At 66.8% G+C, this 57,671-nt stretch carries 45 protein-coding genes (1 of these 45 running past the window's edge); 20 read left to right on the top strand and 25 right to left on the bottom strand.

All coding sequences use genetic code 11. From position 1 onward, the window contains the following. On the bottom strand, nt 1-1,078 hold the 5' portion of the coding sequence (locus QMG72_RS12500) for an alpha/beta hydrolase family protein (protein ID WP_226773547.1). Its footprint begins 254 nt before the window's first position; only the first 1,078 of its 1,332 coding nucleotides appear in the window; it begins with the start codon at nt 1,076-1,078; its stop codon lies off the left edge, out of view. 96 nt (nt 1,079-1,174) lie between these two features. Here QMG72_RS12500 and QMG72_RS12495 point away from each other — a divergent pair, with 96 nt between their 5' ends. The 9 genes from QMG72_RS12495 to QMG72_RS12455 all read left to right on the top strand — a co-directional run bounded on the left by QMG72_RS12495 (nt 1,175) and on the right by QMG72_RS12455 (nt 11,565). Next, nucleotides 1,175-1,663, top strand: coding sequence for a hypothetical protein (locus QMG72_RS12495; protein ID WP_226773546.1), 489 nt, complete (start codon nt 1,175-1,177; stop codon nt 1,661-1,663). 14 nt (nt 1,664-1,677) lie between these two features. Continuing rightward, a complete protein-coding gene (msrB, locus tag QMG72_RS12490) occupies nt 1,678-2,178 on the top strand; it encodes a peptide-methionine (R)-S-oxide reductase MsrB (protein ID WP_226773545.1) in 501 nt (166 codons plus the stop codon). Nucleotides 2,179-2,447: 269 nt separating this feature from the next. Continuing rightward, entirely contained in the window at nt 2,448-3,845 is a 1,398-nt protein-coding gene (locus tag QMG72_RS12485; RefSeq protein ID WP_283480671.1) for a DUF6421 family protein, read from the top strand. Continuing rightward, the gene (locus QMG72_RS12480; RefSeq protein WP_282359831.1) at nt 3,842-4,615 is read left to right on the top strand and encodes an SDR family NAD(P)-dependent oxidoreductase; all 774 of its coding nucleotides are present in this window, start codon (nt 3,842-3,844) and stop codon (nt 4,613-4,615) included. The genes QMG72_RS12485 and QMG72_RS12480 overlap by 4 nt, the downstream gene beginning before the upstream one ends. A 63-nt stretch (nt 4,616-4,678) precedes the next feature. Further along, nucleotides 4,679-5,767, top strand: coding sequence for a threonine aldolase family protein (locus tag QMG72_RS12475; protein WP_226773542.1), 1,089 nt, complete (start codon nt 4,679-4,681; stop codon nt 5,765-5,767). 97 nt (nt 5,768-5,864) lie between these two features. Next, entirely contained in the window at nt 5,865-6,527 is a 663-nt protein-coding gene (locus QMG72_RS12470) for a DUF3000 domain-containing protein (RefSeq protein ID WP_282359900.1), read from the top strand. Between the two features lie 84 nt (nt 6,528-6,611). Then, nucleotides 6,612-7,964: an HRDC domain-containing protein gene (locus tag QMG72_RS12465; protein ID WP_282359832.1), complete on the top strand. Its 1,353-nt coding sequence runs from the start codon at nt 6,612-6,614 to the stop codon at nt 7,962-7,964. Between the two features lie 179 nt (nt 7,965-8,143). Beyond that, nucleotides 8,144-9,406 carry a thiolase family protein gene (locus tag QMG72_RS12460; protein WP_282359833.1) on the top strand — a complete coding sequence of 421 codons (1,263 nt, stop codon included), beginning with the start codon at nt 8,144-8,146 and terminating at the stop codon, nt 9,404-9,406. Beyond that, nucleotides 9,403-11,565, top strand: a complete 2,163-nt coding sequence (locus QMG72_RS12455) for a 3-hydroxyacyl-CoA dehydrogenase NAD-binding domain-containing protein (RefSeq protein ID WP_283480669.1) — start codon at nt 9,403-9,405, stop codon at nt 11,563-11,565. Before QMG72_RS12460 ends, QMG72_RS12455 begins: the two co-directional genes overlap by 4 nt. A 236-nt stretch (nt 11,566-11,801) precedes the next feature. Here QMG72_RS12455 and QMG72_RS12450 read toward each other — a convergent pair whose 3' ends face one another. The 8 genes from QMG72_RS12450 to QMG72_RS12415 form a co-directional block, all read right to left on the bottom strand. Next, nucleotides 11,802-12,779: an aldo/keto reductase gene (locus QMG72_RS12450; protein WP_226773217.1), complete on the bottom strand. Its 978-nt coding sequence runs from the start codon at nt 12,777-12,779 to the stop codon at nt 11,802-11,804. 83 nt (nt 12,780-12,862) lie between these two features. Continuing rightward, complete coding sequence (locus QMG72_RS12445; RefSeq protein WP_282359835.1) at nt 12,863-13,081, bottom strand: helix-hairpin-helix domain-containing protein; 219 nt, start codon at nt 13,079-13,081, stop codon at nt 12,863-12,865. 68 nt (nt 13,082-13,149) lie between these two features. Next, nucleotides 13,150-13,704 carry a hypothetical protein gene (locus QMG72_RS12440; RefSeq protein WP_226773219.1) on the bottom strand — a complete coding sequence of 185 codons (555 nt, stop codon included), beginning with the start codon at nt 13,702-13,704 and terminating at the stop codon, nt 13,150-13,152. Next, nucleotides 13,701-14,246 (bottom strand): DUF402 domain-containing protein, encoded by a 546-nt coding sequence (locus tag QMG72_RS12435; RefSeq protein ID WP_226773220.1) that lies wholly within the window; start codon nt 14,244-14,246, stop codon nt 13,701-13,703. Before QMG72_RS12435 ends, QMG72_RS12440 begins: the two co-directional genes overlap by 4 nt. Further along, complete coding sequence (gene dxs, locus QMG72_RS12430) at nt 14,243-16,216, bottom strand: 1-deoxy-D-xylulose-5-phosphate synthase (protein ID WP_226773221.1); 1,974 nt, start codon at nt 16,214-16,216, stop codon at nt 14,243-14,245. The genes QMG72_RS12435 and dxs overlap by 4 nt, the downstream gene beginning before the upstream one ends. Before the next feature lie 132 nt (nt 16,217-16,348). Further along, nucleotides 16,349-19,174: an aconitate hydratase AcnA gene (gene acnA / locus QMG72_RS12425; RefSeq protein ID WP_283480667.1), complete on the bottom strand. Its 2,826-nt coding sequence runs from the start codon at nt 19,172-19,174 to the stop codon at nt 16,349-16,351. A gap of 171 nt (nt 19,175-19,345) precedes the next feature. After that, a complete protein-coding gene (locus tag QMG72_RS12420) occupies nt 19,346-20,719 on the bottom strand; it encodes a class I SAM-dependent RNA methyltransferase (RefSeq protein ID WP_226773223.1) in 1,374 nt (457 codons plus the stop codon). Further along, nucleotides 20,716-22,692 (bottom strand): APC family permease, encoded by a 1,977-nt coding sequence (locus QMG72_RS12415; protein ID WP_226773224.1) that lies wholly within the window; start codon nt 22,690-22,692, stop codon nt 20,716-20,718. Before QMG72_RS12415 ends, QMG72_RS12420 begins: the two co-directional genes overlap by 4 nt. Before the next feature lie 166 nt (nt 22,693-22,858). Here QMG72_RS12415 and QMG72_RS12410 point away from each other — a divergent pair, with 166 nt between their 5' ends. Next, nucleotides 22,859-23,530, top strand: a complete 672-nt coding sequence (locus QMG72_RS12410; protein WP_282359837.1) for a potassium channel family protein — start codon at nt 22,859-22,861, stop codon at nt 23,528-23,530. Next, nucleotides 23,531-24,265, top strand: a complete 735-nt coding sequence (locus QMG72_RS12405; RefSeq protein ID WP_282359838.1) for a potassium channel family protein — start codon at nt 23,531-23,533, stop codon at nt 24,263-24,265. Between the two features lie 36 nt (nt 24,266-24,301). Here QMG72_RS12405 and QMG72_RS12400 read toward each other — a convergent pair whose 3' ends face one another. From QMG72_RS12400 to dut, 4 genes are all read right to left on the bottom strand, one after another. Continuing rightward, entirely contained in the window at nt 24,302-25,051 is a 750-nt protein-coding gene (locus QMG72_RS12400; RefSeq protein WP_226773227.1) for a DUF3159 domain-containing protein, read from the bottom strand. Further along, complete coding sequence (locus QMG72_RS12395; protein ID WP_282359839.1) at nt 25,048-25,458, bottom strand: single stranded DNA-binding domain-containing protein; 411 nt, start codon at nt 25,456-25,458, stop codon at nt 25,048-25,050. Before QMG72_RS12395 ends, QMG72_RS12400 begins: the two co-directional genes overlap by 4 nt. Then, a complete protein-coding gene (locus QMG72_RS12390) occupies nt 25,451-26,182 on the bottom strand; it encodes a DUF3710 domain-containing protein (RefSeq protein WP_226773229.1) in 732 nt (243 codons plus the stop codon). Before QMG72_RS12390 ends, QMG72_RS12395 begins: the two co-directional genes overlap by 8 nt. Nucleotides 26,183-26,348: 166 nt before the next feature. Beyond that, nucleotides 26,349-26,888 (bottom strand): dUTP diphosphatase, encoded by a 540-nt coding sequence (gene dut, locus QMG72_RS12385; RefSeq protein ID WP_396021204.1) that lies wholly within the window; start codon nt 26,886-26,888, stop codon nt 26,349-26,351. A gap of 119 nt (nt 26,889-27,007) precedes the next feature. On the opposite strand from dut, the gene QMG72_RS12380 reads away from it, so the two are divergent. Both QMG72_RS12380 and sepH read left to right on the top strand, forming a co-directional pair. Further along, a complete protein-coding gene (locus tag QMG72_RS12380) occupies nt 27,008-27,493 on the top strand; it encodes a DUF3093 domain-containing protein (protein WP_282359840.1) in 486 nt (161 codons plus the stop codon). A gap of 161 nt (nt 27,494-27,654) precedes the next feature. After that, on the top strand, nt 27,655-28,995 hold the full coding sequence (gene sepH, locus QMG72_RS12375; RefSeq protein WP_282359841.1) for a septation protein SepH: 1,341 nt from the start codon (nt 27,655-27,657) through the stop codon (nt 28,993-28,995). A gap of 50 nt (nt 28,996-29,045) precedes the next feature. On the opposite strand, the gene QMG72_RS12370 is transcribed toward sepH, so the two are convergent. From QMG72_RS12370 to QMG72_RS12360, 3 genes are all read right to left on the bottom strand, one after another. Next, complete coding sequence (locus tag QMG72_RS12370) at nt 29,046-30,272, bottom strand: alkaline phosphatase family protein (RefSeq protein WP_283480664.1); 1,227 nt, start codon at nt 30,270-30,272, stop codon at nt 29,046-29,048. A 1-nt stretch (nt 30,273) separates the two neighbouring features. After that, complete coding sequence (locus tag QMG72_RS12365; RefSeq protein ID WP_253033111.1) at nt 30,274-31,017, bottom strand: DUF5998 family protein; 744 nt, start codon at nt 31,015-31,017, stop codon at nt 30,274-30,276. A 103-nt stretch (nt 31,018-31,120) separates the two neighbouring features. Beyond that, nucleotides 31,121-33,811, bottom strand: a complete 2,691-nt coding sequence (locus QMG72_RS12360; protein ID WP_226773234.1) for a bifunctional acetate--CoA ligase family protein/GNAT family N-acetyltransferase — start codon at nt 33,809-33,811, stop codon at nt 31,121-31,123. Between the two features lie 67 nt (nt 33,812-33,878). Between QMG72_RS12360 and QMG72_RS12355 the strand changes: the two genes are divergently transcribed. Both QMG72_RS12355 and QMG72_RS12350 read left to right on the top strand, forming a co-directional pair. Then, nucleotides 33,879-36,398, top strand: coding sequence for a DNA gyrase/topoisomerase IV subunit A (locus QMG72_RS12355; protein WP_282359843.1), 2,520 nt, complete (start codon nt 33,879-33,881; stop codon nt 36,396-36,398). Nucleotides 36,399-36,447: 49 nt separating this feature from the next. Next, a complete protein-coding gene (locus QMG72_RS12350; RefSeq protein WP_226773236.1) occupies nt 36,448-36,966 on the top strand; it encodes a DinB family protein in 519 nt (172 codons plus the stop codon). Between the two features lie 43 nt (nt 36,967-37,009). Here QMG72_RS12350 and QMG72_RS12345 read toward each other — a convergent pair whose 3' ends face one another. From QMG72_RS12345 to QMG72_RS12330, 4 genes are read right to left on the bottom strand one after another with little or no spacing between them, the layout of a single operon-like run. Then, entirely contained in the window at nt 37,010-38,002 is a 993-nt protein-coding gene (locus tag QMG72_RS12345; RefSeq protein ID WP_282359844.1) for a GNAT family N-acetyltransferase, read from the bottom strand. Between the two features lie 21 nt (nt 38,003-38,023). Next, complete coding sequence (gene cydD / locus QMG72_RS12340; RefSeq protein WP_282359845.1) at nt 38,024-41,539, bottom strand: thiol reductant ABC exporter subunit CydD; 3,516 nt, start codon at nt 41,537-41,539, stop codon at nt 38,024-38,026. Between the two features lie 6 nt (nt 41,540-41,545). Then, nucleotides 41,546-42,595, bottom strand: a complete 1,050-nt coding sequence (gene cydB, locus QMG72_RS12335) for a cytochrome d ubiquinol oxidase subunit II (protein ID WP_226773238.1) — start codon at nt 42,593-42,595, stop codon at nt 41,546-41,548. 36 nt (nt 42,596-42,631) lie between these two features. Next, on the bottom strand, nt 42,632-44,221 hold the full coding sequence (locus QMG72_RS12330; RefSeq protein ID WP_226773239.1) for a cytochrome ubiquinol oxidase subunit I: 1,590 nt from the start codon (nt 44,219-44,221) through the stop codon (nt 42,632-42,634). A gap of 331 nt (nt 44,222-44,552) precedes the next feature. Between QMG72_RS12330 and QMG72_RS12325 the strand changes: the two genes are divergently transcribed. Continuing rightward, entirely contained in the window at nt 44,553-44,939 is a 387-nt protein-coding gene (locus tag QMG72_RS12325) for a BlaI/MecI/CopY family transcriptional regulator (RefSeq protein ID WP_226773240.1), read from the top strand. Between the two features lie 6 nt (nt 44,940-44,945). Further along, nucleotides 44,946-45,935: a M56 family metallopeptidase gene (locus tag QMG72_RS12320; RefSeq protein ID WP_226773241.1), complete on the top strand. Its 990-nt coding sequence runs from the start codon at nt 44,946-44,948 to the stop codon at nt 45,933-45,935. 57 nt (nt 45,936-45,992) lie between these two features. Here the strand turns inward: QMG72_RS12320 and QMG72_RS12315 are convergent, their stop codons facing one another. After that, complete coding sequence (locus QMG72_RS12315; protein ID WP_226773242.1) at nt 45,993-48,101, bottom strand: DNA gyrase/topoisomerase IV subunit B; 2,109 nt, start codon at nt 48,099-48,101, stop codon at nt 45,993-45,995. A gap of 237 nt (nt 48,102-48,338) precedes the next feature. Here QMG72_RS12315 and QMG72_RS12310 point away from each other — a divergent pair, with 237 nt between their 5' ends. Then, nucleotides 48,339-48,560: a DUF7455 domain-containing protein gene (locus QMG72_RS12310; RefSeq protein WP_160666415.1), complete on the top strand. Its 222-nt coding sequence runs from the start codon at nt 48,339-48,341 to the stop codon at nt 48,558-48,560. 197 nt (nt 48,561-48,757) lie between these two features. Here the strand turns inward: QMG72_RS12310 and QMG72_RS12305 are convergent, their stop codons facing one another. The 4 genes from QMG72_RS12305 to QMG72_RS12290 form a co-directional block, all read right to left on the bottom strand. Next, entirely contained in the window at nt 48,758-50,086 is a 1,329-nt protein-coding gene (locus QMG72_RS12305; RefSeq protein WP_226773243.1) for an RNA polymerase sigma factor, read from the bottom strand. Nucleotides 50,087-50,413: 327 nt separating this feature from the next. After that, nucleotides 50,414-51,733, bottom strand: a complete 1,320-nt coding sequence (locus QMG72_RS12300) for a DUF4192 family protein (protein ID WP_226773244.1) — start codon at nt 51,731-51,733, stop codon at nt 50,414-50,416. 92 nt (nt 51,734-51,825) lie between these two features. Next, complete coding sequence (locus tag QMG72_RS12295; RefSeq protein ID WP_226773245.1) at nt 51,826-53,157, bottom strand: MFS transporter; 1,332 nt, start codon at nt 53,155-53,157, stop codon at nt 51,826-51,828. A gap of 35 nt (nt 53,158-53,192) precedes the next feature. Beyond that, on the bottom strand, nt 53,193-54,131 hold the full coding sequence (locus tag QMG72_RS12290; RefSeq protein WP_282359848.1) for a proteasome assembly chaperone family protein: 939 nt from the start codon (nt 54,129-54,131) through the stop codon (nt 53,193-53,195). Nucleotides 54,132-54,423: 292 nt separating this feature from the next. Between QMG72_RS12290 and QMG72_RS12285 the strand changes: the two genes are divergently transcribed. Together QMG72_RS12285 and lpdA are read left to right on the top strand one after the other, a co-directional pair. Next, nucleotides 54,424-55,950, top strand: a complete 1,527-nt coding sequence (locus QMG72_RS12285) for a leucyl aminopeptidase (protein WP_283480659.1) — start codon at nt 54,424-54,426, stop codon at nt 55,948-55,950. 257 nt (nt 55,951-56,207) lie between these two features. Then, nucleotides 56,208-57,593 carry a dihydrolipoyl dehydrogenase gene (gene lpdA / locus QMG72_RS12280; protein WP_226773248.1) on the top strand — a complete coding sequence of 462 codons (1,386 nt, stop codon included), beginning with the start codon at nt 56,208-56,210 and terminating at the stop codon, nt 57,591-57,593. Nucleotides 57,594-57,671 lie beyond the last annotated feature (78 nt).

Genomic DNA, 57,671 nt, shown 5'->3' with positions numbered 1-57,671 from the left:
GCAGTTCCACCGCACGGGATACCCAGTCCATCGCCTTCAGGTCCACCGGGGCGGCGAGGCCGGTCAGCCGCCGGCCCAGCTTGTGGCTCATCATAAGCTGCCCGTAGCGGCCGACCGCAGAGGGAATCCTGTTGAGTTCTGCATGGTGCGCCAACACATTCACCCAGTTAATGACCGGGGCATCGAGCACCATCGCGCGGATCAGGGGGTGGTAGCGGGACAAATCGGCGGTCTGGAGGCAGATGGCCCCGCCCATGGACCAGCCAAAGAGCACCACTTCACGGGCGCCGTGGCTGAGGGCAAAGCCGATGGCGGCCTCAACGTCGCGCCACTCGGTGGAGCCCAGACCGTATCGTCCGTCGTTCGCCGAAGGCGCCAGCCCGTCATTGCGGTAGGAAATCAGCAAGCTGGTCAGGCCCAGTTCCCGGGCAGTCGGGACGGCCCGGAGGCATTCCTGCCGGCTCGCCCCCCGGCCATGGACCATGATCGCCCAGATCCCGGACTCGTGCGGGCCCCGGACCAGCCAGGCCGGCGCTGTTCCGCCGTCGACGTCGATGTCCACGTCTTCCGGGGGCAGGCCGATGCTGGCGGGATCCGGGAACGCGGCTCCGCTCCAGTAGCCGCGGCGGGCCGTGCTGAGGTCGCCGCTGTAGACAGCCTCGACTTCCCGCTGCACGGTGCGCTCTGCCGGCGAATAGGACACGATCCGGCCGATCCGGGCGTGTCCGCGTCCGCCGTCGAAGAACAATCCATAGACGCCCTCGACCGTGGACTCGGGCGTCGCGGCGAGGATCACCTGCAACCCGTGTCCGGCCCGGATGACGGCGAGAATTTCCTGGTCCTCGTCCTTGACCTTGGCGGGGGTGATCACGCGGCGGGCGAAATACAGGGCGAGTGCGGAGGATCCGGCAGCCAGCAGCCCGGCCGCTGCACTGCCGCCAATGATGCCGCCGAGGGCCCATTTAGCAATGCCCTGGGCCGAAGCGTCGGTTGCGGTGGCAGCAGCGGAGCGGGTGGCCCGGCCGCGGGCGGCGGGGATCCGGTGCGGATCCGGCAGGAGGCGGAGGGAAGAAGCCATGGCACCATTCTTACCGAAGTCCGCGCCCGGCACGGCATCCGGGGACATCTGGCCGCAAACCGTGCGGGCGTACCGGTGCGCGACTAGGCTGGGGGCATGAGTGATCCAATCGTCATTTTGACAGAAGAGCCCCTCGGCGCGGACGACCGCGTCAACATTGAAACACTGCTCGCCGGAGGTGATACCCCGCTGGTGGTCCTGGTTCCGGCCAGCACGGAGCGGCACCTGCTGGTGGATTTCCTGGAGAATCTCTCCTTGCTGGAAATTTCCAAGGCCTTCCGTGAACTGACGGCACACTCCGACCCTGCGGGGGAACGCGCCGAAGCCGCGGAAACCCTGGCCGCCTCGCTCGCAGCGCTGGCAGGACTCGGCAGCGGCGTGACCGGCGAAATCGTTGAGGGCAAAGCCGTCGACGGAATGGTCGCCCGGGTCAAGGAACTCGGCGCCGGGCAGGCAGTTGTCATCACCCGTCCGCATGCCGTGGCAGACACCTTCCACACGGACTGGGCCACCAAAGCCCAGGACAAGCTGGGTCTTCCGGTCCTGCATCTTTATGCCGGATCGGGATTTATCGGGGACTCCTGAGCGTTACTGAGGCTATGAGCATCTTTACAAACAGGCCAAAAGTCACGCCCGTCAAGGATCCCGCCGCCGAAAGCGCGGGCGGATCCGATGCCGGCAACGCCAGCCCGACGGTGGAAAAATCCGACGAGCAGTGGCGCCAGGAACTGAGTCCGGAGGAGTACCGCGTGCTCCGCCAGGCAGGGACCGAGCGCCCGTACACCGGCGAGTACTGGGACTCCCACACCGCTGGCGTTTACCAGTGCCGCGCCTGCGGCACGGAGCTCTTCACCAGCAAGGAGAAGTTCGATTCGCACTGCGGCTGGCCCTCCTTCTGGGCCCCGCTGGCGGACGGCACCGTCCGGTATATCCATGACCGCACCCAGGGCATGGAGCGTGTGGAAGTCCGCTGCGCCCACTGCGATTCGCACCTGGGGCACGTGTTTGAGGGCGAGGGGTACGGAACCCCGACCGACCAGCGCTTCTGCATCAACTCCGTTTCCCTGAAGCTGGTTTCGGCCGGCGACGCCGGGCAGTAGTCCGCACCGGGTACGGCTGCGACCAGGACCCCCGGCGGCACCGCAGCAGCGGCGCCGCCGGGGGTCCTCTGCAGTGCTCGCCGGTTCGCCCCGCCCGAATCTCCGGGAAGCCCCGCGGCCGCTGGAGCTGGCCGGGGTCCTGCGGTCGGTTTGCCCCAGACTTTCTTATGCTCAAGCTTGTTTTGCGTTAGTACCTCTGTTTGCTTGCTACGCTCGTTTCAGCTACTGACGAGCGACGCTCCCAGCAAACAGAAAGGCGCCAGCTGACGATGACTACCACTGCTGTCACCACCACTGCCCCGATCACGGCCGACTCCCCGGCGTGGATGGAGCTCAAGGCCGCCGCCACCGCGCTGCAGGCACTCCAGGTCCAGGACGGCTCCGTGCCGGAGACCGCCAACCACGAACCGGCCCGCGGATATGTCCGGACGATCTCGTCGTCCATCACGGCTCTCGCGCCGTCCTTTCCGCACGACGCCGACTACCTCACCCTCCTTGTGACCGACTTCGGCCGCTGGGCCGACGGCGGCTTTGGCGTGCCCGATTTCCTGGACTCCCTGCAGGCCTTCCAGCCGCAGCAGCACCGGGTCAACGGCCTGCAGCACCTTGTGGTCTTTCCGATGTACACGCAGAACGGCAGCAGCAACCGCCTGGTCGAGGCCGTCCTGATCGAGGTCATCTGGCCCGAGTTCATTGCCGGGCTGGAGGAGGGCGACTACTCCAACAAGCTCTTCGTGCCGATTCGTTTCCTGGATTTCACCCCCGGTTACAACACCAATTCCGCGGTGCTGTTCCCGGAAACCGTCGCGGTCCGCCAGACTCCTACCTTCACCTGGGGCGCCATCTTTGCCGACCGTGAAGCAGCCCGCTTCCGCCGCGTGCTCAGCGCCGCCGCGGACATCACCTCGCTGCAGCTGCCGGAGGACGCGGCAGCCCTGCTGACGGACCAGGAGCTGACCCAGGAAACCTTTGTGATGTGGGACCTGATCCACGACCGCACCCACATGCGCGGTGACCTGCCCTTCGACCCCTTTATGATCAAGCAGCGGATGCCGTTTTTCCTGTACTCCCTCGAGGAATTGCGCTGCGACCTGACCGCATTCCGCGAATCCGTGAAAATCGAAAAGGACGAGGACGCCGATCCGGAGGCCCGCCGGCACGCCAAGCTGGTCCAGTACGTCGTTATCTTCGACCGGATCTTCCGCTTCGCCATTACCGGCAGCCGGGTGCGCAACTACGACGGTCTGGGTGGCCAGCTGCTCTTTGCCTGGATGCACCAGCACCGCGTCCTGCACTGGACCGACAGTAAACTCAGCATCGACTGGGACGAGGCCGCCGACGTTGTGGTTGAACTCGGCGCCAGGATCGAAGAGCTCTACTGGCGCTCCATCGACCGGCCGAAGATGGCGCACTGGCTGGCCGCGTACGAGCTGATTTCCGGCACCGTCACACCCAACCCTTCGTCCGTCTGGGCCAAAGGTCCGGATGCGCTGCCGCTGGCCGGCCCGCCGCGCGGACTCACCGACCAGGTCCTCGACGACGAGTTCCCGCTCTCGATGTTCTACGAGGCACTTGAGAAGAAAATGCGCCCGGTCATCGAATCCACGGCCGGCATCACGGGCACCTCGGAGACCTCAAATACCAGCACGGCCATGAACGCCGCATGAGCGCCGGACGGCCCCTGAACGTGGTGGTCACCGGCGGCAGCGGCCCGTCCGGAATCGCCGCGGCGCGCGCGCTGACTGGGGCCGGGCACACGGTCTTCACCGTGGGCTCGGACCGGGCCCGGATTGAAGCGGCCGCCGCGGAAGCCGGAAGCGCAGTCACGCCACTGGTGTGCGACCTCGCGGACCTCGCTGCAGTCCGGTCGCTGCACTCCACCGTGCACTCGATGCTGGCCGGAAAAGGCGGGGGCGTCGACGGCGTCATTCATCTGGTGGGCGGCTGGCGCGGCGCCAAGGGCATCACCGACCAGAGCGACGAGGACTGGGACTTCCTGGAACGCGGCGCAATCACCACGCTGCGCAACGTCTCGCGCGTGTTTTATGACGATCTTGCGGCGTCCGACGCCGGCCGCTTCGCCATGGTGTCCTCCACGGCCGTAGGCCGGCCGACGGCTGGCGGTGCCAGTTACGTGGCTGCCAAGGCGGCAGCCGAAGCGTGGACCCTGGCCGTGGCCGACGGTTTCCACCGCGGGCAGGCGGGGGCCGCCGGTCCCGGCAGTGCCGCCGTCCCCGTTGAACAGCACAGCGCGGCGGTGATTTTTGTGGTGAAAGCCCTCGTGGATGCCGCCATGCGCGCGAAGTCGCCGGAACGCACCTTCCCCGGATTCACCGACGTGACGGAACTGGCTGCGGCCGCCGTCGGGCTCTTCACCTCCCCCGCGGCGGAACTCAACGGCCGGCGCGTACTGCTTGGGCAGGTTCCGCAGCCCTGACCGACCCCTTGCGGCTTAGTGCCGGGGCCCGGATCTCCTTAGACTGAAAGAGTGAGCAAATCGATGACAAGCACAGTTGAAACTGCCCCCGCCAGCACAGCGGTGCGGCTCCACGATCCCGCCGTCCGCGGCTTTGCCTCGGATAACTATTCCGGCGTACATCCGGAGGTACTGGCGGCCCTGGCCGCCGCCAACGAGGGCCACCAGGTTTCCTACGGCGAGGACGACTACACCGCCCGGCTCCAGCAGTTGATGGAGGGCTACTTCGGCGCAGGGATCGAGTGCTTCCCGGTCTTCAACGGCACCGGCGCCAACGTGCTGTCGCTGCAGTCCCTGCTGCCTCGCTGGGGGGCCGTGGTTTGTGCCTCCACCGCACACATCAACATGGATGAGAACGGCGCCCCTGAGCGGATCGGTGGCATCAAACTGCTCCAGGTCCCCACAGCGGACGGCAAGCTGACTCCGGAGCTAATCGACAAGGAAGCCTGGGGCTGGGGCGACGAGCACCGCGCGCAGCCGCTGGCCGTGTCCATCACCCAGACCACCGAACTCGGCACCTGCTACACGCCGGACGAAGTGCGGGCGATCGCCGAGCATGTCCATTCCAAGGGCATGAAGCTACACATGGACGGCGCCCGGCTGGCGAACGCTGCAGCCCACTTGAATGTGCCGCTGCGGGCCTTCACCCGCGACGCCGGCGTCGACATCCTCTCCTTCGGCGGCACCAAAAACGGCTTGCTCTTCGGTGAGGTCGTCATCGCCCTGAACCCGGCCGCGGCCCAGGGCCTGATCTACCTGCGCAAGATGAACATGCAGCTCGCCTCCAAGATGCGGTTTATGTCCGCGCAGTTCATCGCCCTGCTCGAAGGGGACCTGTGGCTGCGCTCCGCCTCGCACGCCAATGCCATGGCTGCCCGGCTTCGGGCCGGCGTCGAATCCATCCCCGGCGTCGAGCTAAGCCAGAAGACGGAGTCCAACGGCGTGTTTGCGGTCCTGCCGCCCGGCGTGGCGGACCGGCTGCGCGCGTCCTTCCGTTTTTACGACTGGAACGAGGCGGCCGGCGAGGTTCGCTGGATGTGCTCCTTCGACACCACCGAAGACGATGTTGATTCCTTTATCGCCGCCATCAAGCGCGAGCTCGCCGCCGGTTGATCCCGGCAGCGGGCCCGCCGCCCTCGCCCGCCCAAAGCCGGAGCGGGCAGCGGCGGCGAGCCTGCAGGGCTTGTGCACACTCCGTGCATAATCTTCCATTGTGAACGCACTCGACCAGGTTCCGGCAGATTTTCTTTTTGCCCTGGGAACCCTTCGGCAGGCACGAACCCGGGGTGAACTGCGCCTGGAAGAAATCCCGGCCCCGGCGCGGCTGGCACCGTTCGCCGTGGCACTCGGGGCGGAGGTTGTTGCGCCCGGCGCATCAACGTCTTCCGGCGCAGTCCATGGACCCGCGGCGGCCGCCCTGACGCGAGCGTCCGAGAGCGAGGACATCGAACTGGCCACCGGCCGCTTTATCCTGCTGCACGATCCCGACGGCTCCGCGGTCTGGGAGGGGGAATTCCGGATCGTTACCTACATCCGCGCCCAGCTGGAACCGGAGATGGGCAATGACGAACTGCTGGGTTCCGTTGCCTGGACCTGGCTCGTTGAAGCCCTGGAGGACCATGCCGCACCGTACCGCTCGGCCGGCGGCACCGCGACCAGGGTACTGTCCGAAAGCTTCGGAACCCTCGAAGGCCGACCCAATTCGATCGACATCGAGCTCAGGGCATCCTGGACTCCGGCCACCCCGGACATCACCTCGCATCTGGAAGCCTGGTCCGACATGGTCTGCACGTTCGCCGGCCTGCCGCCGCTGCCCGACGGTGTCACAGCCCTGCCGCGCCGGCGCCGGGGACGGGCCTGGTTTGGAAGCTGACATCGGCCGCAAGGACGGGCACACCGACTCCTTTTGGCGGATGCGCGGCCCGCAGCACCGTGTTATCGGTAAACTAAACCCATCATGACCCCTCAAATTCCGGAAATCAGCACGGCAGGCACCGTACAACATCAGACCGAGGCCGCTGACGCCACAGCCCACATCGCCGTGGACGGCTTCGACAGCCTGGTTCCCGAGGTGATCGACCTTGACGCCCCCCGCGACGGTGTGCCGCTCGTTATTGAAACCATGTCCGGGCTGGAACGCTGCGCGGCTGCCCTCGCCGCAGGCCATGGCCCTGCCGGAGTCGACGCCGAACGCGCTTCCGGTTTCCGCTACGGCCAGCGCGCCTTCCTGGTGCAGATCCGCCGGGAGGGCTCCGGCACCTGGCTGATCGACCCGGAACCCTTTGGCGACCTTGGCATCATCAACGAGGCCCTGCGCGGCGTCGAATGGATCCTGCACGCCGCCAGCCAGGACCTGCCGTGCCTCTCCGAACTCGGCATGTGGCCGGACAGACTCTTTGACACCGAACTCGCCGCCCGCCTCGCCGGGCTTCCCCGGGTGGGCCTCGCTGCGGTGATCGAGCAGCTGCTGGGCTTTGGCCTCGCCAAGGAACACTCAGCGGCCGACTGGTCCACCCGGCCGCTGCCGGAACCGTGGCTCCGCTACGCGGCACTGGATGTCGAAGTTCTTACCGAACTACGCGAGGAGCTTATCGAACTGCTCACCGCCGACGGCAAACTGGACTTCGCCGAACAGGAGTTCGCCGCCATCCTGGGCGCCGGCCAGGCACCACCCCGGGTCGATCCGTGGCGGAAAACGTCCGGACTGCACCAGATCCGCGACCGGCGCCAGCTCGCCGCGGTGCGCGAGCTATGGCTCGAACGGGATTCGCTGGCGCAAAACCGCGACGTCGCCCCCGGCCGGCTGATTCCCGACTCCGCCCTGGTCGCGGCGGCGAAGGCGATGCCCGGCACCGTGCCCCAGCTGCTGGGGACCAAAGGCTTCCACGGCCGCGCAGCCCAGCGCGAGGCACCGCGCTGGCTGCGCTGCATCACCGCCGCCCGCGCCCTCGAGGACCTTCCTCCCCTGCACCTGCCCACCAACGCTCCCCCGCCCCCGCGGGTCTGGGCCGACCGGGACCCGGAGGCCGCCGCCCGGCTCGCCACCGCCCGCCCGCTGCTGCAGGCCAAGGCCGAAGAACTGAACATGCCTTTGGAAAACCTGTTGACCCCGGACTACCTGCGCCGTGTCTCCTGGCGTCCGCCCGTGGAGTTCAGCGAAGAGGGAATCGCCGAGGAACTGGCGAACCTCGGGACCCGGCAGTGGCAGATCGAACTGGTCACCCCGCTCATCGCCGAAGCCTTCCGCAACCCGCAGCCACTGCCGGTCAAGGAAGCCAAGACCGTGCCGGCCCCGGACAAAGCAGGCTAAGCCCGGCAGCCGCCCTCCCGGCCCGTTGCCAACCCGCCTCCATGCGGCCCGGCCACCTACTCCTTGCCAGCTATGTTACTGACAAGTAACATGTTGTCTGATGTCGCCCGGTTCTGCTGTCCTCGGCGTTTGCGCGCGGGGCAGGGGTCCGGCACCCAGGTCTCGATGAGGAGTAACACGTGAGCCACACCCGGAGCACCGCGAATCCGCGCACCATCCGTGAGGTCGTCTTCGTCGACGGCGTCCGCACCCCGTTCGGCCGGGCCGGCGAGAAGGGCATCTACGCCGGAACACGGGCCGATGACCTCGTAGTGAAATGCATCCGCGAGCTGATGCGCCGCAACCCGTCCCTGCCGGCCGAACGAATCGACGAAGTGGCCATCGCCGCGACAACACAGACCGGTGACCAGGGACTGACAATCGGCCGCACCGCGGCCCTGCTGGCCGGACTGCCGCGGACCGTACCCGGCTTTGCGATTGACCGGATGTGCGCCGGCGCCATGACGGCCGTGACCACCACCGCCAGCGGTATCGGCTTCGGTGCCTACGACGTTGTGATCGCTGGCGGCGTGGAACACATGGGCAACCACCCGATGGGGGCCGGTGCGGATCCCAACCCGCGCTTTATGTCCGAGCGGATTGTGGACCCGGCAGCCCTGAACATGGGCAACACGGCAGAGAACCTGCACGACCGCTTTCCCGCCATTACCAAGGCACGCACCGACGCCTACGCCGTCGCTTCCCAGGACAAGCTTGCCGCAGCATACGCGAAAGACCAGATCCAGCCGGACCTGGTCCCCGTGGCCACCATAAAGCCGGGCCGGGGCTGGACCGTCAACACGGTGGATGAGCCGCCGCGCCCGGGCACCTCCGTGGCGGACCTCGCCACGCTCAAAACCCCCTTCCGCGCCCACGGCCGGGTCACGGCAGGCAATGCAGCAGGCCTCAACGACGGCGCCACCGCCGCACTGCTGGCCTCCGCCGAGGCGGCCGAGGAACTTGGCCTGCCGGTGAAGATGCGCCTGGTCAGCTACGCCTTCGCCGGCGTCGAGCCGGAAGTTATGGGCATCGGCCCGGTCCCGGCCACCGAGAAGGCCCTGAAGAACGCCGGACTCGGCATCGAGGACATCGGCCTGTTCGAAATCAACGAGGCCTTCGCCGTCCAGGTGCTCAGCTTCCTGGACCACTTCGGGATCGCCGACGACGATCCCCGCGTCAACCGCTACGGCGGTGCGATCGCCGTCGGGCACCCGCTCGCTTCGTCCGGCGTCCGGCTGATGAACCAGCTGGCCCGCCAGTTTGCCGAGGACCCGGGCGTTCGCTTCGGAATGACCACGATGTGCATTGGCCTGGGCATGGGGGCCACCGTCATCTGGGAAAACCCGCACCACGCCGATTACGGCACCGACTACACCACCACCACGACTGGAGCCGCAGCATGAGCGCCGCCGATTTCCATAAGCTTGCCGAGCTGTTCCCGAACGAGACGGTAACGCACTCCTACGTCCAGGACATCGCGCTGCCGGCTGTCAACGGCAAGAGCCCCGGCACCTTCGCGCTGCTCACGCTCGACAACGGCCTGGACCACTCCAAACCCACTACCTTGGGCCCGAACACGCTGATCGAGCTCGGCACCGCCCTGGAGGGGCTGCGGGACCGTGCCGCGCGTGGCGAGATCGCCGGCGTTGGCGTCACCGGCAAGCCGTACTTCCTGGTCGCCGGCGCCGACTTGTCCACGGTCAAATCGGTCAGCGGCCGCGAGCAGGGCCTCTGGATGGCCCAACTCGGCCACGATGTCTACGCCACGCTGGCAAACCTCGGGGTTCCCAGCTTCGCCTTCATCAACGGACTGGCCCTCGGCGGCGGGCTGGAGATCGCCCTGCAGTCCACCTACCGCACCGTCTCCACCGGCGCCGGTGCGCTGGCACTGCCGGAGTCGTTCATTGGCCTGATCCCGGGTTGGGGCGGCGTCTACATCCTGCCGCGGCTGATCGGCCCGGAGAACGCCGTTAAGGTGATGATCGAGAACCCGCTGAGCAACAACCGCACCCTGACCGGACCGCAGGCCTACAAACTCGGCGTAGCGGACGCCATCTTCGAGCCCGCCGACTTTGTCGAGCAGTCAGTCGCCTGGGCTGCGCAGGTTATCGCGGGCGCCCTCACGCCCGAACGCGCCAATGCCGTCGACCCCGCCGTACCGGAGGTGGCCGATCGCTGGGCCGGTGCCGTCGCCGCGGGCCGCGCCTTTGTCGAAACCAAGACGTCGAACGCCTCCCCGGCCCCGGCCGAGGTGCTGGACGTGCTGGAAGCAAACCGCACCATGACCCAGGCTGAGTCGGCGGAGCTCGAGTGCCGGACCCTAGCGGACCTTATGCAGACCGACGAGTTCCGTTCCACTGTCTACGCCTTCCTGGATCTGGTGCAGCGCCGAGCCAAGCGCCCCGCCGGCGCCCCGGACCGCAAACTCGCCCGTCCGGTCACAAAAATCGGCGTCGTAGGGGCCGGCCTGATGGCCAGCCAGCTCGCGCTGCTCTTTGCCCGCCAGCTCAAGGTGCCGGTGGTGATGACGGACATTGACCAGGCCCGGGTGGACAAGGGTGTGGGTTACGTGCACGCGGAGGTGGATAAGCTGCTGGCAAAAAAGCGGATCAGCGCGGATGCCGCCAACCGGACCAAGGCCCTGGTCAGCGGCGCGGTTTCGAAGGAAACCTTCGCCGACGCCGACTTCGTCATCGAGGCCGTCTTCGAGGAACTCAACGTCAAGAAACAGGTCTTCAAGGAACTTGAGACGATCATTTCGCCCGAGTGCATCCTGGCGACCAACACCTCCTCGCTGTCCGTCACCGCCATGGCTGAGGACCTGGAGCATCCGGAGCGGCTCATCGGCTTCCATTTCTTCAACCCGGTGGCAGTGATGCCTTTGCTGGAGATTGTCCGGGCCCCAAAGACCGACGACGCCGTACTGGCTACCGCGTTCGAACTGGCTAAGGGCCTGAAGAAGTCCGCAGTACTTGTCAAGGACGCCCCCGCTTTTGTGGTCAACCGCATCCTGCTGCGCCTGATGGGAGAAGTGACGGCCGCCTTCGACGAGGGTACCCCCGCCGGGGTGGCGGATAATGCGCTGCGCCCGATGGGCCTGCCGATGACACCTTTCGTTCTCGGGGCCATGGTGGGCCTGCCGGTCGCGCAGCACGTCCAGGAGTCCCTGCACGCTGCGTTCCCCGGCCGGTTCACCGTCTCGCAGAACCTGCAGAACCTGATCGCTCACGGGGTCCGGTCCATCTGGGACCCGGCCTCGGTGACGGCCGGTACGCCGACCATTCCGGCCGAGACCCAGGCCCTGATGTCCTTTGGGGATTCGCCGTCCACCGCCGGGGAGGTGCTGCGCCGCACTCAGGACGCCCTCGCCGAGGAAATCGGACTGATGCTGGACGAGGGTGTCGTCGCCGGTCCGGAGGACATCGACCTTTGTATGATCCTCGGTGCCGGCTGGCCGATGTTCCTTGGCGGCATCACCCCGTACCTGGACCGGGTCGGCGCCTCGGAGCGTGTCACCGGCCGGAAGTTCCTGGCGCCGGGTGTGGCGTCCGAGCCGGCCTAACGCCCGGAGCGGCCGGACGGTCGAAGTGACCTAACACCCCGCATGCCGGCGGCACTCCCGGCGGCGGGCATCAGAGTTCCTGAAGCCCGCCGCCGCTGCGCGTTAAGGTCGCTGGGCGTTAGGGTCGCTGGGCGATCAGATAAGGTGCGCAGTGGCCGCTGCCTAGCCGGCGTCGTGAGTAACCCGCAACGCCGTGCGGGCACGCGCAGCGGTTTCCCGGGCGACAGCGAGGCCATCTAGAAAAGCGCGACTTTCGGCGTTCGCGGGAAGAGGTCGTTGAGTTCGTCACGTTCCGCGGCGGTGGGGATCCAGGCCACGGCGGCGGCGTTTTGCCGGACCTGCTCCGGCCGGGTGGCTCCGGCGATAACACTGCTCACCGAGCGCTGGGCTGCAAGCCAGGAGAACGCCACCTGGATCTCGTTCAGGCCCCGCTCGGCTGCGAAGGCGCCCAGGGCCGCCAACTGTTCCCAGTCGGCGTCGTGGACCAGGTTCGTGCGGGTGTGGCTGAGGCGCGAACCCTCAGGTGCGGTGTCCCTGGCGTATTTGCCGGTCAGCAGGCCGTTGGCCAGCGGGAAGTACGGCAGCACGCCCAAGCCGTAGGCGTCCGCGGCCGGAGTGACCTCAAGCTCAGCGCGGCGGTCCAGCAGGTTGTAGTGGTTCTGGCTGGAGATAAACCGGGCTCCACCGCGGGCACGGGCCACGAATTCGGCTTCGGCGATCTGCCAGCCGGCACGGTTGGAGTGGCCGATGTAGCGGACCTTGCCGCTGCTGACGAGCTCATCGAGGGCATCGAGGGTCTCCTCGATCGGGGTCAGCGGGTCGGGTGTGTGGAACTGGTAAAGGTCGATCCAGTCCGTCCCGAGCCGGCGGAGCGAGGCCTCCGCAGCCTTAATGATGTACCGGCGGGAGCCACGGGCACCAAAGTCATTGCCGTTGGCACCGCCCATGTCCATCCCGAACTTCGTGGCGACCACTGCCTCGTCGCGGCGGCCGTTCAGGGCCTTGCCCAGCATGGTTTCGCTCAGTCCCGGTTCCCGGCCGTAGGTGTCCGCGACGTCGAAGAAGGTTATGCCGGAGTCCAGCGCCGCATGCACCACGGCGTCGGTCCCGTCCTGCGACTCGGTCGCCGTATTGGCCCGGCCAAGGTTATTGCAGCCAAGTCCAACGACGGAGACGGTCAGTCCGGAATTTCCCACGCGGCGGTATTCAGTCATGTACTTCAGCCTATAACGGCCCGGGCCCGTCCGCGGGCCGCTGCGGCGGCCGGCGTCCGGTGTGCTGCCCGGGCCGCGGAGGGTTATCCGGCGGTCAGCTCCAGCCCTTGATCGTCGAGGGCATCCTGGAGCTGGGCCAGGGTCCGCGGACAGATGCCGTGCATTCGGGCAAGTCCCCGCCCGCCGAGTGCCGCCACCTGTTCGAGTGACTCGACTCCGGCGTGTGCGAGGGCCCGGCGGGCCGGAGCCGAGATCCCCCGCGGCAGCGGGGTACGGCCCGGTTCAACGGATTTCGCCGCCATCTGGAATTCCTTTCCGTCGGGGTCCCCAAAAAATGGTCTGCAAGCTGCCCGTGGAGCGGCCCGCGGAACTAGAGGCTAAAGCTGTTCGCCGGCTTGGCTGAGTACTTGAGTCGAAAGCTGGACCCGTCGGTAGCGGCGCCGATGCTCAACTTGGTGAAGTCGAGGTCCTCGCCCCGAATGCAGACCTTGATGGCATTAACCGCCTTGTTGACGTCCGGGGTCAGGATAAAGATGTTGAGCTTGGAATCGGAAAATTCCGAGCGGTCCACTATTCCGAGGCCCCGCCACGCGAGGTGGCTGATCAGTGCGTCCTTGGCCTTTTCCTCGAGGTAACGGTCGCGATCCGTGCCACCCTTGGTCTTCAGTGCATACTGGGCCACGACCCAGAACTGCCCGTCCTCGGGGATTTCGGCAAAACCGTCTTCGGCGCACTGCACGGCGAAGGCATCCATCAGTCGCTCGGCAGCGCCGGCGTCGGCGACGTCGGTCTCATCGGTTTTGCTCTGGTGCCCGACGACGCCGTGGTTCATCACAAATTGGCTGTAGTCCTCGTCAAACCAGGCCTCCCTGAATTCGAGGACACCCTCATCGTTGCGCTTGTAAACCCGGATAATTCCGCTCATGCCCGTCCTTTCCTGAACCATTCGCGGTCTGTGCCGTCGAAGGGTGGCTGTTCTGCCTTGACGGCCTGGTAAAGCTGATCCGATGCGGCGCTGATCCGGGCCGCCACGTCCTCGGGGTAGTCCATCTCCACTCGGTGCTCGGCAAACTCGTCCTCATCGTCCACGTAGACTCCGCGCTCCGCGGTACGGATGACGTCCAGGTCCATGTCGATCAGGTGGAACTCGGTGACGCCGGGGCGGATGGTTCGCCAGCCGTGGTCCGTCGCGAGATCCACGTAAACCCTGACGCCGGCGGGATGGCCCGCTGCGTAGAAGGTGGCGACGTACTCGCCGCTTCGCGGAACCAGCAGCACGGCGTCCGATTCGGTGTAGAACGCGGCGCCCGGACGCGAACAGAACTCGTTGGTTCCCTGGAAGATCCACCAACCGTGGACGTCCTCGCCGAGGTAGGTACCGGGCACCACCCAGTGGGCCTTGCCGTTCCATTTGCGGTTCCGGGAGACTACCAGGTCTCCCGGAACCAGGTCCTTGGGGGTCCTCACAGAATCGGCAGGCTGCCGGTGCTGGGGTGTTCCTGGCCGGGGAGGGGACGCGCGAACGGTACCTTGGTCCCCAGGACCTGAGCCACGACGTCATGGGTGATCTGCTGGGCGGTCAAGCCGACCCGTTCGAGCACCTGGCTGCGGGTTCCATGGTCCAGGAATTCCACCGGCAGGCCCACTTCGTTCAGGGCGGTGTCCACTCCGGCGGCGCGCATTTCCTGCCTGATCCGGGACCCGACCCCGCCGGCGCGGACCCCGTCCTCGATGCAGATGACGAGCCGGTGGTGGGAGGCGAGGGCGACGATGGATTTCCGGACCGGCAGGACCCAGCGGGGGTCCACCACTGTGGAGCTGATGCCTTGCGCCCCGAGGCGGTTGGAGACGTCCAGGGCGAGTTCGGACATGGCCCCGACGCTGACGATCAGGACGTCGTTCTCGCTGGAGCCGACCGGGCGCCGTGCCAGCACGTCCACGCCGTCGCTGAGCCGCTCGACCGCCTCAACTTCGGCCCCGACAGTGCCCTTGGAGTAACGGATCACACTGGGGGCGTCTTCGATGGCGACGGCCTCGCGCAGCTCCTCACGCAACCGGTTGGCGTCCCGGGGCGCGGCGAGGTGCAGGCCTGGCACGATTTGGACCATGGCCATGTCCCACATGCCGTGGTGGCTGGCGCCGTCGGGCCCGGTAACGCCGGCCCGGTCCAGGACGATTGTGACACCGGCTTTGTGCAGGGCGACGTCCATCAGGAGCTGGTCGAAGGCGCGGTTCAGGAAGGTCGCGTAGACAGCGACGACCGGGTGCAGTCCCCCGAACGCCATGCCGGCGGCGGAGGTGAGAGCGTGCTGTTCGGCGATGCCGACGTCGAACACCCGCTCCGGGTGCCGGGCAGCGAACTTGTGCAGGCCGACCGGGATCAGCATGGCGCCGGTGATGCCGACGATGTCCTTTCGCTCATCGGCGATCTCGGCGATCTCGTCGGCGAAGACGGCGGTCCAGGATTTCGCTCCGCCGGCCTCGGTTGGCGCTCCCGTCTCCGGGTCAATAATCCCGACGGCGTGGAACTGGTCCGCTTCGTGTGCGCGGGCGGGCGCGTAGCCGTGACCCTTTTCGGTCATGGCATGCACAATCACCGGCCCGGCGTAATTCTTCGCGGTGGACAGTGCGTGCTCCATGGCCTGGAGGTTGTGGCCGTCGACCGGACCGATGTATTTCATCCCGAGGTCCTCAAACATACCCTGCGGGGCCCACCAGTCCTTAACGCCCTTCTTCATGGCGTGCAGGCTGCGGTAGGTGAACTGGCCCGCGGGTCCGCCGTTCTGCAGCTTGCGCCGCCACCAGTCCAAGGTGCCTTCGTAGGCAGGGGCGGCGCGGAAGGAATCGATGGTGGGGCGCAGCGAGGCGAGGTAGTCAGCGAATCCGCCCACGGTCGGGGCGTAGGAGCGGCCGTTGTCGTTTACGACGATCACCACCCGGCGCTTTTTGTCGGCCGCGATGTTGTTGAGGGCTTCCCAGGCCATTCCGCCGGTCAGCGCGCCGTCACCGACCACGGCGATAACGTAGCGGTCCCCGTCGCCGGTGAGCTGCCGGGCCCGGGAGATCCCGTCCGCCCAGGACAGCGAGGACGATGCGTGCGAGCTTTCGACGATGTCGTGCTCTGATTCGGCGCGGTCCGGGTAGCCCGACAGACCGCCTTGCTGGCGCAGGGTGCTGAAATCCTGGCGTCCGGTGAGGAGCTTGTGCACGTACGACTGGTGGCCGGTGTCAAAGACGATGCTGTCCCGGGGAGAATCGAAGACCCGGTGCACAGCGATGGTGAGCTCCACCACACCAAGGTTCGGGCCCAGGTGGCCGCCGGTCTGGGAGACGTTGGCGATCAGGAAGTCCCGGACCTCGGCTGTCAGCCGGTCCAGCTGCGCCTCGGACAACTTACTCAGGTCCTGCGGGTTGCGGACGGTCTCCAAGATTCCCAACGGCCCCTCCTTCGGGTGGTAGACATGCCTTTTAACTCTAACGCCTCAGGCATGGCGCCGGTGCCGGGCCACGAAAGCCCCGGTCCGTCGGGAACGGGCCGGGGCTTTCGGGTTGATACTTCCGGACTGCGGCTAGTTCGCGGAGATCTGCCGCAGCACGTACTGCAGGATGCCGCCGTTGCGGTAGTAATCGGCCTCGCCCGGGGTATCGATGCGCAGGACCGCATCGAAGCTCGTGACGGTACCGTCCTCGGCCGTGGCAATGACCTTCAGCGTCTTGGGTGTGGTGCCGTCGTTAAGGGCTGTGACGCCCTCAACCGCGAAGGTTTCCGTGCCGGTCAACCCGAGGCTGGCCGCGTTCTGGCCGGCCGGGTACTGCAGGGGCAGGACGCCCATGCCGATCAGGTTGGAGCGGTGGATGCGCTCGTAGCTTTCGGCAACTACAGCCTTGACGCCCAGCAGCGCAGTTCCCTTGGCTGCCCAGTCACGCGACGAGCCGGAGCCATACTCCTTGCCGGCGAGGACCACCAGCGGGATGCCGGCCGCCTCGTAGTTCTGCGCGGCGTCGTAGACGTAGGCCTGCGGGCCGTCGGCCTGGGTGAAGTCACGGGTGAAGCCACCTTCGACGCCGTCCAGGATCTGGTTCTTGATCCGGATATTCGCGAACGTACCGCGGATCATCACCTCATGGTTGCCACGGCGTGAGCCGTAGGAGTTGAAGTCCTTGCGCTCCACACCGTTGGCCAGCAGGTACTGACCGGCAGGGGTGTCCGACTTGAAGGAACCCGCCGGTGAGATGTGGTCGGTGGTGACGGAATCGCCAAGCTTCAGCAGCACCCGGGCGCCGGTGATGTCCTTGACGGGCTCCGGCTCCGCCTTCATGCCGTCGAAGTACGGGGGCTTGCGGACGTACGTGGATTTAGGGTCCCAGGCGAACGTGTCGCCGGCCGGCGTGGAGAGAGCTTTCCAGCGGTCGTCGCCGTCGAAGACGCCCTCGTAGCCGCGGGCGAACATTTCCTTGTCGATCGAGGAATCGATTACCTGCTGGACCTCAACCGGGTTCGGCCAGATGTCCTTCAGGAAAACGTCTTTGCCGGCCTCATCCTGGCCCAGCGGGTCAGCATCAAAATCGAAGTCCATGGTGCCGGCGAGGGCGTAGGCGATGACCAGCGGCGGGGACGCCAGGTAGTTCATCTTCACGTCCGGGTTGATCCGGCCCTCGAAGTTGCGGTTACCGGACAGCACAGCTGCAACGGAAAGATCGTTGGCCGCGATGGCCTCGGAGATTTCGGCGTCGAGCGGGCCGGAGTTTCCGATGCAGGTCGCGCAGCCGTAACCGACGATGTAGAAGCCGAGCTTCTCCAGGTAGGGGGTCAGGCCCGACTTGTTGTAGTAGTCGGTGACAACCTTGGAACCGGGAGCCACGGAGGTCTTGACCCACGGCTTCGAGGTCAGGCCCTTGTCGACGGCGTTGCGGGCCAAAAGCGCGGCGGCCAGCATCACGGACGGGTTGGACGTGTTGGTGCAGGAAGTGATCGAGGCGATCGACACTGCGCCGTGGTCCAGCTCGAACTCGCGGCCGTCAGCGGTCTTGACACTGACTTTCTTTGACGGCCGGCCGTTGGACTTCGGCCCGTGCGCGTGCGGGGCCTCGTCTGTCAGGTGCGTCTTGGTGGCGGTGAAGGACGGGGTATCGGACGCCGGGAAGCTCTCGTCAATGGCCTCATCGACGCTGCCGCCGACGAGGTCTTCCTTCACATAGTTGCGCAGGTCCTGGCGGAACTGGGCCTTGGACTCGGTGAGGATGATGCGGTCCTGGGGGCGCTTCGGGCCGGAAATCGACGGAACAACCGTCGACAGGTCCAGTTCGAGGTACTCGGAGAACTTGATCTCACGTGACGGATCGTGCCAGAGGCCCTGTTCCTTAGCGTAGGACTCCACCAAGGCGACGTTCTCGTCCGAGCGGCCGGTGAGGCGCAGGTAGTCCAAGGTAACGTCGTCGATCGGGAACATGGCGGCCGTGGAGCCGAACTCCGGGCTCATGTTGCCGATGGTGGCGCGGTTGGCCAGCGGCACGGCCGCAACGCCTTCGCCGTAGAACTCGACAAACTTGCCGACCACTCCGTGCTTGCGCAGCTGCTCGGTGATGGTCAGGACGACGTCGGTGGCGGTCGCGCCGGCCGGGATGGACCCGGTCAGCTTGAAGCCCACAACGCGCGGGATCAGCATGGAGACGGGCTGGCCAAGCATGGCTGCCTCGGCTTCGATGCCGCCAACGCCCCAGCCCAGCACACCCATGCCATTGACCATGGTGGTGTGCGAGTCGGTGCCGACGCAGGTGTCCGGGTAGGCCCGGACGACTGAGCCGGACTCGGTGTCGACCTCGCGGGTCATGACCGTGCGGGCCAGGTATTCGATGTTGACCTGGTGCACAATGCCGGTCCCCGGCGGGACAACCTTGAAGTCATCAAATGCGGTCTGGCCCCACCGCAGGAACTGGTACCGCTCGCCGTTGCGCTGGTACTCGATCTCCATGTTGCGCTCCAGTGCGCCGGAGTTGCCGAAGGCGTCGATCTGCACGGAGTGGTCAATCACCATCTCGGCGGGAGCCAACGGGTTGACCCGCTTGGGGTCCCCGCCAAGTTCCTTGACGGCCTCACGCATGGTGGCAAGGTCCACTACGCAGGGCACGCCAGTGAAGTCCTGCATGATCACGCGCGCCGGCGTGAACTGGATTTCAGTGTCGGGCTCGGCGCTGGGGTCCCAGCCGGCCAAAGCGCGGACGTGGTCGGCCGTAATGTTCGCGCCGTCCTCGGTCCTCAACAGGTTTTCAAGCAATACCTTGAGGCTGAACGGAAGGTTTTCTGCACCTTCGACGGAGTTCAACCGGAAAATTTCGTATTCGGTACCGGCAACATTAAGTTTGCCTTTTGAACCGAAGCTGTCCACAATGCTCATCACAGGACTCCTCTCGCAACAGTTTCATCTTTGTCGCGCCGCAGACCCCTTGCTAGTTAGGTGGCCCTAACTAATGCTTGGCCTTGCTCGCACAAGGATCGGTACAGGGTGCAGGAGGTCAGCCGTGGGTACGGAGCGCGACGTCGGACTACTTCGCCCATCCTAGTGGCCTCAGCCCCGCGGAGTCAGTAGCGCCACAGTCTCCATGTGGTGGGTATGCGGGTACAGGTCAAAGGCCCGCAGCCCTGCCAGCTCCCAGCCGGATTGCTGGAAGTAGCCGACATCGCGGGCAAAGGACGCCGGATCGCAGGACACGTAGGCAACGGCGCGGGGGCCGGCTCCGATCAGCTGGTTTACCACGGCCTTGCCGGCACCGGCCCGGGGCGGGTCCAGCAGGATCGCGTCGAAATTGCGCGCCTTTTCACGCAGGACGCGTTCCACCCGGCCCTGGACGATCTCAACCTGCGGTGCATCATGGAGGTTCTTGCGTGCGTCCCGGCTGGTCCCGGGAGCCCCTTCGACTGAGAGCACCGAACCCGTGGCGCCGACGGCGTCCGCGAGCGGGGCGGTGAACAGGCCCACCCCGGCGTAGAGATCCGCAACAACGGCCCCCGGTTCCAGGAACCCGCCGTTGTGCAGGAATCCGGTCACGGCCCCCACGAGGGCGGCGGGGGCCTCGCGGTGGATCTGCCAGAAGCCGTCGCCGGTCACACGGTAGTCGTGCCCCGCCGCGGTCTCCTGCACATAGGTGCGGCCGCGCAGCCGCAGTACCTCGCCTTTGACCGGATCAAAGCTCGCCACCGAAACATCGTCGGGCAGCTGGGCCAGGACCGCGCTGAGCCGCTTGGCCCGGGTGCCCGCGGCCGGGACCAGGAGCACCAGCGGCCGGGAGCCGTTCGCCGGTGCGGCGACCTCAATGCGTTCAATGCCCTGCAGGTCGATGTCCCAGAGCCGGAGGTTGTTGATGGCGTCAACGGCCAGCGGCATCTCCCGGACCGGAAGGACGGTATCGGAGCGGTGCGCGTGCATTCCAAGTTTGCCGGCCGGGGTCACGGCGAAACCGGCGCGGGTGCGCCAGCCCAGGCCGGCCGGCGCCGTCGTTCCCTCCTCCCCCACGGCTTCGACCAAGGAGCCTGCGGCGGTGTCCGTCCCTGCCAGCGGCAGTTCGACGCCGGCCAGGCGGTGCAGCTGCTCGGCCAGCACCTCGGCCTTGAGGCTGCGCTGGCGTGTCAGTGCGATGTGGCCGAGTTCTGCGCCTCCGACGGGCGGGTGACGGTGCGACCAGGAACGCGCGGAATCGGCCAGGTCCCAGAAGTGCGCCACCCGGTCCGGGGATGCGTCAAGGACTTCCACGACGTCGCCGCGCCAGAACTTGGCGTCCGCGCCGGACTCGGTGAGACGGACCTTGACTCTCTCGCCGGGAATGCCGTGCCGGACAAAGACCACCCGGCCCTCATGCCGGGCGACGCAGTGCCCGCCGTGGGCGACCGGCCCGACGTCGACGATGAGATCGGTGCGGTTTGGGGCCTGGGTGTCGGAGTTCATTGGATGTCCTGCAGTCTCTTGGCTTCTTCGGAGGATTTCAGCTGCCACGGCACACTGGCCACCATCACGCCGGGCTCGAAATGCAACCGGGTTTTGATGCGAAGTGCGGTCTGGTTGTGCACCAGTTGCTCCCACCACTTACCCACGACGTACTCGGGGATGTAGACCACAATCAGGTCGCGGGGCGAATCGCGCCGCATGTTCTTGATGTACTCCATGATGGGGGTGACCGTTTCACGGAACGGACTGGCCAGCACGGTCAACGGTACCGGGATTTCCAGTTTCTCCCAGTCCGCGACCGTCTGTTCGGTCTCTTCGCTGCTGATGTCCACGGTGATGGCGTCCAGCCGGGAGGGCCGTGACGCGCGTGCATAGGCGAGGGCGCGAAGGACCGGCTTGCGCACGTGGGAGACGAGGAGGACTGCGTGCACCCGGGTGGGCAGGGCCCGCGGCGAGGAATCCTCATCGACTGCGAGTTCCTTGGCCACGTTGTCATAGTGCGACCGGATGCTCCACATGATGAGGAACAGCGCGAACATTGCCAGCAGCGCGATCCACGCGCCCTGCTGGAACTTGGTTATCAGCACAATCACCAGGACCAGCGCGGTCATGCCGAAGCCGATCGTGTTGATGGTGCGCGACTTGAGCATACGCAGCTTGACGGCGGGGTCCTTCGCGAGCTTCAGTTCCCGGCCCCAGTGCCGGATCATGCCGAGCTGGCTGATCGTGAAGGAGATGAAAACACCCACAATGTAGAGCTGGATGAGCTTGGTGACGTCGGCGTTGAAGGCGATGATCAGCACCAAAGCGCCGGCTGCCAGCGCCAGGACGCCATTGCTGAAGGCGAGCCGGTCCCCGCGGGTGCGCAGCTGCCGAGGCAGGTAACCGTCCTGGGCCAGGATCGAGCCAAGCACCGGGAAGCCGTTGAACGCCGTGTTGGAGGCGAAGACGAGGATCACGCCGGTGGCGGCGACCACAATGAAGAAGGGGATGGAGCCGGCTCCAAAAATGGTCTGCGCAATCTGGCTGATCGCCGGACTCTGGATATAGCCCTCCGCCAGCGGCTTGCCATCGAGCAGGAACTCGGTGGCAGGGTCCAGCACAATGTGCACCTTCGTGGCGTTGGCCAGGTAGATGATCCCGGCCAGCATGGACGCCGCGATCACGCCGAGCAGCAGCAGGGTGGTGGCCGCATTCTTGGACTTGGGCTTCTGGAAGTTCGGCACACCGTTGCTGATGGCTTCAATCCCGGTCAGCGCCGCTGCGCCGGAAGAGAAGGCCCGGAGCAGCAGGAAGGCGCCGGCGAGGCCGACCATTCCCTCGTCGAAGCCCGCCGCGGGCACGATCGTGAAGGCTGCCGAGGGCGCTTCGCCCAGTTGGCCGGTGGCCGCCTGGAAGATGCCGATGGCCGTCATACCCAGGATGGAGGCCATAAAGATGTAGGTGGGGACGGCGAAGACGCTGCCGGCTTCCTTGATGCCTCGCAGGTTAACGAGGGCCAGGATCACGACGCCGATCACCGCGATGGCGGCCTGCTGGCCGTGCAGTGCGGGCACCGCGGAGGTCAGGTACGTCGCGGCCGAGGACATCGACACCGCAACGGTCAGCACGTAGTCGACCAGCAGCGCGGAGGCGACGGTGAGCCCGGCATATTTGCCCAGGTTCTCGTTTGCGATCTCGTAGTCGCCGCCGCCGGAGGGGTAGGCATGGACGTTTTGCCGGTAGGAGGCGACAACAGTCAGCAGCACCACCATGACGGCCAGCCCCACCCAGGGCGAGAACGCCACGGCGCTGACGCCGGCCAAGGCCAGGGTCAGGAGGATTTCGTCGGGCGCGTAGGCCACTGAGGACAGCGCGTCGGAGGCGAAGATGGGAAGCGCGATCCGCTTCGGCAGCAGGGTGTGGGCCAGGCTGTCGTTCCGGAAGGGCTTGCCTACCAGCACCCGCTTCACGGCATTGAATATTGTCGGCACTCCACAAAGCTAGTCGCATTCGGACCCGATGTCATGACGGCGACCGGGCGCCGCGCGGCGGCGGCTCCAGGTCGCCGGGGTGCGGCAGCGGCGGGGCTGGCTCCAGGTGGCGCCGTGGCCGGTAGAGTTTTCCGCAGTAGCAGTCACAAAGCTTGAGGAGGCACGGTTGGCGCACTTCGTGATTATGGGTTGCGGCCGCGTGGGGGCAACCCTCGCGCACACGCTCGAGGATGCGGGCCACTCCGTGGCCATCATCGACCAGGACGACCGCGCCTTCCGTCGGCTCCGAACGGGCTTCACCGGCCGCAAGGTCACCGGCGTCGGCTTTGACCGCGAGACCCTCAAGCAGGCCGGCGTTGCGGAGGCCTATGCCTTCGCGGCTGTCTCCAGCGGCGACAATTCAAATATCCTGGCCACCCGTGTGGCACGCGAAACCTTCCACGTCCCGCACGTGGTCGCCAGGATTTACGACCCGGGCCGGGCTGAGATCTACCAGCGGCTCGGCATCCCCACGGTCGCCGCAGTGCGCTGGAGCGCGGACCAGGTGCTCCGGCGGATCCTGCCCGAACAGCACCTGGCCGGCGACTATCGCGACCCCTCGGGCCGCCTTGTGCTCGCCGAAGTGGACCTGAACCCCGCGTGGATCGGCCACCCGGTCACCTCGATCGAGAAGGCCGCCGGGATCCGCGTCGCGTACCTGACACGGTTCGGTGAGGGGATGCTGCCCGCGGCCGGAACCCTGTACCAGGATGGCGACACCGTGCACGCCATGCTGGGCGTGGACCGCAGCAGCGAAGTCGGCCATGTTCTTGCCCAGCCCCCCGCCAAGGAGTCCTAAGTGAAAGTCGTTATTGTCGGGGCGGGAAGCGTCGGTTCCTCGATCGCGCGCGAACTGCTGGCCCACAAACACGAGATCCTGCTGATCGACCTCAAGCCCGAGGTAATCGGGCGAAGCGGACTGCGGGGCGCCCACTGGCTGGTTGGCGATGCCTGCGAACTGAGCACCCTCCAGGACGCGAAACTGGAAGACGCCGACGTCGTGGTCTCAGCTACCGGTGACGACAAGGTCAACCTGGTGGTCTCGCTGCTGGCGAAGACCGAGTTCGGCGTCGGACGCACGGTAGGCCGGGTCAACAACCCCAAGAATGACTGGATGTTCGACGATTCCTGGGGCGTCGACGTTGCGGTGAACACCCCGCAGCTGATGACTGCCCTGGTCGAGGAGGCCGTGGAGATCGGCGACCTCGTCCGGCTGCTGACCCTGCAGACCGGGGTGTCATCGCTGGTCGAGTTCACGGTCCCGCACGATTCACACGTCGTCGGACTGACCGTGGGCGGCATCGAATGGCCCGAGGATTCGACCCTTGTGGCAATCCTGCGGGATCAGGCACCAATCACGCCGAGCCGGGATGACGTGATTGACGGCGGGGACGAGCTGTTTTTCGTCACGACAATCGCAGCAGAGGACGAGCTGCGTGCCCTGCTCTCGCCGGAGTCCCAGGGCGAGCTGCCGGCGGAACAGCAGGGCGAAGACTCGCACGCCCACGAAGTCTTCGACGGCTTCGACGGCTAACCGGCTGTTGCCGGCAACCCCCGGTTGCCGGCCGGTTCAGTTGGGGGTTGCGGCTGGGGCGGGCCGGGTCAGCAGCCAGGCAACCCAGATGCCCAGGATGTACAGCGGTGCTCCCATCAGCAACCGCGTTGTGGCGAGGGCCGCGAAGCCCGCCTCGCCCATAAAGTACAGCGGAAGCTGGACCAGCAGGCGAAGGGCCAGGACCCCGATGATCACCCAGGTGCCGATCCGGTAGGCCCTGACCCGGGCTGGCTGCTTCCGCCAGTCCAGTCCTTCGTTCCGGATGAAGCCGAAGAGCAGCCCCGCAAACGGCCAGCGAACGGCGATCGAGATCGCCATCACCACGATGTAGGCGGCGTTGGTGAAGAATCCGGGGACGTAGAAGTCCTCGGCCTTGCCCGTGGTGTTGGCCAGCCACGCGGACAGCCCGACGCCGGCAATTCCCGCCAGTGCCTGCGTCAGCGGCTTGCGCTGGATGAGTCGGGCGACGGTAAACGCCGCCGCCACGGCCAGCGCGGAGACCAGCGCCAGGGGCAGCTCGCGCGCGATGGTGAAAGCGACCAGGAAGACCAGGCCGGGGAGGATGCTCTCGGCAATGCCCTGAATGCCGCCCGCGCTCTTGAGCACGTCGATGTTGCCGTTGCCGGACCGGTGCAGACCGGCCTTGGCGGCGTAACCTTCGGCGAGCTGCGCCGCTGTTGGCTGAACCGCTGTTGGCTGAACTGCTGTTGGCAGCGGCTCAGCGGGTTCCCGCCCTGCCGCGCCGGGATTTTCGGGAACCGTCATTGCTCCTCCTGCGGGGAGAGTATTTCGTAGCGGGGATTGAACATGGTCGGCAGTCCGTCCCGGACTGTGACCATGCCCTGCAGGCGCAGTTCGGTGCCGGCATCGACACCGGGTATACGGCGGCGGCCCAGCCAGACCACCCGGAGCCGGTCCTTGGGAACGGCGGACCGCTGGCGCCATAGGCCGGAGGCCGGCGTGGCGGCTGCGGTGCCGGATGCCACGGGGACGGAGCGTTTTTTGACCGGCGGCGCGTTGTGGTCGACGACGATCGCGGTAAAGGCAGCGACCTGGCTCGCCGGTGCGTAGGTGACCGATTCGATGAAGCCATGGCATAGCACGCGGCCGCGGTCCGGCAGTTCCCGGACGGAGACCGACGCAGCCGGGTCCTGGCGGGCAGCATCAGCCAATCTGGGTGGTCTCCGGTCCGCGTTCGGGGCGCTCGATGTCCGGGGCGGACTGTGGAGCGGGCACGGCGTTCTCCTTGGGCAAGTGCAGCTGCAGGAGGTCACGCGGGGGCATCGGGCTCTCGCCGCGCACCACCACGAGCTGCCGGAACAGTTCCTCGAGTCCGGCGGCCGCGTCGCGGTCTACAGCAGCCTCCCCGCCGAACACGCCGCGGAGGAACCAGCGCGGGCCGTCGACGCCGATAAAGCGGGCCACCCGGTAGCCGTGGCTGCCGTCGGCACCACCAGCGGGAAGCTTGGCGAGGAGTTCGGCGCCGAAGCCGCCCTGGACCTCCTCGACCTGGCCACCCTGGCTGCCGACGGACTGACCGATCTGCTCACGGATTTCCTCCCACAGGCCTTCGGAACGCGGAGCGGCGAACGCCTGGAGCTGAAGGCTTGAGCCGTTCAGGTCCATGGTGACGGCGACAACGCGCTGCGTGGCCTCTTCGACCTCAAGCCGGAGTTGCAGGCCTTCCGCCGGTGCAATCAGGAGGGCGCCGAGGTCCACGTAGCCGTCCTGGTCCTCGATCTCCGAGACGTCGAAGGGACCCGTGCCGCCGCGAAGCGGTGCGGCGGCTGCAGTCCCGGTCGAGTCATCGGCGGACGCTTCAGCAACTGCCCTCGGGGACTCCCCGGGTTCCGTCGCCTGTTCCTGCTTGGCTTTCTTGCCACGCCCAAAAACCATGGGGTCGTCTCCTTAATTGTGATCCTGTGCCGCCGCGCCACACTGCGCGTGCGGGGCTCCGGCTTTTATAGGCTGGCTGATGCAGCAAAAAAGCCGGCTGGTACGTCCTGCAAACGGGTCCTGCTGACCAGTTCGCGGCATCCGTTCGGGCCCGGCAGGCCTTTGCTTAGACCGGCGCGCCAAAACCTCCGGTAGACCCGAAGCCTGCGCCGCCGCGGACCGAGCCACTAAGTTCCTGGACCGGCAGGAAGCGGGCGTACTCCACTCGTTGAATTACCATTTGTGCAATTCTATCGCCGCGCGAGAGTTCGATCGCCTGGTGCCGGTCGGTATTGAGCAGCGTCACCGCGATTTCTCCGCGGTAGCCGGCGTCGACGGTTCCTGGGGCGTTAACTACTGTCAGCCCGTGTTTGGTCGCCAGCCCGGACCGCGGGTGGATCAAGGCAACAAAGCCGTCGGGGAGGGCAATGGCAACCCCGGTAGGGACCAGTTTGCGCTCCCCCGGTTCCAGCACTACGTCCTCGCGGGTCCGCAGATCCGCACCGGCGTCGCCGGGGTGCGCATACGACGGCGGTTCCAATCCGTCGTCGAGCATCTTCAGCTGGACCGTAAGGGTGGTGGTTCCGTATTCGGGCGCAGGCTGCGTTTCCGGCAAATCTTCGGGCGTTGCGTCGGTGGCGTCCACGGCAGTCGTTTCTTCAGTCACAGTTCCTCACTCTAACGCCAGCGGCGACGATCGGCCACGCGGCGTCCGGCCGGCCGGGATACAGGACCTGCTGCCGCCGCCAAGGTGAAATAGCCCGGGAAAAGTGGAAAGCTGGCCTTATGCCCGAATCCAGCGCAGCCACGCCTGCCCCCATAAGCACCCCCAGCGACGCCACAGTTGTGTACAACGAGAAACTCTGGCCGAACGCTTGGATCTGGCTGGTGGCCGCGGGACTGTCGGGCGCCGGGATTCTGGTATTCGCCCCGATCAGCATGTTCGCAGGGATCACCGCTGCGGTGGTCCTCTTTACCATCATCTCGGTGTTGCTGGTCCTGTCGACCCCTTCCATTACGGTCACGGCCGCCACCTTGCGCGTCGGCCGGGCCACGATCGAGCGCGGCTTTGTTGGCAGCGCATCCGCGTTCCGGGGCAAGGAAGCGACGGCAGAACGCGGCACCCGCCTAAACGGCCTGGCGTTCCTGTGCATCCGTGGATGGATCGATCCAGTGGTCCGGGTCGAGATCACCGACCCCTCCGACCGGACCCCGTACTGGCTGGCCTCCACGCGGCACCCGGACCAACTCCTCGCCGCCCTGGCCTCCTAGCCCGCACAGTCCCGGCATTAAGGGAGCGAACGGGGCCGGCTGCGGACCGAAAAGCCCTGGAAAGTAGCGGAAAATTGCGGCGCGCCCTCCGTCCTCACCGGAATTCGCCCGCATCGATGGCAGAGTTTCGATTGTTAGTAATGCCAGGGTGGAGGATTTGTATGCAGGATCTACGGCTTGTAGGCGTCCACGACGACGGGGAGCATCTCCTGTTGAGCGGCACCGGCGGCGAGATGTTCCAGCTGCCGATCGATGAGGCGCTTCGAGTGGCGGCCAGCAGGACCGCGGCTAAGGCCGCCTCCGGCGCTGCGCCCATTGCCATGTCTCCGCGCGATATCCAGGCGCGGATCCGCAGCGGCTCGACGGCGGCCGAGGTGGCTGAGCTCTCCGGCATTCCGCTCGCGAAAGTGCAGCGCTACGAGGGCCCGGTCCTGGCCGAGCGCGAGCACGTGGCTGCGCAGGCCCAAAAGGTGGAAGTCGCTGCCCCGGCCCCAGGCCATGACGTGTACCGCTCCGTGTTTGGCGACCAGCCGGCATTGCTTGGCGACATGGTGGCCCACCGGCTTAGCGCGCACGGCATCGATGCCTCCACTGTGGAGTGGGACTCATGGCGGCGCCCCGACGGCAGCTGGAACGTGGTGGCCCGGTTTGAGGCGAAGGCCGGCGGACCCGCTGGCATCGGCGAGGAACCCCCTGCCATGTGGACCTTCAGCCCGGCCCGGAAGTCCCTGCAGAACGCGAACCGCTGGGCGCAGCAGCTCAGTGAACTTGAGCCCCTCGACGGTCCGGTCCCGGCCCGTCGGCTCGCTGCCGTCTCCGACCGGCCCTTCGATTTTGAAACCGACGCCGATGCCGCCGCGCGGACCGCCACCGCACAGCTCCAGGTCGTCCAGCAGCTCCAATTGCAGCAGGAGCAAGAGTCCGACGGACTGCTTGACATGCTGCGCTCCCGCCGCGGCCAGCGCCTCGGTGTGGACGAGGACGCCGACGACGCCCTGGCCACGCTGCTGACGAACGGGGTCCCCGCCGCCCACCCGCGGCCCTCCGAAGTCCCTGCCGAGGTCTCCGCCGAACCGGAACCCGCCGGGACCGGGGGCAACACTCCGGAACCGGAAGACACCGAACAGCCGGTTCCTGCCGCGGATCGCTGGGAACGACGCCGCGACGGCCGGCCCTCGATCATGTCCAGGCTCACCTTGGCGCCCCGGCACCAGGACGCACCGGATGACGCCCTGCGGCTGCACGACGGCGTCAGCACCGAAACGCGCGAGATCACGATCGCGGCGTCACAGCTGCGTCCGGTCGGCAAGCAGGGGCCTGTTTCCAGCCCGGGGCTCGATGAGCTCCTCGGCGGCGGAACGTCCCGGCGCCAGCAACGGGAACCCGCAGCGGCAGCCCGCGATGACCGCGACGCCGAGCAACCGGAGCGCCAGCCGGCAAAGCCAAAACGCTCCAGCATCCCGAGCTGGGATGACATCGTCTTCGGTGCCCGCGGGGACTAGGCCTTCTCCGGAAGATCCGGTGCCCCCGGCGCGGGGCCCTGACCGCGCAGTCAGCCGCGGTGGGCCCTTCGTCCGTCCGCCTGGAAACACAGCAGCGGGACTTCACGTTCGGCTTTTGTCAGCGATCCGTGCTGGCCCACCACCTCAAGGGCCGTTGGCCGGACCCGCCGGGTGTCATAAAAGGCCACGGCGTCCCTGGCCGCGATCATCACGTCCCCGATCCGCGTAACAACCTCGGCCCGGACCTCACCAAAGAGTCCCGCGGCGATGCCTTCCGCCCGGGTAAACGCCCAGATCCGCTCTCCGAAGCGTGCCCGCCAGGCCTCAACCAGCCGCAACCGGCCGGCATCGCCCACCTGGTCGTCCAGGTACAGGTGGACCATCCGCGGCTCCCCCGCCGTGTGCCGGACACCGGCCACAAGTTCGGGGTCGGCGGAATAATCGATTCGCTGCGACTGCGGCACGTCAAGCATGCCGTGGTCCGCCGTGAGCACAATGGTGGTGCCTGCCGGCAGGGTGGCGCTCAGCCGTTTGACGGTGGCATCGAGTTCCTCCAGCTGGTGCTCCCACTGCGCTGACTGGCAGCCGTAGCGGTGCCCGGCCTTGTCCAGTTCGTTGACGTAGAAGTACATCAGGGACCGTCCCGATCCGGCCATCGCCTCGGCGGCGGCAGCGGTCCTGGCCTGCGCGGTGGTGGCAGTGACGTAGCGGCCACCACGCAAGGCAGCGCGGGTCATGGCCGAGTCACTGAACTTCGGGAGGCTGACTGTGGTGACGTCCACATGGTCCGCGGACTGCTCGAACACCGTCGGGAACGGCTGCCACCGCTGCGGGTCGACGCCGGCGTCCCAGCCGCCAAGCATGTTGACCACCCGGTCCTGATCCGGGTCCAGCACGTCGTAGCCCACCATGCCGTGCTGCCCGGCGGCCAGGCCGGTGCCGAAGCTGGCCAGCGACGCCGCGGTGGTGGACGGAAATGCGGAGTCCAGCCAGACCGGCACCTCGCCTTGCCCGGACTGCATGACGGAGCGCAGGAACGGTGTGTGCGCCGACTTCTGCTTCAGCAGGTTTCGGCCCAGCCCGTCGGCGAGAACAACGCAAACACGCTGCGCAGCCGGCAACTTGAGCCGGTTCTCGAAACCCGGCACGCCCAGGCTGGCGGCGGCACTTGTGAGCACTTCGGCGATGGAACGCTCACCGAACGCCGGGGCCGCGGGCAGGTTCTGCGCAAGGGCCGCGGCGGAGGACAGGGGTTGGGGGGTGCCGGCCGGTGCCATCTCAGCGCTGGTGGCCGCGGCTGGTGCGGCTGCCGAACACGCCCATACGCGGGCGCGGCGGAAGTCCCGGACCGGTGTGCGGGACCGGGGCCGTGGACCCGGTATTCACGGCGCGAAGGGCACGGGCGAACAGCTTGGCGTCCTGGACAGCCTGCAGGCCGTCGGCCTCGGCGCTGATCCGGAGGACAATGTCTTCCTGGGCGATGGTGCCGCTGTAGCCATGGTCGGACTCGCACTGCGGGTCGCCGCAGCTCGCCGGTCCCATGTCGAGGCGCTGGCCGCCGGACCAGGCGATGGACAGGGTCAACTCCCGCACGGGATCCGACGGTTTGTAGTCCTGGGGCTGGGCGTACACATAACTGAGCAGCACGGAACGGATCTGTGTCACCGGAACGGATTCGGTGGAGACCTGGGCCACGATCTGTTCCCCGGCCTCGTCCAGCTGCTGGTCATCCACATGGGTGATGACGAGCATGTCCTCGGTCAGGACCAGCACGGAAATGTGGCGCCGCACTTCGGCGCGGTCGAAGTGCGTCTCCAGGTGCACCAGGTGGGCCACGCAGTCACGGCCGTCAAGTGCATCGGCGACGACGTCGGCCACCAGCCGGGGGTAGAAACCGGCCTGCTGCAGTGCCCCTTCCAGGCTTTGACCCTGCGCGCTGTGATCATGCAGGCCTTGATGGTGCGCGCCCGGACGTCCGGATACTGCCGCCTGGGGCTTGGGTGTCGGAGACTGAAAGCTCATGGTCCCCATTTTCACAGATCGGCTGGGGACATGCTAACCCGTTGCCGGCCGGGCGCCGCCGCCGCCGTGGCGCCGGCACTCCCCCGCACCGGCTCCCGGGCCGTCAGCTGCGCATGGCCCGCCGGGCGCTGTCGGTACGCTGGGCAGCATTCGCGATCCGGACGTCGGCAGCGAGGATGGCCGCGCCGTCCGGCCCGGCGAGCACGGGGTTGAAGTCCACCAAGGCGATTTCCGGGTGGTTGTCCTTGAGCTTGGTCAGCCGCGCCGCGAGGTCCTCCAGGGACCGCGCATCCACGGCCGGCAATCCCTGGTAGCCGAAGAGCTTGCGCGAGGCACGGGGGGACCGGATGAAATCATGCAGGTCGGAGCCGGAGAGTGGAGGCACCCGGTGGGCCCAGTCGTCCAGCAGGTTGACCGCATCGCCGGCCAGGCCAAAGGAAACCACGGGGCCCAGCAGCGGGTCCTCGATGGCGCGGAAGGTGCACGCCTGGCCTACCGGCGCCATGGTCTGCACCTCCAGCGACGGCGAGCCGTAGCGTTCCAGCGACTTGCGCATCTCCAGTACGTTGCGGCGCAGCGAGTCCGCATCCTGGATGTCCAGGCGCACCCCGCCCAGGTCCAGCCGGTGCCGCAGCGCAGGGTCGGTTGTTTTCAGGGCCACCGGCCAGCCAAGCCGGTCCGCGGCCGCGAGGGCCTGTTCGACGGTGTCGAAGCCGACCGACGGCACCACCCGGATACCGTAGCGGGCCAGCAGGCTGGCGGCCGTGTCCGGGTCCAGCCGGAGCAGTTGCTCACCGCCCACCCCGTCCAGCAGGCGTTCGAGCTCCTCGTGGGTGCCTTCGGGGTCGCAGCCCTCCGGCTCCGTGAACAATCCCTGGTCCCGGTCGAGCCACTGGGCGTAACGGACCACGGCACTAAGCGCCGCCACTGCCGTCCCGGGGTTGGAGAAGCAGGGAACCGCCGCCGGACCCGCGTCGGCTCCGACCATCCCTTCAACGTAGATCGAGGGGTCAAGGAGCCCGCTGAACGCCGCGACCACGGGTTTGCCCGCCGCCACCGAACATTCGGCCAGCACTTCGGCGATCTTCTCGACGGTCAGGCCGTGGGCCGGGAGCAGGGCGACCATCACGGTGTGGACGGTGTCCGCCGTGAGGATCTCCTGCAGGCTGTGCCGCAGCGCGGGCAGCGCCACGGACATCCCGGCGTCGAGGTCGACGTCGGTAACGATCCGCTCCACACCGAGGCCCTGGGCCGCGGCACTGTCAGCAACGACCTTGCCAAGGGCCCGCGAATTGCTGAAGACGGCGATACCCGGCCCCTTCGGCAGCGGCTGGCTCGAGACGATCTGCGCGACGTCCATAAGTTGCTCGATCGTCTCAACGCGGATCACCCCGGCCTGGCGCATCATCGCGTCAAGTGCCTCGGGCGGGGCCAGGGTGGTGCGGACCGCGTGGCCGGGAGGCAGGCCCAGGCCCGTCGCGTCGGATTTGGCCACGATGACCGGCTTGGTCCTGGCCAGGCGCCGGGCCAGGCGAGAAAATTTGCGCGGGTTGCCGATCGATTCCAGATAGAGCCCAACGGCGGTGGTGTCGGCGTCGTCCTCCCAGAACTGCATCATGTCGTTGCCGGAGACGTCGGCCCGGTTCCCGGCCGAGAGGAACGTGGAGATCCCGACGCGGCGCCGGCTGGAGGCGGCGTAGAGCGAGACACCGATCGCCGCTGACTGGCTGAACAGGCCCAGGCCGCCGCGGCCGGCCAGCGTGGGCGCCATCGAGGCGTTCAGTGATACAGCAGGGTTGGTGTTCACAATGCCCAGCGAGGCCGGCCCGATTACCCGCATGCCGTTGGCACGGGCCTGCCGGACGAGTTCGCGCTGCCGGGCCAGGCCGCGTTCGCCGTCGTCGGCATAGCCGGAGGTAGCCACCACAATTCCCTTGACCCCGGCGGCGCCGCACTCCGCCACGATTTTGGGGACCTCGGCATAGGGGACTGCGATGATGGCCAACTTAACCGGGCCCGGCACTTCGGCGAGCCGGGCAAAGGAGAGCATGCCGGCCAGCTCAAAGGCTTCCGGGTTGATGGCATAGACCGGGCCGGTGAAGCCGCCCTCGATGATGTGCTCCAGCAACTGGTAGCCCACGGTGCCCCATTTGCGGCTGGCCCCGATCACGGCGACAGAGGACGGCGCAAGCAGTTCCTGGATGCTGCGGGCCTCGGCGCGGTGTTCCCGTGACTCCATCACGGCGCGCGACTTGTCGGTGGGGTCGATATTGAATTCGAGGCTGACCACACCGTCGTCGAAATGGCGTTTGACGTCGTAGCCGGCATCTGAGAAGACCATCAGCATCTTGCGGTTTTCCGGGAGGACCTCGGCGCTGAATTTCCGGATCCCGTTTTCGCGGGCGGCGGCGGCGAGGTGTTCAAGCAGAATGGACCCGATGCCGCGGCCCTGGTGCGCGTCGGCGATGTTAAAGGCCACCTCGGCGTCGGCGGGGTCATCGAGCCGGTCATAGCGGCCGATGCCCATGATTTCCCCGCCTACTGTGATGACCAGGGCCACGCGGTCCTTGTAGTCCACTTCGGTGAACCGTTTGAGTTCCTTGGCGGACAGCTTGGACTTAAAGGCAAAGAACCGCATGTAGATGGACTTCTGCGACTGTCCCACGTGGAAAGCCTGGACAGCGTCCGAGTCGGACGGGTGGATCGGGCGCAGATGGGCCGTCCCGCCGTCACGCAGGACAACATCGGCTTCCCAATATTCCGGATATACGCCTTCCGCGGGCTGATCCACCATAGGCTTAGCCTAGTCATAAAGTTACGCAGCGCACGCTCAGCACCCCGCAGAAGGACCCACCAGCCTCATGGCCCGCCGCCAAAGCCCGTCCCCGGCAGGGGAAAGCAGCCAGGATTTCGTCGAGAACATCGTCGACATCGATGTCACCTCGGAGATGGAAGGATCGTTCCTCGAGTACGCCTATTCGGTGATTTACTCGCGGGCCCTTCCGGATGCCCGCGACGGGCTGAAACCTGTGCAGCGGCGCATCCTGTACATGATGAGCGAAATGGGCCTCCGGCCGGACCGCGGCCACGTCAAGAGCGCCCGCGTGGTGGGCGAGGTGATGGGTAAGCTTCACCCCCACGGTGACACCGCCATTTACGACGCGATGGTGCGCATGGCGCAGGACTTCTCGCTGCGGCTGCCGCTTATCGACGGCCACGGCAACTTCGGCTCGCTCGACGACGGACCCGCCGCACCCCGGTACACCGAGGCCCGGCTCGCGGCGGCGGCATTAACGCTGACCGACCACCTCGACGAGGACGTGGTGGACTTCGTCCCCAACTACGACAACCAGCTGACCCAGCCGGACGTGCTGCCGGCGGCGTTCCCGAATCTGCTGGTCAACGGCGCCACGGGCATCGCCGTCGGGATGGCCACGAACATGGCCCCGCACAACCTGGTCGAAGTGATTGCCGCCGCGCGGCACCTGATCGAGTACCCGGAGGCCACGCTCGAGGACATCATGAAGTTCGTCCCCGGCCCTGACCTGCCCACCGGCGGACGGATCGTGGGCCTGGACGGCATCCGCGACGCGTACGCGACCGGCCGCGGCTCCTTCAAGACCCGCGCCAAGGTGGAGGTCGAGCAGCTCTCGGCCCGCCGCACCGGTCTGGTGGTCACTGAACTGCCGTACATGGTGGGACCGGAAAAGGTGATCGAGAAGATCAAGGACGCCGTTAACGGCAAGAAGCTGACCGGTATCAGCGACATCGTGGACCTCACGGACCGCAAGCACGGCCTGCGCCTCGTGATCGAACTGAAGAACGGCTTTAACCCCGCTGCCGTGCTCCAACAGCTCTACCGCTACTCGCCGATGGAGGATTCCTTCGGCATAAACAACGTCACACTCGTCGACGGCCAGCCGCAGACCCTGGGCCTGCTGCAGTTGCTCTCCGTCTACGTGGAACACCGCATCAACGTGGTGCGCCGGCGAACCGCTTACCGGCTCGGCAAGAAGAAGGACCGCCTGCACCTGGTCGAGGGCCTCCTGATCGCCATCGTGGACATTGACGAGGTCATCCAGATCATCCGGTCCTCGGACGAGGCGGCCGCGGCCCGGACCCGGCTGATGTCCATCTACGATCTCTCGGAGATCCAGGCCAACTACATCCTGGAACTCCGGCTCCGGCAGCTGACCAAGTACTCCCGAATCGAGTTGGAGAAGGAACAGGACGAGTTGCGCCGCGAGATTGCCGAGCTCGAGGCCATCCTCGGCTCCAGCGAGCGGCTCCGCGGCTTGGTGTCCGCCGAGCTGGCAGAGATCGCGGAAAAATATGGAACACCCCGCCGCACCGTGCTGCTGGAATCCGAGGCCGTCTCCCCCACTGTCGCCGCGCTGGCCGCCGCGACGGGTACCCGGGGCAAGGCTGCGCCGCTGGCCCTCGAAATCCCGGATGACCCCTGCTGGGCGATCCTGACGGTGTCCGGGCAAATTGCGCGGACCACCAACCGGGACAGCCTCGCCGAATCGGGTCCGCGGACCAGGCACGATGTGTTCGCCTCGGTGGTGAAGTCCTCGGCGCGCGGCGAGATCGCCGCCGTCACCTCCCAGGGCCGTATGCTTCGGCTCCAGGTGATGGACATGCCGGTATTGCCGCCGACTTCCGGTACACCGAACATGGCCGGCGGCGTCCCGGCCAAGGACTTCATCACCCTGCTCAAGGGCGAATCGCTTGTGGCGTTCGCGCCGCTGGATGAGGTGCTCGCCATCGGCACTGCCCAGGGCGTCGTGAAACGTGTCCAGCCCGACTACCCGCTGAACCGCGAGGACTGGGAAGCCATCGCGCTCAAGGACAAGGACACCGTGGTGGGGGTGGCTCCCGCCGGGTCCGACGACGTCGACCTCGTTTTTGTGACCCGGCAGTCCCAGCTGCTGCGCTTCGCCGCCTCCGCTGTCCGTCCGCAAGGCAGGACCGCCGGCGGCATGGCAGGGATCAAGCTGGCCGCCGGGGACCGGGTGATGTTCTTCGGCGCCGCGAGCCCGGACGACAGCGCCGCAGTTGTCGTGACCATCGCGGGCACGGAGGGGGCCCTGCCGGGCACGGCCCCTGGTGCCGCCAAGGTCACGGCGCTGGCCGAATACCCTGCCAAAGGCCGCGCCACCGCCGGGGTCCGGGCACACCGTTTCCTCAAGGGTGAGGACACCCTGCTCCTCGCGTGGGCAGGCCACGGCCCGGCAAAGGCCTCTTCGCTGGCCGGTGTGGCGCGTTCCCTTCCCGGTGAACACGGCCGCCGCGACGGGTCCGGCATTCCGCTCTCGCAGGCAATCGACGCGATCGGTCCGAGTATGTCCTGGCAGCCGGAACCCGGTGCGGATTCCTAAGCCGGCAACGGCGCATGCCGCGGCGGGACAATACGCTTAGACTGCTCCCATGCCTATCATCGCGGACAACAAGGACTGGACCTGGGTGCTGTCGCAGCCTTGTCCGGAATGCGGTTTCGACGTCACAGCAAGCACCCCGGCGACGGTGCCGGGGCAGCTGGCAAGCATGCTTCCCCGCTGGCGGGCGGCACTGCGTCGCCCGGAGGCGGCGGAACGCCCGGACGTAAACACTTGGTCGGTACTGGAGTACGCCTGCCATGTCCGGGACGTCTTCAGCCTGTTCGATTACCGGCTGGATCTGATGGTCAGCGGCGAGGACGCCCGGTTCGCAGATTGGGACCAGGACCTCACCGCCGTCGAGAAGGACTATGCCAGCGCCGATCCGGCCAAGGTCAGCGCGGAACTTACCGCTGAGGGCGAGCAGATCGCGGCGTCCTTCGGCCGGGTCCCGGAGGACCAGTGGGACCGCAAGGGCACCCGGAGCAACGGCTCGGAGTTCACCGTCCTGACGTTCTCGCAGTACTTCCTGCACGACGTGATCCACCATCTCCACGATGTGGATGCCTAACCCGCCGACAGCCGGCTGGTGAACTACCAGCGGGTCCGGGCCGCTACAGTTCCTTGTCCCAGGCCATGCTGCGGCTGACGGCCACATAGCCCATCTTGGTATAGAGGGCCAAGGCACCGGTCGGGTTCTCCGAGTCGACGTCGAGGGAGGCCTGGTCCATCCCGGCCGCGGCGAAACGGCGCATCGCGTCGGTCAGCAGGGCTTGTGCCACGCCGCGGCCGCGGAACTCCCGCCGGACGCCCAGCAGGTCCGTGTAACCCTCCGTGTAGCCCCTGGACCCAGCGATGGCAGCGTCATGGCTGGCGAGCTGGTAGCCGGCGACCCTCCCGGTGGCCCGTTCCAGCACCACAGCGCTGAGATCCGGCCGGGCCAGCGGGTCGTTCAGCACAAAGCCCCACGCCTCATGGTCCCGGGGCTCGCTGCCCCAGTGGTCCTGGAATGCTTCATTGTGCGCAAGCCGCACCGGCTCGTGCAGCTCGGGGCCAAAGGTCACCAGCTCCAAGGCGGCGTCAAGCACAACCTCGGGGACGCCATCCTTTAGCGGGCGGTGCATCTCGTTAAAGTAGCGGACAATCCGGTAGCCGGCGGCCTGGAACAGCGCCGCCTGGTGCGTGTGCTGCTCTTCCGCCTGGAGCCGCAGCTTGGGCCTGGCTCCCGGCATTGCGTCCACGGCAAAACGCTGCCGGGTCACGGATTCCATCCAACCCAGCAACCCGGTGCCGATCCCGGTTCCCTGCCATCCGGGATCGACGGCGCCGTAGCCGATCGCCTTCTCGCCTTCCGGGTTCTTGGTGATCCGGCCGTAAGCCCGGGCCACGCCCTCCCCGTCGATGCCGAGGATGGTATTTGCGGCAGCAGGATTCATTGTCGAGGCGAGGACCTGTTCCAGGTCCGCACGGCGTTCGAACCAGGCCGGCTGTTCGACGCCGGCGGTCCGGGCGATCAGCGCGGCCCAGCCATCCAGGTCCGCGGGCCGGCCGGCCCGCCACTGCAGGCGGTGGTCCAGGCTGGTTCGGGGATCGGCGTGTCCGTGCATGGCAACAGGTTAACCTGCGGTCTACCCCCGCGCCAGCGACGGCGTTGGCGCCCCGGAACGCGGCTCATGGCCGGCGGCCGCGTGGTCCAGATCCAGGCGGGTGTCCGCATCGGCAATATCCGCCGGGTTGTGAGTCACCAGCACTACTGTGCGGTCCCGCAGGCCGCGCCGGAGCTGCGCCAGCATCAGCCGGCCGGACTCCGCGTCAAGGTGCGCCGTGGGTTCGTCCAGCAGGATGATATCCGCCCCGGTCAGGAGCGTGCGGGCAACGGCCAGCCGCTGCCGTTCGCCGCCGCTGAGGAACGCACCCCCGGGCCCGATCCGTGTGTCCAATCCGTGCTCCAGCCGCCCGATCAGCGGAGCGAGGCCCACGTCAGCCAGGGCAGCGCGCAGCAGCTCTTCCTGTCCCCGGCGCCGGTCTTCCGGGAGCCCGAGGAGCAGGTTGCCGCGGATGGTCGAGTCGAACAGATGCGCCTCCTGCGGGCACCACGCCGCCCGCCCACCCAACAGGACGTGGCCGCCTGCTGCCGGCAGGAAACCCAGGATCACGGCAAGCAGGGTGGATTTTCCGGAGCCGGAAGCCCCGGTCACAGACAGCCAGCGGCCGGGTTCGGCCGTGGCCGTGAGCGCAGTGAAGACCGGCAGCCCGCCGGGCCAGGCGGCGGCAAGGTCCTGGAGTTCGATGCCCGGCCGGCCGCCTGCCCTGGCCCCGACCGGCACCAGCCCGCCGGAAGTCTTTGCGTCGTGGTCATCGAGTACGCCCGCTTCGCCGATTCGCTCAAGCACGGCCCGCAACGCCGGGTACTGCCGGACGGCCGTTGTGATTCCCGCGTAGGGCTCCACCAGCGCGAGTTGGAGCAGTACAACGACGGCGGCAGTGGAGGCTGCGACGGCACCGCTGAGGACCGAGGGAGCCGCCAGCACCGCGCTGGCGAGGGCTGCGCTTCCGCAAGCCAGCACGGTCAGGCCCTGCCCGAGCCCCTCGGCCCAGGCCGAGCGCTGGGAAGCAGCAGTCGCCGCGCCGTCGGCGCCGGTGATGGCGTCGAGCACGGGTGCGCATACGCCGTTGGCGTGGAGCTCGGCGCGGGCATCGAGGGCCGCCGCCACTTGGCGGAGGACCCCGGAGCGGAGGCTTTGTTCGGTGCCGGCGGACATCCGGTCCGCGGCCAGGGCCAGCGCCGGGGCTGCCACCAGGCTTAGCAGGGCGGCGGCAATCACGGCCGGGAGCGCTGCCGGCACCAGCAGCGCGATGCCGGTAACGGCGGCGGCAGCGACGGCCAGGGCCGTCAGCGGCGGCAGGACCACACGGGGCAGGAGCTCACGTATCGTGTCGACGTCGTCCACCACGGTACCCAGGACGTTGCCGCCCTGCAGCAGCCGGCGCAGCGAGAGGGCGCGCCGGCTCAGCGATTCCCAGAGCCGGCCGCGGAGCCGTGTCAGGGCAGCAAAGACAGCATCGTGCAACAGCAGGCGTTCAAGGTACCGCAGCGCCGCCCGGCCGATGCCGAAGAAACGTACACCCACGATTGCGGTGAGCAGGTACAAGATGGGCGGCTGCTCGCTGGCGCGAATGATCAGCCAGCCGGAGAGCCCGGAGAGTGCGACGGCAAAGAGTGCGGCAAGGGTGCCGACAGCACCGGCCGCGGCGAACGCGAACTGGACCGGTGCGAGCAGCCGGCGGAGCCGCGCCGCCGTCGAACCGTGGCCGGCCGGCGCTCCAAGCGCGCCCCGGTGTTCCGGGCCCTCACCCATTCCCGGCTCCGCAGGCACGGGCCCGGACAGCTGCACTCCGGACAGCTGCACATTGGACGGCCGGGATGCGGCGGCAGGGGAAACGGCCGCCGCGGCGGCCGCCGCCACCGAGCTGCCGGCACCGATTGCCGGCGCTGCACCGATTGCCGGCGCTCGCCCGGGGGCCACCGCCACCAGCTCATCGGCAAGCTCCCGGGTCGCCTGGTCGTGAGCCACCAACACGATGGTGACCTTTCCCCGCAGCCCGGCAACGGCGCGGCTGACCGCTGTTGCTGAGGCACGGTCCAGGTGTGCCGTAGGTTCATCGAGCAGCAGCACCGTAGCGCCCGCTTCCACTCGGGCCAGGCCGCGCGCCAGTGCGACGCGGCGCAGCTCCCCCGGGCTGAGTTCGGCCGGGTGTTTCGCGGCGAGGTGCTCCGCGGCGCAGGCACGCAGGCAACGCAGGGCCGTGGCCGCGCCGGCGCCGGACGCGGCTCCGTCCGGTGCGGCGCCCAGATAGAGCCGCACCTCGTCCAGCACTGTCGGTGCAACCATCACGGGATGCTGCGGTACCCAGGCCAGGTCGGCCGGGGTGAATCCTTCTAACCGACCGGTGACGGTGGTTTTTCCGCCGGTGCCGATGGTGCCGGCCAGGACGCCGAGTACTGTGCTCTTGCCGGCACCGCTGGCTCCGTCGAGGGCGGTGATCCGGCCCGCGCCGGCGGTGAAGCTGAGCGGTCCGACGGCGGAGTCCAGGCTGCCTCGGTAGCTGACGACCAGCCCGACCACTGCCACGGCAGGGGGGCCGGCGGCCGGGCCTGCCGTGCCGGCAACCGCGGCAGCGGATGGCGGGACGGGGCGAAGCGGCGTGGATTCGGGTGCCTCGAGGACTGCGGTGGTTTCGGCGAGCGCGGCGCGGCCGTCGTCACTGGCGTGGTGGGCAGTGCCCAGTTCCCGCAACGGCAGGTAACAGTCAGGGGCGAGGATCAGGGCCAGCAGCCCGGCTTCCAGTGCCATGTCACCGTGCACCAGCCGGACGCCGATAAAGACCGCGACGACGGCCACAGAGATGGTGGCGATGAGCTCCAGCGCGAGCGCGGACAGGAAGGCGGTCCGCAACGTCCCCATGGTCCGCCGTCGATACTCCTCCGAGAGGTCCTCAAGGGCCTTGCGCTGGGCAGTGGCGCGGCCGAGCCCAACGAGCACGGGCAGGCCCTTGGCGAGTTCCAGCATGTGGCCGGAGAGCCGCGACAGCGCCGACCGGGCTTCCCGGACGCGCTCATCGGTGTACCGGCCGATCAGGACCATAAACACCGGCACCAGCGGGACGGTCAGCACAATCACAACGGCACTGATCCAGTCGGCGAACAGAATGCGGGCTCCCAGCAGCAGCGGGAGCGCAGCGCAGTTCACCAGGGCCGGGAGGTACTGGGTGTAGTAGCTGTCCAAGGCATCCAGTCCCCTGGTCGCGAGAATGGCAAGGCCGCCGTCGGCGGGCCCGGCGGACCGGGTGCCGCTGCGCAGCGCACGCGCCAGCAGCTGCGAACGCAGTTCCTCCTTCACACCCAGTGCAGCGCGGCGCGACGCTGCCGCCTGCGCCCAGACGGTCAGGGAGCGCAGCACCACCCCGGCAACCCCCCAGTACAGCTGAGCGTTCCAGGCCGGGTCGCCGGCCATCAGGCCGGCCAGCATGGATGCCACCGCCTGGCCGACCAGCACGAGGGACAAGGCCTTCAGGGCCGCGAGCAGGCCCAGCAGGTACAGGGCTGTGCGGTTGGCGCGCCCCCGGGGGAACTGCGGTCTCATCAGGTGCTAGTCCTTGGGTGCCAGTGCTTTGGCTGCGATAGCCGGGAGGAAGCTGTGGGCCGCCGGGATGTGCGCGTCGCTTACCCGGCGCCGGAACACCCAGTACGTCCATGCCTGGTAGGCGAGCACCAGCGGCAGCCCGATGCAGGCGACGACGGTCATCAGCCCCAGGGTGTAGTCCGAGGAGGAGGCATTTGAGATTGTCAGGTTGAAGTCCGGGTTCAGCGTGGACGGCAGTACCACGGGAAAGGCTGCGCCAAAGATTGATGCGCTGCCCAGCAGCAGGAAGGCGCCCAGCGACACAAACGCCCGTCCCTCGGCACCCTTGCGGGCAAAGGTCCAGGCCAGGACTGCTGCCACCACTGCGGCAACGACGGCCAGCACGGTCCAGATCTCGCCGCTGAGCAGCTGCAGGCTCACGGCCCAGCCCGCGATCGGAAGCAGCAGCACGGGCAGCAGCCGGACGAACCACCGGCGGGCGCGGTGCCGGATCTCGCCGTCGGTCTTCAAGGCCAGGAAGGCGAGCCCGTGGAGCAGGGAGAAGCCGACGACGGCAAGCCCGCCGAGCACGGCGTAGGCACTGAACCACGCGAAGGGGCCGCCTTCACGGTCGCCGTTGGCGTTCAACGGGAGTCCGGTGGTGGTCAGTGCGAGGGCGGCTCCTACGCCGAAGGCCGCCACAAGGGAGCCGAGCGAGATGGCCCAGTCCCAGCGGGCACGCCATCGCGGGTCGTCCACCTTGCCGCGGTATTCAAAGGCCACGGCGCGGAAGATAAGGGCCACCAGGACCAGCAGCAGCGGCAGGTAGAGGGCGGAGAACAAGGAGGCGTACCAGAACGGGAAGGCCGCGAAGGTAGCACCCCCGGCCGTCAGCAGCCAGACCTCGTTGCCGTCCCAGACCGGTCCGACGGTGTTGAGCAAGACGCGGCGTTCGGTATTGTTCCGGGCGAAGCCCTTCATCAGCATGCCGACGCCGAGGTCAAAGCCTTCGAGAAAGAGATAGCCCGTCCACAGCACCGCGATGGCGATGAACCAGATGGTGGGAAGCAGTTCCATGCTGAGTATCCTCTGCGTTTCTTGGGGAGCGAAGGCTTAGTAGGCGAAAGCCAGGACGTCGTCGGCATCCCCGGGCGTGCCCGGGCCGCCCGGCGCCGAGTCATGGTCATCGGGAACGTGGGCGAGCTCGGGCATGGCCGAGACCACCCCGCCCCGGATATACGTGACCAGCAGCTTGACTTCCACCACCAGCAACACCGCGTACACGGCGGTCAGCACCACAAGCGAGGTCAGGAGCTCACCGGCAGAGACGCCCGGTGAGACGGCCGCGGCCGTGAACATAAAGACCTGGTCGATCCCGCTGGGATCCGGGTTGGGGGCGACAACAAAAGGCTGGCGGCCCATTTCGGTGAAGATCCAGCCGGCGGCGTTGGCCCCGAATGGTGCCAGGATCCCGAACACGGCAAGCCGCATCAGGCCGCGGGAGGCGGGCACTGTCCCTTTGCGGGTGATCCACAGTGCAGCGAGGGCGGCCAGGGCCGCCGCTCCGCCGAAACCGATCATCATCCGGAAGCCCCAGTAGGTAACCTCCATGACCGGAACGTACTGGATCTCCTGGCCGGCGCGGTCCCCATAGATCGGGTTGTCCGGCAAATTGGTCCCGTAGTCGGCCTTGTACTGGTCAAGCAGGCTGTTTACGCCCTTGACCTCGGTGGTGAAGTCCCCCTTGGCGAGGAAGGACAGGATTCCGGGGACCTCGATCACGGCGACTACGTCATCGCAGTTTTTGGAGCCGACGTTTCCGACGCTGAGGATGGAGAACCCGGTGCCGTCGTGGCAGGCCGCCTCGGCGGCGGCCATCTTCATGGGCTGCTGCTCGAACATCAGCTTCCCCTGCAGATCTCCGGTGATGGCGGTGCCGGCGAAGGAAATCATGGCGACGACGGCGCCGATCCGCAATGAACGGATCCAGACGGCGTGGTCGGTGCGGTCCCGGCCGGGGATGGCGGCCTCGCCGGGAATCACCCTTCCATCGGCATCGACGGCGTCGATCCCATCGTGGCGGCGGCGCCACAAGTGGTACCAGGCGATGCCCAGCAGGAAAGCCCCGGCGACGGCCAGGGCGCCGAAGAGGGTGTGCGGGACAGCAACCAGGGCGGTGTTGTTGGTAAAGACCGCCCAGGCGTCGGTCATCACCGGACGGCCGTTGATCATCTCCACGCCGACCGGGTGCTGCATCCAACTGTTCGCCACGATGATGAAATAGGCGGAGAAGACCGATCCGATCACGGCGATCCAGAGGCAGGCAAGGTGCACGGCGGGCTTGAGTTGCTTCCAGCCAAAGATCCACAGGCCCAGGAACGTCGATTCCACAAAAAACGCCAGCAGGGCTTCGAGGGCCAGCGGTGCGCCGAAAACGTCGCCCACAAAGCGGCTGTACTCACTCCACGCCATGCCGAACTGGAATTCCTGCACAATGCCGGTGGCGACGCCCATGATGAAGTTGATCAGGAAGAGCTTGCCCCAGAACTTGGTCATCCGGAGGTACTCCGGTTTGCCGGTCCGGTGCCACATCGTCTGGATCACGGCGACCACAAGGCCCAGCCCGATCGTCAGCGGCACCATCATAAAGTGGTAGACAGTGGTGATTCCGAATTGCCAGCGTGCGATTTCCAAAGCGTCCAAGGCAGTCCCTAACTGTGCTGAGCGGGCAACTTCTACATGATGTAGAAAACTTCTTCTACAAAGTGTAGAACAAATCATCAGCTCGCTGCACCCAGCGTTGCACGCCACGGAACGAGCCGCAATGGCGCCTGAGCACGGGAAACGCCGCGCCTGCGGTGTCCCCGGCTGCGCCGGATGGCCCCTGATCGACTCCGGCCTGCGACACGCCCGGCCGAAGTCTTCTACCTCATGTAGAAACTATCCGCAAAACACGGTAAATTTAAGACCACAGCATTGATGGAACGCCCTGCAGGCTGGATCGCCGCAGCGGCACTGACAAAGGACGTACGGAATGGCTAGTCTCGGTGAACTGGAACGGGCAGTGATGGACCTGCTCTGGGCGGGCCACGAGGCTGCCACAGCAAACACCCTGCGGGATCTGCTGGCACAAAGCACACGCGCCGAAAACGGCGCCAGGGGGCACGAGGGCAAGGATCTGGCCGTTACGACGGTTCTGACAGTACTTTCCCGGCTGGAGCGCAAGGGCCTTGTCGAGCGGGAACGCGGCACCCGTCCGCACCGCTACCAGGCCGTCTCCAGCCGCGAGGACCACACCGCTGAGCTGATGCACGAGGTTCTGGGGTCCGCGCCGGACCGCGAGGCCGTGCTCGCCAGGTTTATTGGTTCGGTCACGGACACCGAGGCAGAAACGCTGCGCAAGCTGCTGGGGCTCAGCTAGCGCCCGATGTTCTGGACCTCATGGTTTCTGGCGGTCCTTGCGATAGTGCTGGCCTGGCCGGTGCCTATCCTGCTCTCGCACGCCCAGTGGCCGGCGCGCTCCCCGTTCACGGCCATGCTGCTCTGGCAGACCATCGCACTGGCGGGCGGCCTGTCGATGATCGGAGCCATGCTGGTTTACGGGCTGGAGCCGGTCGGAGACAATCTATTGGCCGGCCTGAGGGCTCTGGCCCGGATCGTCTTCAACAACGCGCCGACAACGGCGTTGGGGTTTTGGCACATTTTTGCGCTCTCGGCAGCGGCCCTGCTCTCGGCGCACCTTGTGTTCACGCTGCTGCTGACCTACTACAAAATCCAGCGCCAGCGGCGCCGGCACCGCGAACTGCTGGAGTTGCTGGCCTCACCTTCCGTTGACGGTCCGCGGACCATGGTGATCAATGTCGACTCCCCCGTTGCGTATTGCCTGCCGGGCGGGGCCCGCTCGGTCACCGTCCTCTCCGACGGATTGATGGCGGCTTTGGAGCCGGCGGAGTTGCGTGCGGTCCTGAACCACGAGAACGCCCATCTGGACCAGCGCCACCACCTGCTGCTCTGGGCCTTTGCGGCCTGGCGGCAGGCCCTTCCCTGGCTGCCTACCACCCGTCTGGCGCAGGAAGCGGTCAGTTCCCTGATCGAGATGCTTGCCGACGACGTCGCGCTGAAGACCGAGAGCAGGGCGACCCTGATCAAGGCCATCGCGATTGTGGCCAGCGGGTCACCCGGCGCCGCAGGCGGCCGGTTGGCTTTTAGCGAACCGGAGCTCTCCGACGTCGAAACCGGGCAGCCCGGTGCCACCGGAGGCGCCGGTTCCGCCCGGGCAACGGCGTCCCGAGTCAGCCGGTTGCTTGCGCCGCAGCCGCCCCTGCCGCAACCGCTGCGGGCCGGCGTCCTGGCAATCTGCCTGGTGCTGCTGACGGCGCCGACAGCGTTGCTGATTGTCCCCGGCCTGCTGGGCTGACCACCGCGGTTGACCGTGGCCGCTCCGCCGCCGGGCTGTTGTACGCCGGCAGGGGCGTCAGGCGTCGATGCGCTCCCGGTCCAGGCTCGCAGCGCCGGCAATGATGAAGTCCTTACGGGGCGCGACGTCGGATCCCATCAGCAGGTCGAAGGTTTCCTCAGCGTGCTTGGCGTTCTCGATTCCCACCTTGCGCAGGGTGCGGTGCCGCGGGTCCATAGTGGTCTCCGCCAACTGCTCCGCGTCCATCTCGCCCAGGCCCTTGTACCGCTGGATCGGCTCCTTGTAGCGTTTGCCTTCCTTGGCGAGCCGGGCCAGCAGGGAATGCAGCTCGGCTTCGGAGTAGGTGTAGATCATCTCGTTCGCCTTCTGGCCGGCGTTGATGACCTCCACCCGGTGCAGCGGCGGGACGGCGGCGAACACGCGGCCCTCATCGATCATCGGGCGCATGTAGCGGAAGAACAGGGTCAGCAGGAGGGTCCGGATGTGCGCACCGTCGACGTCGGCGTCGGTCATCAGAATGACCTTGCCATAGCGGGCGGCGCTGATGTCGAAGCTGCGGCCGGAGCCTGCACCGACCACCTGGATGAGGGCCGCGCATTCGGCGTTGGAGAGCATATCACCCACCGAGGCCTTTTGAACGTTGAGGATCTTGCCGCGGATGGGGAGCAGCGCCTGGAAGTCGGAGGACCTGGCCAGCTTGGCGGTTCCGAGTGCCGAATCGCCTTCCACGATAAAGAGCTCGGAACGTGCGACGTCGTCCGTGCGGCAGTCCGCCAGCTTGGTGGGCATGGAGGAGGTTTCCAGGGCGTTCTTGCGGCGCTGGGTTTCCTTGTGCACCCGCGCGGAGATCCGCGATTTCATCTCGCTGACGACTTTTTCCAGCAGCAGCGCTGACTGGGCCTTGTCATTGCGCTGGGACGAGGTGAGCTTGGCGTTGATCTCCTGCTCCACGACTTTGGCGACGATCGCGCGCACGGCGGAGGTGCCCAGGATCTCCTTGGTCTGGCCCTCGAACTGCGGCTCTGCCAGCCTGACCGTCAGGACGGCGGTTAGACCGGCGAAAATGTCGTCCTTCTCGATCTTGTCGTTGCCGGCCTTAAGCTTCCGGGCGTTGGATTCTACGGCCTTCCGGAAGGTTTTGAGCAGCGCCTGCTCGAAGCCCGACTGGTGGGTGCCGCCCTTGGGTGTGGAGATGATGTTGACGAAAGTGCGCACGGTACTGTCGTAACCGATGCCCCACCGGAGGGCGACATCGACTTCGCAGTCCCGTTCGACCTCGGTGAGCTGACTATGGCCCTTCTCATCAATGACCGGGACCGTTTCCTTGAATTTGCCGGCACCGTGCAGCCGCCAGACGTCGGTGACGGCGGGGTCCGCGGCGAGGAATTCGACGAATTCGGAGAGGCCGCCGTCGTGGTGGAAGACTTCCTCATGTGCGCCGGACTCCCCCGGGGTGCCGGGGACTTTGCGCTCGTCCCGGACGGTGAGCTTGAGCCCGGGGACCAGGAAGGACGTCTGGCGGGCGCGGTCCGCAAGTTCGTCGTAGGAGAATTTGGCGTCCGGGGTGAAGATCTGCCGGTCCGCCCAGTAGCGGATCCGGGTGCCCGTGACGCCGCGCTTGGCTTTGCCCACAACGTCCAGGACGGAGCCATCAAGGAATGGCGCGAAGACGGACGCCGGATCGAGCCTGCTGCCGTTGTCTTTAAAGCGGCCCGGCTCACCCCGGCGGAAGGACATCTTGTAGGTCTTGCCGCCGCGGTCGACTTCCACGTCCAGCCGGGACGAAAGGGCATTTACCACTGACGCGCCGACGCCGTGCAATCCGCCGGACGCGGTGTAGGACCCGCCGCCGAATTTTCCGCCGGCGTGCAGCTTGGTAAACACAACTTCAACGCCACTGAGTCCGGTCTTCGGTTCGATATCCACCGGCACGCCGCGTCCGTCGTCGTGGATCTCCACGGAGTTGTCCGCGTGCAGGATGATTTTGATGTCGTGGCCGAAGCCGGCAAGTGCCTCGTCGACGGAGTTGTCGATGATTTCCCACAGGCAGTGCATCAATCCGCGGGAGTCTGTCGAACCGATATACATGCCGGGGCGCTTTCGAACCGCTTCCAGGCCCTCCAGCACGGACAAATGCCTGGCGGTGTAGTCAGAACTTGGTGCCACGGGGCGGGGACTCCTTCAGGGACGGGACCGTCGCCGTCGGACGGGCAAAGCTGTTAGACGCTCTTGCTAGCCTAGCCGGAGTGCCCTCCGCCGGCGTGCTGCCACTCCCAACAGCCCGAAGCTCCGACGGGCGTTACCGAGACGTGATACGCGTACAGCGAAAGTGTGCCATCCAAGCCATGGATTCGCTGCGAATGCTGGTTATATAGGTATACCGATCTACCAAGGAGGCCGAACATGACAACAGCAGTTGCGGACCGCACACTGAGCACCGTTGACCGGTGCGATCGTTGCGGAGCACAGGCATATGTCCGGGTTGTTCTCGGCGCCTCCGGGGGTGAGCTGCTTTTCTGCGGCCACCACGCCCGCGCCGTGGAGCCGACGCTACGGCCGCTCAGCTCAGACTGGCACGATGAGACCGGCCGCCTTCACGAGAAGCCGCCGGTCCCCGTCGACTAGACCAGCACCCGGTCGACTAGACCAGCAAGAAATGGCCCCTCCGGATTCGGAGGGGCCATCTTGGTCTTAGCGTTCGTCGCGGCAGAGACCACCACGCGCTCAACGACCACTAAGCTTAACGATCAACGCGGAGCCGCGTCCGGCCCCATCCTGGTGGATGCCGGGCCGGGTGCGACTCCGCGTTGCTGCGTTTGTCCTTAGTCCAGGTAGTCCCGGAGGACCTGGGACCGGGACGGGTGCCGTAGCTTGGACATCGTCTTGGATTCAATCTGTCGGATCCGCTCACGCGTGACGCCGTAGACCTTTCCGATCTCGTCTAAAGTCTTCGGCTGTCCGTCGGTGAGGCCAAAGCGCATCGCCACCACACCGGCCTCGCGCTCGGAGAGGGTGTCCAGTACCGAGTGGAGCTGTTCCTGCAGGAGGGTGAAGCTGACCGCGTCGGCGGGGACGACTGCCTCGGAGTCCTCGATGAGGTCCCCGAATTCCGAATCGCCGTCTTCGCCCAGCGGTGTGTGCAGGGAGATCGGCTCGCGGCCGTACTTCTGGACTTCAACAACCTTCTCGGGTGTCATGTCCAGTTCCAGGGCCAGCTCTTCCGGAGTTGGTTCGCGGCCGAGGTCCTGCAGCATCTGGCGCTGCACGCGGGCCAGTTTGTTGATGACTTCCACCATGTGCACCGGGATGCGGATGGTGCGGGCCTGGTCGGCCATGGCCCGGGTAATCGCCTGGCGGATCCACCAGGTGGCGTAGGTGGAGAACTTAAAGCCCTTGGTGTAGTCGAACTTCTCGACTGCGCGGATCAAGCCCAGGTTGCCTTCCTGGATCAGGTCCAGAAACAGCATGCCGCGGCCGGTGTAGCGTTTGGCCAGCGATACCACGAGGCGGAGGTTTGCCTCCAGCAGGTGGTTCTTGGCCCGCTTGCCGTCGTGGATGACGAATTCGAACTCGCGCTTGAGTTTCGGATCCATGCTTCCGTCGTCGGCGTTGATCTTTTCCTCGGCAAAGAGGCCAGCCTCGATGCGCAGGGCCAGGTCGACTTCCTGCTCGGCGTTCAGCAGGGCGACCTTGCCGATCTGCTTCAGGTAGTCCTTAACGGGGTCGGCGGTGGCGCCGGCAGACATAACCTGCTGCACGGGTGCGTCGTCGTCGTCGGCGTCGGAGTAGACAAAGCCGGAGCCGGTAGCGGCTGCTGCCTTGGCCGGGATCTCCTCGCCGTCTTCACCGATCTCAACGGCCTCGACCGCGGCGTCGTCGAGGTCTACCTCGGCGTCCTCATCATCGTCGCCGTTCGCGGCTTTGCCGGCGGCTTGGGCCGCGGCCTTAGCGCCGGGCTTGGGCCCGCGCTTTTTGGGCTCAGGCTTGGCGACTGCCGACTCGGTGCTGTCGCCATCGGCCGAGGCGGCGTCTTTGACAGCCTTGTTGGCGGCGCGGGTGGCGGCGCGCTTGGCGCTCGTCGCCGCCTTCTTCTCCTCGGGAGACAATACGGCCTGGTCGGCGGGTTCCTTCTTCGCGGAAGACGGGGTCACAGAAAACCTTTCTAGCGGCGGTCTGTGGAATCACCATACGGGCAACACCACTATGACCCTGTCAAGTCCGTGTTTGACATCAGATGCGATCACGTCCAGCAGAGCCACTGAGTAGAACTCCTGGAGCGACCGTAATGTTCCCTGTTTCCAAGGTCCATAACGAGCACCTAATACACGGACCCAACCGGGTCTCGGCAACCATTGTCTCACGAATTTCGAAATCGGCACGGACCCGCAGGGCACCCGGAATGGTTTTCTGCCGCCGGTACCGTGCCACTGTCACAGCCGGAGCCTCGGTTTCGCCCCGGTGCCCGGTACCGGCGGGCCTCAGGTGCCGTCCGGCGCGAAACGCTGCCAGGCTGTCTCCCGTCGTCCCGCCCAGCCACACAGCGTTCCGCGGCGGACAAGTTCCGCCAGTAGTTCCGCCAGGCGGTATCCGGGATGTTCCTCGGTGGCCCGGCTGAAAAGCGCATCGGCAAAGGACCCTTTGCCTCGGCACCATTCAATCCAGCCCTGCCCGGTGAGTGCGGCGGCGGCGGCTTCGCCTCCGCCCGCAGCCAGCTGCTCCAGGACCCGGTCCAGGCCTGCCATCGCGGCCCAGTCGGGCAGCTGGGGTGCCAGCCCAAGGAGGATCTCGCCGTAGCCTGGCAGCTCCTGCAGTTGCTGCGCGGGACGCTCACGGCCGGCTCCCCCGCCGCGGCTTTCCTGGTCCGGCCGCTGTCCACCGTCGGGTTCCGGCCTCCGGCTTTGTCGTTCGCCGGGAAAGCCTTCCAGCGGTGGCAAGGGCGCCGGCGCCCGCGTCGCACACAGGGTTGCCGGCGGAGAGCAGGCCGCCGCGGCCGCAAAAACACCGAAGTCCTCGGCACCGCGTTCCGCGGCCGCCTGCCCTGCCGCCGCCATTACCAGCACCGCGTCACGCCAGGACGGAACGCACAGGGAGGCGCGGAGGTAGCCGGTGAGCCCCGCCGCGAGTGTGGGCCCGGGCGCCGGGGCGGCTATCACCTGCGTCCACACTGCCAGGACCTGGCTGAACTGGAGCTTGTCCCGGGTGCGGGCGGCGAACTGCCGCGCCCAGCCACGCTGGGCTTCCAGCACCGCAGGGTCAGGCGCGCCCGTCCGCGACCGGGATGAGGTGGTGCCGGGCGCCGGGCCGACGGTACTGCCGCGGAAGACCATCTCGGCGTTAAGCCGGCTGTTCCTGATTTCCTCCACGGGACGTCCCGGTGGTGCGCAGCACAACGGGTCGAGGCAGTAGGCGTTGCGCCAGTAACCGGAACCGACCAGCCAGGCATCCCGTACCGGCATTCCGGCGCCGGCCAGCGCGTCCTCCAGTTCAGCCAGCAGCGGAGCCCACCGCGCGCCGTCGCCGTCCGTTTCGGTAAAGAACGCAAGCAGCGAGCCGTCCGCCGCGTCGTCGGCCGCCAGGTAGGACGCCACGGTCCGGGCAAAGGCCACCGGGCGGACAGGGCCGGACCTGCCGGGGCCGCCGGCGCTCCCGGGGAGGTCTACCCGCAGCGTTGCTCCGAGCCTTTTGCCCTGCATTGTTATGGCGACGAGGCTGTGGGCTGGCCAGTAGCCAAGGGAATGCGGGATAAACCCGAGGATGTCCTCCGGGCCGGATATTTTCAGGTCATCGGGTGCTTTCATCCAACCAGCCTCGCGGTACGCGCGGTCCCGCGTTAGTGGCGCCTGCCCGTATGTGGACAACCCGCACGGGCGAACCGCGCAGCTGCTGGCGGTCAGGGTGTGCGGCGACGCTCCGCGCTGAGCCTGCGCTGCTCGGCGAGTGCCCGCAGCAGCGGCCGGACCACAACGCCCTGTGCCGCCATCTGCCTGCGCACCTTGCGGCGGATGATCACAATGGCGCCTGCCCCGCCTGCCAGCAGCAGGAACTGCACGCTCAAGGCGATCCGGAAGGGATCGAGCCCGTACAGCTCGCCGCGGGAGAATCCGGTCGCGTACAGGACGTCAAGGATCAAGCCAATCAAGTAGATCGCAATCAGGGAGGCGATAAAGCCGCCCACATTCACGATCCCGGTGGCGGTGCCGATCCGGTGCGCCGGGTTGAACGTGCGGGCGAAGTCGAAGCCAATCATGGAACCGGGGCCGCCGATGGCGAGTACCACCACCAGTCCGGCCAGCAGCCACAACGGGGAGCGCCCCGGGATCAGCAGCACAGCTGCCCAAGCCGCAGCAGTGGCCGCGGAAATCAGCAGCACCATGGTGGACCGCCGCAGCGGGTGGCGGGCAACGAAGCTGCCCATCACCGGTCCGGCGGCGATGGCCGCTGCCACGTAGAGGGTCAGCAGCGCCGACACTGTCGGGGTTTCCAGGCCCTGGGCAGAGATCAGGAACGGGTAGCCCCAGGTCATGGCGAAGACGGTACCGCTGAACTGGACGGTGAAGTGGCTCCAGAGGCCCAACCGGGTGCCGGGCTGCCGCCACGCGTGCGACAGGCTGACCCCCGTGGCGCGCAGGCCCTGGCTCGGCTGCGGTGCGGGGTGCCCGGGTGGCAGGTCCTGAAGCAGGACCAGCACAAGCACCGTGGCGAGTGCTGACATGGACGCCAGCGTCAGGAATGCGGGGGTCCAGCCGGCGAGGTGCAGGATCATAGCGAACGGCACCACACTGAACAGCTGGCCAAGCTGGCCTGACATTCCGGTCAGCTGGGTGAGCAGCGGGACGCGGGTGGGCGGAAACCAGATCGGGATCAACCGGATCACCGAGATGAACGTCATCGCGTCCCCGGCGCCGACCAGTACCCGGCCCAGCACCCCTCCCGGGATGTTCTCGGCAAACGCCAACTGAAGCTGGCCGAGCCCCATCAGGACTGCGCCGCCGGCGATCATGGCCCGCGACCCGAAGCGGTCCACAAGAATGCCAACAGGTATCTGCAGGACTGCGTAGACGAGCAGCTGCAGCACGGTGAAAAAGGAAATTTCGGCAGCGCTGGCATGGAAGCGCTCGGTCGCTTCCAGCCCCACAACGCCGAAGGAGGTGCGCTGGCTGACCGCCACGAGGTACGCGAAGACACCAACGATCCAGATCAGCCAAGCGCGGGGTGAGGTCACTCCTCCATTATGCCCAGTCGACGGAGAAATCGTATTTATTCTCCGGGTTCTTTACGGGCCAGGTAGGCCTCAACGGCGGCGCCAAGGGCATCTGCGTTGGGCAGCTGGTCATTCTCGTCGGCGAGCAGGGAACGCCGTACGGTACCTTCGGCATTCTCGTCATAGCGGGTCTCGAGCCGGGACACCACCTGCTGCACCTCCGTGGAAGCGTCAATCTGCTGGGCGATCTGGCGTCCGACTTCGCGCCCGGCTTCCCGAAGCCGGTCAGCCGGCAGCATCAGCGAGGTGGCCGCCCCCAGGTATTCGAGTCCGGCGACGGCGGCCGTGGGGTATTCGGCTTCGGCGAGGTAGTGCGGGACGTGCATCACGTAGCCGGCGACGTTGCGCCCGGCTTCCGTCAGCCGAAGTTCCAGGAGGTGGCCGATGGCGGCCGGCACCTCGACGGTGGGCTTCCACACCGAGATGCCCTCGATGAGCTCCGGCCGGTTGCCGTGCACCGTGACGCCGACCGGCCGGGTGTGGGGTACGGGCATGGGAATGGAATGGATCCAGGTGACGAGGTTGACATCAAGCGCCTCGACGATGCCAATGACGGCCCGTGCAAACCGCTCCCATTGCAGGTCAGGCTCGAATCCGGCAAGGAACAGGAATGGGCTGCCCAGCCCGTCGACCAGCCGATAGAGGGCAAGGCGCGGCGCCTGATAGTCCTGCAGGTGGTCCTCGACGAAGCTGATCTGCGGGCGGCGGCTCCGGTAGTCCATCAGTTGGTCGGCGTCGAATTCGGCGACAATGCCGGAATCCAGGGTGTCCAGCAGTTCCCCGGTGATCTGGCTGACGACGTGACCCGCATCGGCAAATCCGGTGAAGCCCATCACGAGGTTCAGTCCGCGCAGTTCCGGGCTGTGGAACAGCGCGTCATCACGCAGATAAAGCGATTCGGGGTCCAGCAGGGAGCCAGAGATCCGTTCAAACACGGCATGTTCCTTTCCTCTTAGTCTGTGGGAGCGGCCGGACACGCCAAGAGGGCGTCGGCGCTGTTATCCGGTACAACACGCCGTGGCACGTACTCATTCCTGTCCGCGGTGTGCCGCAGCTCTCATTCAATTGAACACCCGCGCCGGGGAGAGACTACGATCGGAGCTGGCCTTATGACGGCTTGGCGACACCCGGGTTACGTCGCAAACCGACAACGGCCAGGTTCCATGGCAGGACGGAAGAACATGCGGTTCCTGCCCACAAAAACTCAAAGAATTGAGGACTGTCCTCGTGGTCAAGAATAGTGAAGTCAAACTTAGTGCGGTTGCAGGGGACCTGAAGAAGTCCCCCAGCGATGCCCTGGTAATCGGAGTGGGGCAGGGCGCCGACGGTCCCGTCCTGCTGAGCAACCCCCTGACCGCCAAGGCCGCCGAAGCCCTCGCGGACTCACTGAGTGTTCTTGGCATCACCGGCGCAGCGGACCAGGCCCACCGCCTCCCGGGCCTGGGCGAGGCAGGGGCGAAAGTCCTCGTGCTCGCCGGCGTCGGAAAAGTGTCCGCATCGCAGCCGCTCACCGAGGAAGCCCTCCGCCGCGCCGCCGGCTCGGCGGTCCGCCAACTGGCGGGACTCGGCACGGTCACAGTGGCGTTTCCGACGACCTCGCTCGGCGATGTTGCCGCCGTCGCCGAGGGCGCAGCGATGGGCGCCTACTCCTTCTCCGAATACCGTTCATCCACGGACGGCCTGAACGAACCGGTGAAAAACGTTCTGATAGCCACGGATTTTGCCGCAGACAAGGGTCTCAAGGCGGTCCTGGAACGCGCGGCCCTGATCGGCAAGGCCGTCAACGCGACCCGCTCGCTGGTTAACCAGCCGCCGAGCCACCTCTTCCCCGAGTCCTTTGCGGAAGCAGCCAAGGACCTGTCCAAGGGCCTGCCGGTCAAGGTAACCGTCTGGGACGAGAAGCGCCTGGAGAAGGACGGGTTCGGCGGAATCCTCGGCGTCGGCAAGGGCTCTACCCGGCAGCCCCGCCTGGTCAAGGTCGAATACTCCCCCGCCAGGGCCACCGCCAAAATCGCCCTTGTGGGCAAGGGCATTACCTTTGACACCGGCGGAATCTCACTCAAGCCGCACCTTGGCATGGGTGACATGAAGTCCGACATGGCGGGCGCCGCCGTCGTACTGAACACCGTCCTGGCCATCGCGGGCCTCGGCCTGCCGGTCAAGGCCACCGCCTGGCTCTGCATCGCGGAGAACATGCCCTCCGGCGCTGCGCAGCGTCCCGCCGACGTCCTGACCATCTTCGGCGGCAAGACCGTCGAAGTCCTGAACACCGATGCCGAGGGCCGTCTGGTCATGGCGGACGGCATCGTCGCCGCCAGCCAGGAATACCCGGACGCCATCATCGATGTCGCCACACTCACCGGGGCGCAGCTCATCGCCCTCGGTGACCGCACCGCCGGCGTGATGGGCTCCGAGTCCGTCACCGGCGCGCTCAAGACCGCAGCTGACCGCGCCGGCGAGCTCGTCTGGCCGATGCCGCTTCCCGAAGAACTGCGCCCGAGCCTTGAGTCACAGGTCGCCGACATTGCCAACATCGGCGAACGCCACGGCGGCATGATGACCGCGGCCGTCTTCCTGCGCGAATTCGTCGGCAAGGGCAAGGACGGCGAGCAGATTCCGTGGGCCCACATCGACATCGCCGGGCCGTCATTCAACAACGGCAGCCCCTACGGCTATAACCACAAACAGGGCACCGGCTCTACCGTGCGCACCCTGGTGGCCTACGTCGAGGACATCCTCGCCAAGTCCAGCTAGGCACCGGACGCAGCGCCGGGCGGGCACACGCCCTGGTGAGCAGGGCGTGGCGCCCCGCTCACCAGGGCGCGTGAGTCTGGACACAAGCCCTCCACAAACGCCATGGCAAGGTGGAGCATGTATAAGTGGTTCGCTAAGGTGAACTGCGGTAGTCACAAATGAAAGGGAACGGCCCCGCTGGCATAATCGCAGCAGGGACATTCCAAGACCAGATGATGCGTACTCCCGTGTCATCGTTCACGCGAGGGAGCGTTTTAGTGGCCGATCAGGCAACTGCGCAAGAATTCGACATCCTGGTACTCGGCGGCGGCAGCGGCGGCTACGCCACTGCCCTGCGTGCCGTTCAGCTCGGCCTTACCGTTGGCCTGATCGAAAAGGGCAAGCTCGGCGGGACCTGCCTGCACAACGGCTGTATCCCCACCAAGGCCCTGCTGCACTCCGCGGAACTGGCAGACCACGCCCGCGATTCGGCAAAGTACGGCGTCAACGTCACGCTCGACAGCATCGACATCACAGCTGTGAACGCCTACAAGGACGGCATCATCGCGGGCAAGTACAAGGGCCTGCAGGGTCTGATCAAGTCCAAGAAGGCCATCACCGTCATCGAAGGCGAGGGCAAGCTCCAGGGCACCGACACCGTCGTGGTGAACGGGACCGCCTACAAGGGCAAGAACATCGTCCTCGCGACCGGGTCCTACTCCCGTTCCCTGCCGGGGCTGGAAATCGGCGGCAAGGTAATCACCTCCGACGAAGCCCTCACCATGGACTACATCCCTAAGAGCGCGATCATTCTGGGCGGCGGCGTGATCGGCGTCGAGTTCGCTTCCGTCTGGAAGTCCTTCGGCGTCGACGTCACCATCATCGAAGGCCTGCCCTCGCTGGTTCCCAACGAGGACGCCACGATCGTCAAGGCCTTCGAGCGTGCCTTCAAGAAGCGCGGCATCAAGTTCTCCACCGGGACCTTCTTCCAGGGCGTCGAGCAGAACGACGACGGCGTGAAGGTCACCCTCGTGGACGGCAAGACCTTCGAGGCGGACCTTATGCTCGTGGCCGTCGGACGCGGCCCCGTCACGGCCAACCTCGGCTACGAGGAAGCCGGGCTGAACATCGACCGCGGCTTTGTTATCACCAACGAGCGCCTGCACACCGGTGTCGGCAACGTCTATGCCGTCGGGGACATTGTCCCGGGCGTGCAGCTGGCGCACCGCGGCTACCAGCAGGGCATTTTTGTTGCCGAGGAAATCGCCGGCCTGAAGCCGGTAGTCGTCGAGGACGTCAACATCCCCAAGGTCACCTACTCCGAGCCGGAAATCGCGACTGTCGGCTACACCGAGAAGGCCGCAAAGGCCAAGTTCGGTGACGACCAGGTCCAGATCCAGGAATACAACCTCGCCGGCAACGGCAAGAGCTCCATCCTGGGCACCAGCGGACTAGTGAAGCTGGTCCGCCAGAAGGACGGCCCCGTCGTCGGCGTTCACATGATCGGCTCCCGCATGGGCGAGCAGATCGGCGAGGCCCAGCTGATCGTGAACTGGGAAGCTTACCCGGAGGACGTGGCCCAGCTGGTCCACGCCCACCCGACCCAGAACGAGGCCCTGGGCGAAGCCCACCTGGCTCTGGCCGGCAAGCCCCTGCACGGCTGACAGTTCCGCCCGCATCACCGCAAGAACCTCGGGCGAAGTGCACCCGGCACAAAATGCCGGGTGCACTAAGCTCGACCA

This window comes from Pseudarthrobacter sp. PH31-O2, from assembly GCF_030063265.1.
GTDB lineage: Bacteria > Actinomycetota > Actinomycetes > Actinomycetales > Micrococcaceae > Arthrobacter.
The sequence above is the reverse complement of the archived record's forward strand: the minus strand, read 5'-3'. Positions and strand labels throughout refer to the sequence as shown.

Coding starts and splice junctions, on each gene's coding strand:
- QMG72_RS12495 (WP_226773546.1), top strand. CDS start 1,175: ATGAGTGATCCAATCGTCATTTTGACAGAAGAGCCCCTCGGCGCGGAC.
- msrB (WP_226773545.1), top strand. CDS start 1,678: ATGAGCATCTTTACAAACAGGCCAAAAGTCACGCCCGTCAAGGATCCC.
- QMG72_RS12485 (WP_283480671.1), top strand. CDS start 2,448: ATGACTACCACTGCTGTCACCACCACTGCCCCGATCACGGCCGACTCC.
- QMG72_RS12480 (WP_282359831.1), top strand. CDS start 3,842: ATGAGCGCCGGACGGCCCCTGAACGTGGTGGTCACCGGCGGCAGCGGC.
- QMG72_RS12475 (WP_226773542.1), top strand. CDS start 4,679: ATGACAAGCACAGTTGAAACTGCCCCCGCCAGCACAGCGGTGCGGCTC.
- QMG72_RS12465 (WP_282359832.1), top strand. CDS start 6,612: ATGACCCCTCAAATTCCGGAAATCAGCACGGCAGGCACCGTACAACAT.
- QMG72_RS12455 (WP_283480669.1), top strand. CDS start 9,403: ATGAGCGCCGCCGATTTCCATAAGCTTGCCGAGCTGTTCCCGAACGAG.
- QMG72_RS12450 (WP_226773217.1), bottom strand. CDS start 12,779: ATGACTGAATACCGCCGCGTGGGAAATTCCGGACTGACCGTCTCCGTC.
- QMG72_RS12445 (WP_282359835.1), bottom strand. CDS start 13,081: ATGGCGGCGAAATCCGTTGAACCGGGCCGTACCCCGCTGCCGCGGGGG.
- QMG72_RS12440 (WP_226773219.1), bottom strand. CDS start 13,704: ATGAGCGGAATTATCCGGGTTTACAAGCGCAACGATGAGGGTGTCCTC.
- acnA (WP_283480667.1), bottom strand. CDS start 19,174: ATGAGCATTGTGGACAGCTTCGGTTCAAAAGGCAAACTTAATGTTGCC.
- QMG72_RS12420 (WP_226773223.1), bottom strand. CDS start 20,719: ATGAACTCCGACACCCAGGCCCCAAACCGCACCGATCTCATCGTCGAC.
- QMG72_RS12400 (WP_226773227.1), bottom strand. CDS start 25,051: ATGACGGTTCCCGAAAATCCCGGCGCGGCAGGGCGGGAACCCGCTGAG.
- QMG72_RS12390 (WP_226773229.1), bottom strand. CDS start 26,182: ATGGTTTTTGGGCGTGGCAAGAAAGCCAAGCAGGAACAGGCGACGGAA.
- QMG72_RS12380 (WP_282359840.1), top strand. CDS start 27,008: ATGCCCGAATCCAGCGCAGCCACGCCTGCCCCCATAAGCACCCCCAGC.
- sepH (WP_282359841.1), top strand. CDS start 27,655: ATGCAGGATCTACGGCTTGTAGGCGTCCACGACGACGGGGAGCATCTC.
- QMG72_RS12370 (WP_283480664.1), bottom strand. CDS start 30,272: ATGGCACCGGCCGGCACCCCCCAACCCCTGTCCTCCGCCGCGGCCCTT.
- QMG72_RS12365 (WP_253033111.1), bottom strand. CDS start 31,017: ATGAGCTTTCAGTCTCCGACACCCAAGCCCCAGGCGGCAGTATCCGGA.
- QMG72_RS12360 (WP_226773234.1), bottom strand. CDS start 33,811: ATGGTGGATCAGCCCGCGGAAGGCGTATATCCGGAATATTGGGAAGCC.
- QMG72_RS12355 (WP_282359843.1), top strand. CDS start 33,879: ATGGCCCGCCGCCAAAGCCCGTCCCCGGCAGGGGAAAGCAGCCAGGAT.
- QMG72_RS12350 (WP_226773236.1), top strand. CDS start 36,448: ATGCCTATCATCGCGGACAACAAGGACTGGACCTGGGTGCTGTCGCAG.
- QMG72_RS12345 (WP_282359844.1), bottom strand. CDS start 38,002: ATGCACGGACACGCCGATCCCCGAACCAGCCTGGACCACCGCCTGCAG.
- cydD (WP_282359845.1), bottom strand. CDS start 41,539: ATGAGACCGCAGTTCCCCCGGGGGCGCGCCAACCGCACAGCCCTGTAC.
- cydB (WP_226773238.1), bottom strand. CDS start 42,595: ATGGAACTGCTTCCCACCATCTGGTTCATCGCCATCGCGGTGCTGTGG.
- QMG72_RS12325 (WP_226773240.1), top strand. CDS start 44,553: ATGGCTAGTCTCGGTGAACTGGAACGGGCAGTGATGGACCTGCTCTGG.
- QMG72_RS12320 (WP_226773241.1), top strand. CDS start 44,946: ATGTTCTGGACCTCATGGTTTCTGGCGGTCCTTGCGATAGTGCTGGCC.
- QMG72_RS12310 (WP_160666415.1), top strand. CDS start 48,339: ATGACAACAGCAGTTGCGGACCGCACACTGAGCACCGTTGACCGGTGC.
- QMG72_RS12300 (WP_226773244.1), bottom strand. CDS start 51,733: ATGAAAGCACCCGATGACCTGAAAATATCCGGCCCGGAGGACATCCTC.